55 protein-coding genes (1 of these 55 running past the window's edge) are annotated in these 56,329 nt (G+C 61.8%); 27 read left to right on the forward strand and 28 right to left on the reverse strand.

Going from position 1 to position 56,329, the window contains the following annotated elements; all coding sequences use genetic code 11:
* Positions 1–54: 54 nt before the first annotated feature.
* The 6 genes from purC to grxD are packed head-to-tail and all read left to right on the forward strand — an operon-like array spanning position 55 to position 4,609.
* A complete protein-coding gene (gene purC / locus Q7V31_RS12245) occupies positions 55–816 on the forward strand; it encodes a phosphoribosylaminoimidazolesuccinocarboxamide synthase (protein WP_304734735.1) in 762 nt (253 codons plus the stop codon).
* Between the two features lie 13 nt (positions 817–829).
* Positions 830–1,075, forward strand: coding sequence for a phosphoribosylformylglycinamidine synthase subunit PurS (purS, locus tag Q7V31_RS12250; RefSeq protein ID WP_304734737.1), 246 nt, complete (start codon positions 830–832; stop codon positions 1,073–1,075).
* A gap of 2 nt (positions 1,076–1,077) precedes the next feature.
* Positions 1,078–1,746: a phosphoribosylformylglycinamidine synthase subunit PurQ gene (gene purQ, locus Q7V31_RS12255; RefSeq protein WP_304734739.1), complete on the forward strand. Its 669-nt coding sequence runs from the start codon at positions 1,078–1,080 to the stop codon at positions 1,744–1,746.
* Complete coding sequence (gene purL / locus Q7V31_RS12260; RefSeq protein ID WP_304734741.1) at positions 1,743–3,962, forward strand: phosphoribosylformylglycinamidine synthase subunit PurL; 2,220 nt, start codon at positions 1,743–1,745, stop codon at positions 3,960–3,962. The genes purQ and purL overlap by 4 nt, the downstream gene beginning before the upstream one ends.
* Before the next feature lie 30 nt (positions 3,963–3,992).
* Positions 3,993–4,229, forward strand: a complete 237-nt coding sequence (locus tag Q7V31_RS12265) for a BolA family protein (protein ID WP_304734743.1) — start codon at positions 3,993–3,995, stop codon at positions 4,227–4,229.
* Positions 4,230–4,270: 41 nt separating this feature from the next.
* Positions 4,271–4,609 (forward strand): Grx4 family monothiol glutaredoxin, encoded by a 339-nt coding sequence (grxD, locus tag Q7V31_RS12270; protein ID WP_304734746.1) that lies wholly within the window; start codon positions 4,271–4,273, stop codon positions 4,607–4,609.
* 69 nt (positions 4,610–4,678) lie between these two features.
* Here grxD and rpsD read toward each other — a convergent pair whose 3' ends face one another.
* The gene (gene rpsD / locus Q7V31_RS12275; protein ID WP_304734748.1) at positions 4,679–5,299 is read right to left on the reverse strand and encodes a 30S ribosomal protein S4; all 621 of its coding nucleotides are present in this window, start codon (positions 5,297–5,299) and stop codon (positions 4,679–4,681) included.
* Positions 5,300–5,529: 230 nt separating this feature from the next.
* Positions 5,530–6,318, reverse strand: a complete 789-nt coding sequence (locus Q7V31_RS12280; protein ID WP_304734750.1) for an RNA methyltransferase — start codon at positions 6,316–6,318, stop codon at positions 5,530–5,532.
* A 155-nt stretch (positions 6,319–6,473) separates the two neighbouring features.
* Between Q7V31_RS12280 and Q7V31_RS12285 the strand changes: the two genes are divergently transcribed.
* The 3 genes from Q7V31_RS12285 (at position 6,474) to Q7V31_RS12295 (ending at position 9,114) form a co-directional block, all read left to right on the forward strand.
* Positions 6,474–7,697: an NADP-dependent isocitrate dehydrogenase gene (locus tag Q7V31_RS12285; protein ID WP_304734752.1), complete on the forward strand. Its 1,224-nt coding sequence runs from the start codon at positions 6,474–6,476 to the stop codon at positions 7,695–7,697.
* Between the two features lie 262 nt (positions 7,698–7,959).
* Positions 7,960–8,499 (forward strand): hypothetical protein, encoded by a 540-nt coding sequence (locus tag Q7V31_RS12290; RefSeq protein WP_304734753.1) that lies wholly within the window; start codon positions 7,960–7,962, stop codon positions 8,497–8,499.
* Positions 8,500–8,607: 108 nt separating this feature from the next.
* The gene (locus Q7V31_RS12295; protein ID WP_304734755.1) at positions 8,608–9,114 is read left to right on the forward strand and encodes a nuclear transport factor 2 family protein; all 507 of its coding nucleotides are present in this window, start codon (positions 8,608–8,610) and stop codon (positions 9,112–9,114) included.
* Positions 9,115–9,314: 200 nt separating this feature from the next.
* Here Q7V31_RS12295 and alaS read toward each other — a convergent pair whose 3' ends face one another.
* The 11 genes from alaS to Q7V31_RS12350 form a co-directional block, all read right to left on the reverse strand.
* Positions 9,315–11,984 carry an alanine--tRNA ligase gene (alaS, locus tag Q7V31_RS12300; RefSeq protein ID WP_304734757.1) on the reverse strand — a complete coding sequence of 890 codons (2,670 nt, stop codon included), beginning with the start codon at positions 11,982–11,984 and terminating at the stop codon, positions 9,315–9,317.
* Between the two features lie 233 nt (positions 11,985–12,217).
* Positions 12,218–13,306 (reverse strand): recombinase RecA, encoded by a 1,089-nt coding sequence (recA, locus tag Q7V31_RS12305; RefSeq protein WP_304734760.1) that lies wholly within the window; start codon positions 13,304–13,306, stop codon positions 12,218–12,220.
* Between the two features lie 116 nt (positions 13,307–13,422).
* Positions 13,423–14,487: a fatty acid desaturase gene (locus Q7V31_RS12310; protein ID WP_304734763.1), complete on the reverse strand. Its 1,065-nt coding sequence runs from the start codon at positions 14,485–14,487 to the stop codon at positions 13,423–13,425.
* A 73-nt stretch (positions 14,488–14,560) separates the two neighbouring features.
* On the reverse strand, positions 14,561–15,073 hold the full coding sequence (locus Q7V31_RS12315; RefSeq protein ID WP_304735127.1) for an AAA family ATPase: 513 nt from the start codon (positions 15,071–15,073) through the stop codon (positions 14,561–14,563).
* 29 nt (positions 15,074–15,102) lie between these two features.
* Positions 15,103–17,637 carry an ATP-binding protein gene (locus Q7V31_RS12320; RefSeq protein WP_304734765.1) on the reverse strand — a complete coding sequence of 845 codons (2,535 nt, stop codon included), beginning with the start codon at positions 17,635–17,637 and terminating at the stop codon, positions 15,103–15,105.
* Positions 17,638–17,689: 52 nt separating this feature from the next.
* The gene (gene flhB, locus Q7V31_RS12325; RefSeq protein ID WP_304734767.1) at positions 17,690–18,772 is read right to left on the reverse strand and encodes a flagellar biosynthesis protein FlhB; all 1,083 of its coding nucleotides are present in this window, start codon (positions 18,770–18,772) and stop codon (positions 17,690–17,692) included.
* A 15-nt stretch (positions 18,773–18,787) separates the two neighbouring features.
* Positions 18,788–19,549 carry a flagellar biosynthetic protein FliR gene (gene fliR / locus Q7V31_RS12330; protein WP_304734768.1) on the reverse strand — a complete coding sequence of 254 codons (762 nt, stop codon included), beginning with the start codon at positions 19,547–19,549 and terminating at the stop codon, positions 18,788–18,790.
* Positions 19,550–19,568: 19 nt separating this feature from the next.
* A complete protein-coding gene (fliQ, locus tag Q7V31_RS12335) occupies positions 19,569–19,832 on the reverse strand; it encodes a flagellar biosynthesis protein FliQ (RefSeq protein ID WP_304734769.1) in 264 nt (87 codons plus the stop codon).
* Positions 19,833–19,873: 41 nt separating this feature from the next.
* Positions 19,874–20,194, reverse strand: a complete 321-nt coding sequence (gene fliE, locus Q7V31_RS12340) for a flagellar hook-basal body complex protein FliE (RefSeq protein ID WP_304734771.1) — start codon at positions 20,192–20,194, stop codon at positions 19,874–19,876.
* Between the two features lie 15 nt (positions 20,195–20,209).
* On the reverse strand, positions 20,210–20,620 hold the full coding sequence (gene flgC / locus Q7V31_RS12345) for a flagellar basal body rod protein FlgC (protein ID WP_304735128.1): 411 nt from the start codon (positions 20,618–20,620) through the stop codon (positions 20,210–20,212).
* A gap of 38 nt (positions 20,621–20,658) precedes the next feature.
* Positions 20,659–21,087, reverse strand: a complete 429-nt coding sequence (locus tag Q7V31_RS12350) for a flagellar basal body protein (protein WP_304734773.1) — start codon at positions 21,085–21,087, stop codon at positions 20,659–20,661.
* 279 nt (positions 21,088–21,366) lie between these two features.
* Here Q7V31_RS12350 and Q7V31_RS12355 point away from each other — a divergent pair, with 279 nt between their 5' ends.
* Complete coding sequence (locus tag Q7V31_RS12355; RefSeq protein ID WP_304734775.1) at positions 21,367–21,738, forward strand: flagellar biosynthetic protein FliO; 372 nt, start codon at positions 21,367–21,369, stop codon at positions 21,736–21,738.
* Positions 21,735–22,499, forward strand: a complete 765-nt coding sequence (gene fliP, locus Q7V31_RS12360; protein WP_370690660.1) for a flagellar type III secretion system pore protein FliP — start codon at positions 21,735–21,737, stop codon at positions 22,497–22,499. Before Q7V31_RS12355 ends, fliP begins: the two co-directional genes overlap by 4 nt.
* A gap of 21 nt (positions 22,500–22,520) precedes the next feature.
* Here the strand turns inward: fliP and Q7V31_RS12365 are convergent, their stop codons facing one another.
* From Q7V31_RS12365 to Q7V31_RS12385, 5 genes are all read right to left on the reverse strand, one after another.
* The gene (locus Q7V31_RS12365) at positions 22,521–25,898 is read right to left on the reverse strand and encodes a hypothetical protein (protein WP_304734776.1); all 3,378 of its coding nucleotides are present in this window, start codon (positions 25,896–25,898) and stop codon (positions 22,521–22,523) included.
* Between the two features lie 176 nt (positions 25,899–26,074).
* The gene (locus tag Q7V31_RS12370; RefSeq protein ID WP_304734777.1) at positions 26,075–26,806 is read right to left on the reverse strand and encodes a MotE family protein; all 732 of its coding nucleotides are present in this window, start codon (positions 26,804–26,806) and stop codon (positions 26,075–26,077) included.
* 13 nt (positions 26,807–26,819) lie between these two features.
* Positions 26,820–27,281: a DUF6468 domain-containing protein gene (locus Q7V31_RS12375; RefSeq protein WP_304734778.1), complete on the reverse strand. Its 462-nt coding sequence runs from the start codon at positions 27,279–27,281 to the stop codon at positions 26,820–26,822.
* A complete protein-coding gene (gene fliM, locus Q7V31_RS12380; RefSeq protein WP_304734779.1) occupies positions 27,278–28,372 on the reverse strand; it encodes a flagellar motor switch protein FliM in 1,095 nt (364 codons plus the stop codon). Before fliM ends, Q7V31_RS12375 begins: the two co-directional genes overlap by 4 nt.
* 19 nt (positions 28,373–28,391) lie before the next feature.
* On the reverse strand, positions 28,392–28,895 hold the full coding sequence (locus tag Q7V31_RS12385) for a flagellar basal body-associated FliL family protein (protein WP_304734780.1): 504 nt from the start codon (positions 28,893–28,895) through the stop codon (positions 28,392–28,394).
* A gap of 362 nt (positions 28,896–29,257) precedes the next feature.
* Here Q7V31_RS12385 and flgF point away from each other — a divergent pair, with 362 nt between their 5' ends.
* From flgF to flgH, 4 genes are read left to right on the forward strand one after another with little or no spacing between them, the layout of a single operon-like run.
* Complete coding sequence (gene flgF, locus Q7V31_RS12390) at positions 29,258–29,989, forward strand: flagellar basal-body rod protein FlgF (RefSeq protein ID WP_304734781.1); 732 nt, start codon at positions 29,258–29,260, stop codon at positions 29,987–29,989.
* Positions 29,990–30,030: 41 nt separating this feature from the next.
* Positions 30,031–30,816, forward strand: a complete 786-nt coding sequence (gene flgG, locus Q7V31_RS12395; RefSeq protein ID WP_304734782.1) for a flagellar basal-body rod protein FlgG — start codon at positions 30,031–30,033, stop codon at positions 30,814–30,816.
* Positions 30,817–30,828: 12 nt separating this feature from the next.
* Positions 30,829–31,818, forward strand: a complete 990-nt coding sequence (flgA, locus tag Q7V31_RS12400; RefSeq protein WP_304734783.1) for a flagellar basal body P-ring formation chaperone FlgA — start codon at positions 30,829–30,831, stop codon at positions 31,816–31,818.
* A gap of 38 nt (positions 31,819–31,856) precedes the next feature.
* Positions 31,857–32,594 carry a flagellar basal body L-ring protein FlgH gene (gene flgH, locus Q7V31_RS12405; RefSeq protein WP_304734785.1) on the forward strand — a complete coding sequence of 246 codons (738 nt, stop codon included), beginning with the start codon at positions 31,857–31,859 and terminating at the stop codon, positions 32,592–32,594.
* A gap of 81 nt (positions 32,595–32,675) precedes the next feature.
* Here flgH and dksA read toward each other — a convergent pair whose 3' ends face one another.
* The gene (gene dksA / locus Q7V31_RS12410) at positions 32,676–33,092 is read right to left on the reverse strand and encodes an RNA polymerase-binding protein DksA (protein ID WP_304734786.1); all 417 of its coding nucleotides are present in this window, start codon (positions 33,090–33,092) and stop codon (positions 32,676–32,678) included.
* Between the two features lie 153 nt (positions 33,093–33,245).
* Positions 33,246–33,680: a flagellar assembly protein FliX gene (locus tag Q7V31_RS12415; protein ID WP_304734787.1), complete on the reverse strand. Its 435-nt coding sequence runs from the start codon at positions 33,678–33,680 to the stop codon at positions 33,246–33,248.
* A gap of 283 nt (positions 33,681–33,963) precedes the next feature.
* On the opposite strand from Q7V31_RS12415, the gene Q7V31_RS12420 reads away from it, so the two are divergent.
* From Q7V31_RS12420 to flaF, 8 genes are all read left to right on the forward strand, one after another.
* Positions 33,964–35,103: a flagellar basal body P-ring protein FlgI gene (locus Q7V31_RS12420; RefSeq protein ID WP_304734788.1), complete on the forward strand. Its 1,140-nt coding sequence runs from the start codon at positions 33,964–33,966 to the stop codon at positions 35,101–35,103.
* On the forward strand, positions 35,103–35,417 hold the full coding sequence (locus Q7V31_RS12425) for a rod-binding protein (RefSeq protein ID WP_304734789.1): 315 nt from the start codon (positions 35,103–35,105) through the stop codon (positions 35,415–35,417). The genes Q7V31_RS12420 and Q7V31_RS12425 overlap by 1 nt, the downstream gene beginning before the upstream one ends.
* Positions 35,414–35,893 carry a hypothetical protein gene (locus tag Q7V31_RS12430; RefSeq protein ID WP_304734790.1) on the forward strand — a complete coding sequence of 160 codons (480 nt, stop codon included), beginning with the start codon at positions 35,414–35,416 and terminating at the stop codon, positions 35,891–35,893. Before Q7V31_RS12425 ends, Q7V31_RS12430 begins: the two co-directional genes overlap by 4 nt.
* 98 nt (positions 35,894–35,991) lie before the next feature.
* Positions 35,992–37,617, forward strand: a complete 1,626-nt coding sequence (locus tag Q7V31_RS12435) for a lipopolysaccharide assembly protein LapB (protein ID WP_304734791.1) — start codon at positions 35,992–35,994, stop codon at positions 37,615–37,617.
* 334 nt (positions 37,618–37,951) lie between these two features.
* Positions 37,952–39,133 (forward strand): flagellin, encoded by a 1,182-nt coding sequence (locus Q7V31_RS12440; RefSeq protein ID WP_304734793.1) that lies wholly within the window; start codon positions 37,952–37,954, stop codon positions 39,131–39,133.
* Between the two features lie 213 nt (positions 39,134–39,346).
* Complete coding sequence (locus Q7V31_RS12445) at positions 39,347–40,495, forward strand: flagellin (protein WP_304734795.1); 1,149 nt, start codon at positions 39,347–39,349, stop codon at positions 40,493–40,495.
* 154 nt (positions 40,496–40,649) lie between these two features.
* Positions 40,650–41,042 carry a flagellar biosynthesis repressor FlbT gene (gene flbT / locus Q7V31_RS12450; RefSeq protein ID WP_304734796.1) on the forward strand — a complete coding sequence of 131 codons (393 nt, stop codon included), beginning with the start codon at positions 40,650–40,652 and terminating at the stop codon, positions 41,040–41,042.
* On the forward strand, positions 41,026–41,403 hold the full coding sequence (gene flaF / locus Q7V31_RS12455) for a flagellar biosynthesis regulator FlaF (protein ID WP_304734797.1): 378 nt from the start codon (positions 41,026–41,028) through the stop codon (positions 41,401–41,403). The genes flbT and flaF overlap by 17 nt, the downstream gene beginning before the upstream one ends.
* 159 nt (positions 41,404–41,562) lie before the next feature.
* On the opposite strand, the gene Q7V31_RS12460 is transcribed toward flaF, so the two are convergent.
* The 3 genes from Q7V31_RS12460 to Q7V31_RS12470 all read right to left on the reverse strand — a co-directional run bounded on the left by Q7V31_RS12460 (position 41,563) and on the right by Q7V31_RS12470 (position 46,350).
* On the reverse strand, positions 41,563–43,053 hold the full coding sequence (locus tag Q7V31_RS12460) for a flagellin (RefSeq protein ID WP_304734798.1): 1,491 nt from the start codon (positions 43,051–43,053) through the stop codon (positions 41,563–41,565).
* Positions 43,054–43,058: 5 nt separating this feature from the next.
* On the reverse strand, positions 43,059–44,909 hold the full coding sequence (gene flgK / locus Q7V31_RS12465) for a flagellar hook-associated protein FlgK (RefSeq protein WP_304734799.1): 1,851 nt from the start codon (positions 44,907–44,909) through the stop codon (positions 43,059–43,061).
* A 76-nt stretch (positions 44,910–44,985) separates the two neighbouring features.
* Positions 44,986–46,350, reverse strand: a complete 1,365-nt coding sequence (locus Q7V31_RS12470) for a flagellar hook protein FlgE (RefSeq protein WP_304734800.1) — start codon at positions 46,348–46,350, stop codon at positions 44,986–44,988.
* Between the two features lie 352 nt (positions 46,351–46,702).
* On the opposite strand from Q7V31_RS12470, the gene Q7V31_RS12475 reads away from it, so the two are divergent.
* Together Q7V31_RS12475 and Q7V31_RS12480 are read left to right on the forward strand one after the other, a co-directional pair.
* Positions 46,703–47,548: a MoxR family ATPase gene (locus tag Q7V31_RS12475; protein WP_304734802.1), complete on the forward strand. Its 846-nt coding sequence runs from the start codon at positions 46,703–46,705 to the stop codon at positions 47,546–47,548.
* Between the two features lie 114 nt (positions 47,549–47,662).
* Positions 47,663–48,274, forward strand: coding sequence for a bifunctional 2-polyprenyl-6-hydroxyphenol methylase/3-demethylubiquinol 3-O-methyltransferase UbiG (locus Q7V31_RS12480; protein ID WP_304734804.1), 612 nt, complete (start codon positions 47,663–47,665; stop codon positions 48,272–48,274).
* A 380-nt stretch (positions 48,275–48,654) separates the two neighbouring features.
* Here the strand turns inward: Q7V31_RS12480 and Q7V31_RS12485 are convergent, their stop codons facing one another.
* Positions 48,655–49,179, reverse strand: coding sequence for a lysozyme inhibitor LprI family protein (locus Q7V31_RS12485; protein ID WP_304734805.1), 525 nt, complete (start codon positions 49,177–49,179; stop codon positions 48,655–48,657).
* A gap of 91 nt (positions 49,180–49,270) precedes the next feature.
* Here Q7V31_RS12485 and Q7V31_RS12490 point away from each other — a divergent pair, with 91 nt between their 5' ends.
* A complete protein-coding gene (locus Q7V31_RS12490) occupies positions 49,271–50,446 on the forward strand; it encodes a VWA domain-containing protein (RefSeq protein ID WP_304734806.1) in 1,176 nt (391 codons plus the stop codon).
* Here the strand turns inward: Q7V31_RS12490 and Q7V31_RS12495 are convergent.
* The 3 genes from Q7V31_RS12495 to Q7V31_RS12505 are packed head-to-tail and all read right to left on the reverse strand — an operon-like array spanning position 50,443 to position 53,417.
* Positions 50,443–51,147, reverse strand: coding sequence for an ABC transporter ATP-binding protein (locus Q7V31_RS12495; RefSeq protein WP_304734807.1), 705 nt, complete (start codon positions 51,145–51,147; stop codon positions 50,443–50,445). The two genes, Q7V31_RS12490 and Q7V31_RS12495, sit on opposite strands and share 4 nt — an antisense overlap.
* Positions 51,144–52,394, reverse strand: a complete 1,251-nt coding sequence (locus tag Q7V31_RS12500; protein ID WP_304734809.1) for an ABC transporter permease — start codon at positions 52,392–52,394, stop codon at positions 51,144–51,146. The genes Q7V31_RS12495 and Q7V31_RS12500 overlap by 4 nt, the downstream gene beginning before the upstream one ends.
* A 9-nt stretch (positions 52,395–52,403) precedes the next feature.
* Positions 52,404–53,417, reverse strand: a complete 1,014-nt coding sequence (locus Q7V31_RS12505; protein ID WP_304734811.1) for an efflux RND transporter periplasmic adaptor subunit — start codon at positions 53,415–53,417, stop codon at positions 52,404–52,406.
* Positions 53,418–53,535: 118 nt separating this feature from the next.
* On the opposite strand from Q7V31_RS12505, the gene Q7V31_RS12510 reads away from it, so the two are divergent.
* On the forward strand, positions 53,536–53,946 hold the full coding sequence (locus Q7V31_RS12510) for a hypothetical protein (RefSeq protein WP_304734812.1): 411 nt from the start codon (positions 53,536–53,538) through the stop codon (positions 53,944–53,946).
* On the opposite strand, the gene Q7V31_RS12515 is transcribed toward Q7V31_RS12510, so the two are convergent.
* On the reverse strand, positions 53,943–56,329 hold the 3' portion of the coding sequence (locus Q7V31_RS12515) for an error-prone DNA polymerase (protein WP_304734813.1). 874 nt of this gene lie beyond the right edge of the window; the window shows 2,387 of its 3,261 coding nt (coding positions 875–3,261); the start codon falls outside the window, past its right edge — the gene reads right to left on this strand; it ends in the stop codon at positions 53,943–53,945. The genes Q7V31_RS12510 and Q7V31_RS12515 overlap by 4 nt on opposite strands.

Below are 56,329 nucleotides of genomic sequence, written 5' to 3' on the forward strand. Positions count from 1 at the left end.
CTCTTCGCGCTCCCTCCGCTCAGCTTTCCGGGCCAACCGATTGGAATTCACGACATGAGCCGGCGCAGACGCGTTTATGAAGGCAAGGCAAAGGTGCTGTACGAAGGCCCCGAGCCCGGCACGCTTGTCCAGCACTTCAAGGACGACGCGACCGCCTTCAACAACCAGAAGCGCGCCGTCATTGAGGGCAAGGGCGTCCTCAACAACCGGATTTCGGAATTCATCTTCACGCGCCTCAACGAGATCGGCGTGCCGACGCATTTCATCCGCTCGATCAACATGCGCGAGCAACTGATCCGCGAGGTCGAGATCATCCCCTGCGAAGTCGTGGTGCGTAACGTCGCCGCCGGCTCGCTGTCGAAACGCCTCGGCATTGAGGAAGGCACGGCGCTGCCGCGTTCGATCATCGAATTCTATTACAAGAACGACGAACTCGGCGACCCGATGGTGTCGGAAGAACACATCACCGCCTTCGGCTGGGCGACGCCGCAGGAAATCGACGACATGATGGCCCTGTCGCTGCGGATCAACGATTTCATGACCGGGCTCTTCCTCGGTGTCGGCATTCGTCTTGTCGACTTCAAGGTCGAATTCGGGCGCCTCTATGAAGGCGACATGGTGCGTGTGGTGCTGGCCGACGAGATCAGCCCGGACTCGTGCCGGCTCTGGGACATCCGCTCCAACGACAAGCTCGACAAGGACCGGTTTCGCCGCGACCTGGGCGGTCTGATCGAAGCCTATCAGGAAGTGGCGCGCCGCCTCGGCATTCTCTTCGAGAACGAACCAAAACGCAGCGGCCCCAAGCTGGTGAAGTGAGGAACGACGACGCATGAAGGCCCGTATCAAAGTCACGCTGAAAAACGGCGTTCTCGACCCGCAGGGAAAAGCCATTGAGGGCGCACTGGGCGCGCTGGGTTTTTCCGGCATCGAAAGCGTGCGGCAGGGAAAGTTCATCGAGGTCGAGCTGGCCGAGAAAGACCGGACCAAGGCCGCCGCCGCCATCGACGAGATGTGCAGGAAGCTTCTGGCCAACACCGTGATCGAGAATTACGCGGTGGAGCTCGACGAGAAGTGAGCATGAAGTCCGCCGTCGTCGTCTTCCCCGGATCGAACCGCGAGCGCGACATGCTCTACGCGCTCGAACTGATCACCGGCGTCAAGCCGCATGCCGTCTGGCACACCGAACGCGACCTGCCGGATGTCGATCTGGTCGTGCTGCCGGGCGGCTTTTCCTATGGCGATTATCTGCGCACCGGCGCCATCGCCGCGCGTGGCAACATCATGCCTGCAATCGCGAAGGCGGCCGACAGGGGCGTTCGCATTCTCGGCGTCTGCAACGGTTTCCAGATCCTTTGCGAGGCGGGCCTGCTGCCCGGCGTGCTGATGCGCAATGCCGGCCTCAAATTCGTCTGCCGTCATGTGAAGCTGCAGGTCGTCAATGCCGAGACGGACTTCACACGCAAATACGAGCGCGGTCAGGTGTGGAACTGCCCGGTCGCGCATGGCGACGGCAATTATTTCACCGACACCGACACGCTGGCGCGGCTCGAAGGCGAAGGCCGCGTGGCCTTGCGCTATGCCGAAGGCACCAACCCCAATGGCTCGCTCAACGACATCGCCGGCATTCTCAACGAACGCGGCAATGTCTTCGGGCTGATGCCGCATCCCGAAAACATGATTGAACCGCTGAACGGCGCGACCGACGGACGCGCGCTCTTCGAAAGCGTGCTGGAGGCTGTGGCGTGATCCCGAATGTCGTTCCTGTCACTCCGGAACTGATCGCCGAGCACGGTCTGAAGCCCGACGAGTATCAGCGCATCCTCGACCTGATCGGCCGCGAGCCGACGCTGACCGAACTCGGCATCTTCTCGGCCATGTGGAACGAGCACTGCTCCTACAAATCGTCGAAGAAATGGCTGCGCACACTGCCGACAACCGGCCCGCGCGTCATCTGCGGCCCGGGCGAAAATGCCGGCGTCGTCGATATCGGTGACGGACAGGCGATCATCTTCAAGATGGAAAGCCACAACCATCCCTCCTACATCGAACCGCATGAGGGCGCGGCGACCGGCGTCGGCGGTATTCTGCGCGACGTCTTCACCATGGGCGCGCGCCCGGTGGCAGCCCTGAACGCGCTGCGTTTCGGCGCGCCCGAACATCCGCGCACCCGCCATATCGTCTCGGGCGTCGTCGCCGGCATCGGCGGCTACGGCAATTCCTTCGGCGTGCCGACCATCGGCGGCGAAGTGAATTTCGATCCGAGCTACAACGGCAATTGCCTGGTCAACGCTTTTGCGGCCGGTCTCGCCGACGCCGACAAGATCTTCTATTCGGAAGCCAAGGGCGTTGGCCTGCCGATCGTCTATCTCGGTTCGAAGACCGGTCGCGACGGCATTCACGGCGCAACCATGGCCTCGGCCGAATTCGGCGAGGGAACCGAAGAAAAGCGGCCGACGGTGCAGATCGGCGATCCTTTCTCCGAAAAGCTGCTGCTCGAAGCCTGTCTCGAACTGATGGCGTCGGGCGCCGTCATCGCCATCCAGGATATGGGGGCGGCGGGCCTGACCTGCTCCGCCGTCGAAATGGGCGCCAAGGGCAACCTCGGCGTCGAACTCGATCTCGACAAGGTGCCCTGCCGCGAAGACGGTATGAGCGCCTATGAAATGATGCTGTCGGAGAGTCAGGAGCGCATGCTGATGGTGCTCGACCCGGCGCGGGAGAAAGACGCCGAGGCGATCTTCGTCAAATGGGGCCTCGACTTCGCGATCATCGGCAAGACCACCGACGATCTGCGCTTCCGCGTGCGCCGTCACGGCGACGTCATGGCCGATCTGCCGATCAAGGAGCTGGGCGATCAGGCCCCGGAATATGACCGCCCCTGGATTGCCACCGCGAAGCCCGAGACCCTGTCTCCCGCCAGCGCACCGGCGCCCAGCGATGTCGGCGAAGCGCTGGCGCGCCTGATCGGCCTGCCCGACATGTGCTCGCGCCGCTGGGTCTGGGAACAATATGACCATCTGATCCAGGGCAACACCGCCGTCGGCCCCGGCGGCGACGCCGCCGTGATCCGCGTCGAACGGCAGAAAAAAGGCCTCGCCTTCTCGCTCGACGTGACGCCGCGCTATTGCGCCGCCGATCCGGTGGAAGGCGGCAAGCAGGCCGTCGCCGAATGCTGGCGCAACCTCACCGCCGTCGGCGCCGAACCGCTCGCCATCACCGACAATCTCAATTTCGGCAATCCCGAGAAGCCGGAGATCATGGGCCAGCTGGTCGGCTGCATTCAGGGCATCGGCGAAGCCTCCCGGGCGCTCGACTTTCCGGTCGTCTCGGGCAATGTCTCGCTCTACAACGAGACCAACGGCAAGGGCATCCTGCCGACGCCGACGATCGGTGGCGTCGGCCTGCTCCCCGACGTGGCACAGCGCGCCACCATCCCCTTCAAGGCCGAAGGCGAGGCGATCATTCTCGTCGGCGAAACGAAAGGCCATCTCGGCCAGAGCATCTACTTGCGCGACATCGCCGGAAAGTCGGACGACAAAAGCGCACCGCCACCGGTTAACCTCGCCGTCGAACGTCGCAACGGCGACTTCGTCCGCACCGAGATCCGCGCCGGCAACCTTACCGCCGTACACGACCTCTCCGATGGCGGCGTCTTTGTCGCGCTGGCCGAAATGGCCATCGCCAGCGGCATCGGCGCGCGCGTGAAGCCCGAAACCGCCCTGCCTCTGCACGCCTGGGCGTTCGGCGAGGATCAGGCCCGGTATCTGGTCACAATGCCGGAAAAAGACGCGGAAAGCTTCATGGCCCGCGCCGCGCAAGCCGGTGTGCCGGCCGCGCGGATCGGCGTCACTGGCGGCAGCGAATTGACACTGGCGGGTGCCACTCCCATATCATTGGTGGAACTTGGTGTTGCGCATGAAGGCTGGCTGCCGGCCTATATGGCCGAAGGCGCCGAACTTTGAGGGCCACCATGAACCGGGAGACGCGCTGACATGGCCATGACCGCCTCGGACATCGAACGCTTGATCAAGGAAGCGCTCCCCGACGCGATCGTCGACATTCGCGACCTGGCGGGCGACGGCGACCACTACGCCGCCAACGTCATCTCGGCCGCCTTCAAGGGCAAGACGCGGGTGCAACAGCATCAGATGGTCTATAGCGCCCTGAAAGGCGGTATGGGCAACGAACTTCACGCATTGGCGCTGCAGACCAGCGCGCCGCAGGATTGACACGAGACGCCGGCGAGACGCGCCGTGAAAGGACGAAGCAGATGAGCGACAACCCGGTCTTCGATCGCATCAAGACGGAAGTCAGCGATAACGACGTGGTGCTCTTCATGAAGGGCACGCCTGTTTTCCCGCAATGCGGCTTTTCGAATGCCGTCGTGCAGGTGCTGACCTATCTCGGCGTCCCCTTCAAGGGCATCGACGTACTGGCGGACGACGACATCCGCAACGGTATCAAGGAATTTTCCGACTGGCCGACCATTCCCCAGCTCTATGTGAAGGGTGAATTCGTCGGCGGCTGCGACATCGTCCGCGAAATGTTCGAACAGGGTGAGTTGCGCGACTATCTCGCCGCCAAGGGCATCGAGACGCAGGCGGCCTGATCCTTCCGGCGCCAACAGCAAAAAGGCCGCTCTTTCGAGCGGCCTTTTCGTTTGTCCGACGCGCTGCGACTAGCTGCGCGAATAGAATTCGACGACCAGGTTCGGTTCCATATGCGCCGCATAGGGCACATCGGCAAAGGCCGGGATGCGAACGAACTTCGCCGTCATCTTGTCGTGGTCGACTTCGAGATAGTCCGGTGTGTCGCGCTCGGCCGACTGCGCGGCTTCGAGGACCAGCGCCATCTGCCGCGACTTCTCGCGTACCGACACCACATCGCCTTCGCGCACACGGTAGCTCGGCACGTTGACGCGCTTGCCGTTGACCATCACATGGCCGTGGCTGACGAACTGGCGGGAGGCAAAAACCGTCGGCACGAACTTGGCGCGGTAGACGACGGCGTCGAGACGGCGCTCCAGCAGGCCGATCAGCAGCTCGCCGGTGTCGCCACGCAGGCGGTTGGCATCCTTGTAGATGCCGCGGAACTGCTTTTCGGAAATATTGCCGTAGAAGCCCTTGAGCTTCTGCTTGGCGCGCAGCTGCACGCCGTAATCCGAGACCTTGCCCTTGCGGCGCTGGCCGTGCTGGCCGGGACCGTATTCGCGGCGGTTGACCGGGCTCTTCGGACGACCCCAGATGTTTTCGCCCATCCGGCGGTCGATTTTGTACTTGGACTCCTGGCGCTTCGTCATCGCGGTTTCCTTGTCAGATATGACGGAAACGCGCCCTCCTTTGCCCTTTTCGGGCCGACAGGGGCTGGCTACAAGCGTCGCCGTCCCCGCGGGTGCGTATTCTAATGAAACCGGGCCCCCGAATGCCGGGAGCCCGTTTCGAGGCGGGTTTTAGCCCGCCGCGGCGCCCCTGTCAAACCACCGAAACACTGCAGGAAACAGCAGGAAACAGCAGGAAGCAGGCTCTGCGCCTATTCCGGCGGCCCCTCGCCTTTCGGGAAACGCCGGGTCAGCGCCGCGACCACACCCCGGAGTGTCCTAATTTCCTGCTCGGTCAGCACCGCGCGCTGGAACATGTTGCGTAGGTTGCGGATCATCGACGGACGCTTCTCCGGCGGCTTCAGAAAGCCAAATCGGTCGAGTTCGCCTTCAAGATGGACGAAGAAGCCGAGCAGCTCCGCCTTGCTGGCCGGTCTCGTCTGCAGATATTCGATGCGCATGGGCGCGGTCGCATCGCCGGCCTTGTGCCATTCATAGGCCATCAGCAACACGCATTGGGCGAGATTGAGCGAGGCGAAGGCCGGATTGACCGGCACCATCATCAACACATCGGCAAGCGCCAGATCGTCGTTCTCCAGACCGGTGCGCTCCGGACCGAACAGCAGGCCGGTCTGCCCACCCGCCCCGATCGCACGACGCAGATTTTCCGCCGTCACCGCCGGCGTGAAGATCGGCTTCACCATGTCACGGGCCCGCGCCGTCGTTGCCACGACATAATCGAGATCGCCAATGGCATCCGCAGTGCTGTCGAAGACCCGCGCGGCCTCAATGACGATGTCGGCACCCGATGCCGCCGCGCGGGCACGCTCGTTCGGCCAGCCATCACGCGGCCGCACCAGCCTGAGGTCGGTCAACCCGAAATTGAGCATGGCGCGCGCCGCTGTGCCTATATTCTCGCCAAGCTGGGGCGCAACGAGAATCACCGCCGGTCCCACCTCGAGCGGGGCCTCGTCGCGCCTGGTCTGGTCGGTTCCGGCCATGAGTACTGAAAGTTTCCGTTGGGGCAGTTGGCGAGCGTCAATAAGCGATTGCCCGTCTTTAATCAATCGGCCCGCAATGTTATAGGAAAGAGGCTCGTCTTGCGCAGGCGCCGCGTAGGCCTGCCCCGCCCGTTACACGTCTCGAAGGACCCCCCATGCCGAAGATCAAAGTTGCAAACCCCGTGGTCGATCTCGATGGCGATGAGATGACCCGGATCATCTGGCAGATGATCAAGGACAAGCTGATCTTCCCCTATCTCGACCTCGATATCGACTATTACGACCTCGGCATGGAGCATCGCGACGCCACCGACGACAAGGTGACGGTCGAATCGGCCGAGGCAATCAAGAAGCATGGCGTCGGTGTCAAATGCGCGACCATCACGCCCGACGAGGCCCGCGTTGAAGAATTCAAGCTGAAGAAGATGTGGAAGTCGCCCAACGGCACGATCCGCAACATTCTCGGCGGGACAGTGTTTCGCGAGCCCATCATCTGCCGCAACATTCCGCGCCTCGTGCCGGGTTGGACCGAGCCGATCGTGATCGGCCGCCACGCCTTCGGCGACCAGTATCGCGCCACCGACATGCTGATCCCCGGCAAGGGCAAGCTGACGATGAAATGGGTGTCGGACGACGGCAAGGAGACGATCGAAGAAGAGATTTTCGACTTCCCTTCGGCCGGCGTCGCCATGGGCATGTACAATCTTGATGACAGCATTCGCGACTTCGCGCGCGCCTGCTTGAAATTTGCTCTCGACCGCAAGTATCCGGTCTATCTCTCGACCAAGAACACGATCCTGAAAACCTATGACGGCCGCTTCAAGAATCTCTTCCAGGAGATTTACGAAAAGGAATTCAAGACCGATTTCGCCGCCGCGAAGATCACCTATGAACACCGGCTGATCGACGACATGGTGGCCTCGTCGATGAAATGGTCGGGTGGCTATGTCTGGGCCTGCAAGAACTACGACGGCGACGTCCAGTCGGATTCGGTGGCTCAAGGGTTCGGCTCGCTCGGCCTGATGACCTCCGTCCTGCTGACCCCGGATGGCAAGATCATGGAAGCCGAGGCCGCCCACGGCACCGTGACGCGCCACTACCGGGCCCATCAGCGCGGTGAGGAAACCTCGACCAACTCGATCGCCTCGATCTTCGCTTGGACGCGCGGCCTCTCACACCGCGCCAAGCTCGACGGCAACGACGCGCTGGCGAAGTTCGCTGCCACACTCGAAAAGATCTGCGTCTCGACGGTCGAGAGCGGCTATATGACGAAGGATCTGGCGCTGCTGGTCGGCTCCGAGCAGTCATGGCTGTCGACGGAAGGTTTCCTCGACAAGGTCGCCGAGAATCTCGACAAGGCGTTGGCGAAGCAGGCGTGATCTGCAGACGTTGAAACTGCCGCTCTCGGTTGCTGGGGTGAAGTCGCAGTATGAGCTGAATACATTTGGCAAAGCCCTGCCATAAATGTTGATGGCGTCGATGCCTGAAAAGATCGGCACGCGCACGACCATGTCCCATGTCACCACGAAATCGCGCCGATGGATTTCCGCAGCGAACCATCACCTTGCGGAGCAAATATCCTCAGCGTAGGCTTCGACCCGACTCAGACGAACCGGACCATTCAGCGAAAGCCAAACCCGAATGTCCACCGGAAGACCCCATAGTGGAAAGACCGGGTGGCTTTTCAGGCTCCGTCATTTCTTCTTCATTTTCGTCTATCTTTGGCTGCTCCTCAGCGTTTACACGCTGCACAATACACTCGTCCTGTCGGACTGGAGCCTTCTTGCCCATTTGGGCGCGGCTACGCTGAAGGCGCTGGTCTTCGCGAAATTCATCCTGATCGGCGAGCACCTGAAACTCGGGTCGCGCGCTGAGCACCTGCCGCTGATCTGGCCGATCCTCATCAAGTCCGCCCTTTTCTCGCTCGTCCTCATCGGCTTCAACCTCGCCGAGGAAGCCCTTCTCCATTGGCTCCGCCCCCATGAAGCCGCCAGCGGCGACGGCATGGACCTCGGCAGCCTGCCGGCGATCCTCTCTCTCACCGTCATGATCTTCGTCGCCCTCATCCCCTTCTTCGGCATCAGGGAACTCGGCCGCATCATCGGCGAAGATGGAATGTTCGACCTTTTTTTCCGCAAAGGCCCCCGAGGCGCCAACACCCTCGGTCCAGGCGCGGACTGACACCGGATCGCAAGATCGCTCTTGCGAGTTCGCGCGTCCAAAGTCAGACTCGCCTCGAAATCCGGCTTGGCAAAAGCACAATCGGCCGGATCGGGGGAAATGCACAAAATGTTATCGGCAAAACAGCAGGAAATGGTGGCGCTCTTCGAGCGCCATGTCGGTGCAGAACTGGAAGGCGATCTCGACGTCACGATGGCGACGATGAGCGACGATCCCTACCTCAACCACGTGCCGACCATGCAAGGCGGCAGCGGAAAGGAAGGCGTCCGCGCCTTCTACCGCGATCATCTCGTCGGCAAGTTCTTTCCGCCCGATGTCGAGATGATCGGCGTGTCGCGCACGGTCGGCGAAGAGCGGATCGTCGATGAAATCTACATCAGCTTCACGCATACGACCGTCATCGACTGGCTGTTGCCGAACGTCGCGCCGACGGACAAGCCCGTCGAAATGGTCGTCGCCGTCATCGTCGGCTTCGAAGGCGACAGGATTTCCTACGAGCACATCTATTGGGATCAGGCTGGCGTGCTGATGCAGGTCGGTCTGCTCGACCCCAAAGGCCTCCCCGTCACCGGCGCGGACAGCGCTCGAAAGGTCCTCGCCCGCAAAGCAGACTAGGCCCGCACGCGCCCAAACCCTGAACCTGTCACCTCTGCCTCGTGCCGGGGTTCAAGAGCCGCGCACTCAGCAAAAGCCGCCCTGGGTCCCACGGTCAAGGTCCTTGGGATGCCTCCGAGTTATTGTGATGCACGAATGAACATTCATCGTCGTCCCGGGACTTGATCCTGGGACCCGCCTCTTCAGAAAACAAAAGAGACTTAAGCCGCCACCGCCTCCAGCGCCGCCTTCACCGCTGCAAGCGCCGCCTCGGCCTTGTCACCATCGGGACCGCCCGCCTGCGCCATGTCCGGACGGCCACCGCCCCCAGCGCCGCCCATTGCCGCCGAACCGGCTTTCACCAGATCGACCGCGTTGAACCTCGCCGTCAGGTCCGCCGTGACGCCGACAGCGACAGCGCCTTTGCCGTCTTCACTGACAGCGACAAACGCAACAACACCCGAGCCGATCTGCTTCTTCGCCTCGTCCACAAGCCCGCGCAGATCCTTCGGATTCACACCATCGAGCTTGCGCGCGACGAGTTTCACCCCGCCGATTTCCTGCACCTGCGCATCGGCGGACGGGCCGCTGCCACCGCCCATCGCAAGTTTCTTCTTCGCTTCCGTCAGTTCGCGCTCAAGCCGCTTGCGCTCTTCCATCAGCGAGACGACGCGCGCCGGCAGATCTTCCGGCGCAATCTTCAACACCCCGGCAGCTTCCCTGGCAATGCGTTCCTGTTCGACCAGATAACGTCGCGCGCCCTCGCCGGTCAGCGCTTCGATACGACGGACGCCCGACGCAACCGCGCTCTCGCTGACGATCTTGAAGATCGCGATGTCGCCAACACGGCGCACATGCGTGCCGCCGCAAAGCTCGACCGAATAGACGCCATTGTCGTTGGCGTCGTCGAGCCCCATCGCCAGCACGCGCACTTCCGCGCCATATTTTTCGCCGAACAGCGCCAGCGCGCCGGCCTCGATTGCCTTCTCCGGCGTCATCAGCCGCGTCGAAACTTCGGCATTCTGGCGGATGACGCGATTGACGATGGTTTCAACTTCGGCCACCTCGTCGGCCGCCATCGGCTTCGGATGCGAGAAGTCGAAGCGTAGCCGGTCCGGCCCGACCATCGACCCCTTCTGGGTGACATGCGGCCCGAGCACACGGCGCAACGCCTCGTGCACAAGATGCGTCGCCGAATGATTGGCGCGCGTCGCGCTCCGCAATGCCTCGTCCACTTTCATCTCGACGATATCGCCGGTCTTGAGCTTGCCGCGCATGAGCGTGCCGATATGCACATGCATGTCGCCGAGCTTCTTCACCGTGTCCGATACTGGAAACTCCGCACCGCCGGGCGTGAACAATACGCCGCTGTCACCCACTTGCCCACCCGACTCGGCATAGAACGGTGTCTGGTTGGCGATGATGGCCGCTTCGGTCCCCGCCGCAATCTCATCGACCGGCCGGCCATCAACAATGATCGCCACGATCTTGCCTTCGGCATTTTCGGTTTCATAGCCGAGAAATTCCGTCGCGCCATGCTGCTCGCGCAATTCGAACCAGACGGCCTCGGTCGCCTTTTCGCCTGAGCCCGACCATGCGGCGCGCGCGTCCTGGCGTTGTTTGGCCATCGCAGCATCGAAGCCCGTCTGGTCGACGCTCATGCCGCGCGAGCGAAGCGCGTCCTGCGTCAGATCGAGCGGAAAACCGTAAGTGTCGTAGAGCTTGAAAGCGACGTCGCCGGGGAGCACACCTTTGCCCTGCTGCTTCTCGATTTCCTCGTCGAGAAGCTTCAGCCCGCGCGTCAGCGTTTCGCGGAACCGCGTTTCCTCGAGCTTCAACGTTTCGGTGACCAGCGGTTCAGCGCGGCGCAGTTCGGGATAGGCGTCGCCCATCTGCCTGACCAGCGCCGGCACCAGCCGCCACATCAAGGGTTCGGCGACGCCGACAAGCTGCGCATGGCGCATGGCGCGCCGCATGATCCGCCGCAGCACATAGCCGCGGCCTTCATTGGATGGCATCACACCATCGGCAAGCAGGAACGAGCTCGCCCGCAAATGGTCCGCGATGACTCGGTGGCTGACCGCATGCGGTCCGTCGGGATCGGACTTCGAGGCCTCGGCGGAGGCGACAATGAGCGCCCGCATCAGGTCGGTCGCGTAGTTGTCATGCGTACCCTGCAGCACGGCGGCGACGCGCTCGAGCCCCATGCCTGTGTCGATCGACGGCTTGGGCAGGTTGAGACGCGTCCCGTCGGCCTGCTGCTCATACTGCATGAACACCAGATTCCAGATCTCGATAAAGCGGTCCCCATCCTGATCGGGGCTGCCGGGCGGCCCGCCGGGAATCTTGTCGCCATGATCGAAAAAGATCTCCGAGCACGGCCCGCACGGTCCCGTGTCGCCCATCGACCAGAAATTGTCGGCGGTCGGAATGCGGATGATCCGGCTTTCGGGCAGGCCCGCGATCTTGCGCCAGAGCCCAAAGGCTTCGTCGTCGTCGGCATAGACGGTCGCGATCAGACGCTCTGTCGGCAGTCCGAATTCCTTGGTCACCAGCGTCCAGGCAAACTCGATCGCCTCGGCCTTGAAATAATCGCCAAAGGAGAAATTGCCGAGCATTTCGAAGAAGGTGTGATGCCGGGCCGTGTAACCGACATTGTCGAGATCGTTGTGCTTGCCGCCGGCACGCACGCATTTCTGGGCCGAGGCGGCGCGGACATAGGGGCGCTTTTCCTGCCCGGTGAAGACGTTCTTGAACGGCACCATGCCGGCATTGGTGAACAACAGCGTCGGGTCATTGTTGGGCACAAGCGGCCCCGAGGCCACGACCTCATGACCCTGTGCACGGAAAAACTCCAGATACTTCGCTCTGATCTCGTTGAGGCCGGCCATGGTTTCGTTTGTCTCGCAGTCGGGCTTCGGGGACACAGGAACACGGTGCGGCCATGGCCGCACATCCGCCCGTTTATCCCCGATTATCCGGAAAAATACGGCGCCCCAGCTTTTACCTGTCGCCCCGCCGACTGTCCAGAAAGGGGCGAAAAAGGCCCGCCGGACATGACAACGGCGCCGGAGGGTACCCGGCGCCGCTTTGGCTCATCATCAGGAAATCTGAAATACAGGACTCAAGCGCTGGCTTCGAGCTCGCCGTCATCATCCTCGGCTTCGGGACCCACTTCCATGATCTTGGCGGCGATCAGACCGGCATTCTGGCGGATGGAGGCCTCGATTTCGGCGGCCATGTCGGGATTGTCCTTGAGGAACTGCTTGGCATTCTCGCGGCCCTGACCGATGCGCTGGCTGTTGTAGGAGAACCAGGAGCCGGACTTCTCGACAATGCCGGCTTTGGCGCCGAGATCGACCAGTTCGCCCATCTTCGAGATGCCTTCACCATACATGATGTCGAATTCAACCTGCTTGAAGGGTGGCGCGACCTTGTTCTTGACCACCTTGACGCGGGTCTGGTTGCCAACCACCTCGTCGCGCTCCTTGATTGCGCCGATGCGGCGGATGTCGAGACGGACAGAGGCATAGAATTTCAGCGCATTGCCGCCGGTGGTGGTTTCGGGACTACCGAACATCACGCCGATCTTCATGCGAATCTGGTTGATGAAGATGACCATCGTGTTCGACTTGGAGATCGAGGCCGTGAGCTTGCGGAGCGCCTGGCTCATCAACCGCGCCTGCAGGCCGGGCAACGAGTCGCCCATCTCCCCTTCGAGTTCGGCTTTGGGCGTCAGCGCCGCGACCGAATCAATCACCAGCACATCGACCGCGCTGGAACGCACCAGCGTATCGGCGATCTCGAGCGCCTGTTCGCCGGTGTCAGGCTGGGAAATCAGAAGTTCATCGAGTTGCACGCCGAGCTTGCGCGCATAAATGGGGTCGAGCGCGTGTTCAGCGTCGACAAAGGCGCAGACGCCGCCCTTCTTCTGGGCTTCGGCGATGGTCTGCAGCGCCAGCGTGGTCTTACCGGATGATTCCGGGCCGTAGATTTCGATGACCCGGCCGCGCGGCAATCCGCCGATCCCGAGCGCAATGTCGAGGCCGAGTGAACCGGTCGAGATCGATTCGATCTCGACGATCTGCTCGTTCTTGCCGAGCCGCATGATGGAGCCCTTGCCGAACGACCGCTCGATCTGGCTCAACGCGGCGTCCAGCGCCTTTTTCTTGTCGCTATCGTCTTTCACGAGGCTCACAACATTCTTTGACATGACCGGTTTCCCCTTATTCCATTGCGCGTCGAGTCGTGCAATGCGGTTAATGTACCGGTTTTGTTCTCTGTGGCAACAGAATTTTCAAGTTCTTGATTTTATTTAAAAATCAGACTTTAGTTCGCGCGACGTTCTTGTTTTTTCTCAATGGCGGAGGCCGGAGCCGCGACGCCGGTGCTGCCGCGCGCCATGCGGGTGCCCGGCGCGACGCCCGTCAGCGGCCGCGCAACGACACCACGCGGCTTTGCATCCCACGCATGGGTCCAGTCATGGATGATGGCACCCTCCGCCTCCAGGATCGGCCGCATCTCGTGGAAGGCGCGGCCGATGCGGTAGAACGGAATGCGCGGGAAGAGATGATGGATCAGGTGGTAGGTCTGGTACATGTCGAGCACGGTCACCAGCCGGTGAATGGCACGCGGCAGCAGGAAGACACCGGAATCCTTGTAGCGCTCCTGCGAAAGATGCGGGCGGTGCGGCAGATAATTGAAGACAAGCCCGATCAGCGCGACGTTGAGGAAGGTCGGGAAAATCCACAGCATCAGGATTTCCCATCCGAAGCCGTAGACGAAAGCGGCGACGACGATCGTCCATGCGGTCAGGTGATGCGCCCCCGCGATGAAATAGGGCCGCCGCTGCGCCTTGTCCTTCCACATCCCCATCCGCGTCATCATCCAGACGTAATGCGGCGTCTGCGTGAAGAAGCGGAAGACCAGCGCCAGCGGATTGTGCGAGGCGCACCATGTATCGGGATCGCGTTCGAAATCGTTGGTGTAGCGGTGATGCACGAGATGCATTACGTCGTAGCCGCGAAAGGGAATGAGCGTGACCATGCCGCCCATCCAGGCGAGCAGGTCGTTCAGCCATTTATAGCGGCGATTGTCGCCCGAGATCGCATCGTGAATGCCGTCGTGAACGGCCATGAACTGCATCAGCAGCAGGTAGCCGTTGACCAGCATCGAAACCCAATAGGGCCATAATCCGGTAAGCGCCGCCACCGTCGAGACGGCAAGGCCGGCAAGCGACCCCAGCGCGACGAAAACCGTCGGCCAGGCGACATGCCCCATATGCCGTCGCGCGACCGCCAGCGCCGCACGGTGGTTCTCCGCACTCGTCGCGACGGGCCGGGAACTGCCCGGCTCGATGGAACTGAATTCAATGCCCATAAAAAACGAAGCCACCCGCCACACTCGTTTCAGACCGGCTCAGGATATACGGCTCCGGCGGGTGAAACCAGCATTCGGTCGGTCGCCTTCATGAAATGCTTAACGAAGGCAAGCGCTCGAACAACTCGGCAAGTGTTTGGGCCGGAGGCTTGCCGGCGGTGTCGATGACGATGCGCTCGCTCTGCCACGGGCGGTAGTCGCGGCGGATTACCTCGCTCCATGTGGGTTGACGGAGCCCCATAATGTCGCTTGTCCGCGTCTCAACGCGGCGGCGATGCTCCACCTCGTCGGAGCAGACGATCTCGACGTCGATGGCGTCGCACCCTGCCTGGACCGCGACGATGCGCCACGCCGCCCGCGTCTCCTCGACGGGATTTACCGAGTCCGCCACGACGATGCGCCCCAACTTCAAATTGTCTTCGGCCAGCGCAAAAGCCGCCGCATAACCCGCGTCGTCGACCGGGTCGATCCGCAAACTCGAATTCTTCAACGCCTGCTCGATCGTATCGATGCGCAAGTAAGTCGCACCAATACGCCGCGCGAGTTCGCGCGCAATGGTTGATTTTCCAGTGCCGGGCAGTCCCGAGAATACGATGAGCACAGACATTGCTCCGAAAGGCGGCACGCCGCTCACTTCGCGTTCATTACTTCCTTGACGGCTGCGGCAAGCTGCTTCAGCGAGAAGGGCTTGGGCAGGAAATGGAATTCCTGCCCGGGGTCTAGGCTCTTGGCGAAAGCGTCTTCCGCATAGCCCGACACGAAGATGATCGGCGTACCCGGCAGCTTGTGCTTCAGCTCCTTGGCCATGGTCGGGCCGTCCATGTTGGGCATCACGACATCAGACACCACGAGATCGATCCGGCCTTCATAGGCATCAACGACTGCAAGCGCCGCCTCGCCGCTCTCGGCCTGCAGCACGTCGTAGCCTCGGGTCGCCAGCGCCCGCGCCGCGAAGGTGCGCACAGCGTCCTCGTCCTCCACCAGCAGGATCGTGCCCTTGCCGGTGAGGTCCGACGGTTCCGGCGGGGCCGCGGCGAGCGATGCCTCTTCCTGCCGGCGGTCGGCCGCCGTTTCGGTATAGCGCGGCAGGTAGATGCGGAATGTCGTGCCCTTGCCGACTGTCGAATACGGGAAGATGAAACCGCCCGTCTGCTTGACGATGCCGTATACGGTCGAAAGGCCAAGGCCGGTTCCCTTGGAGGGGTCCTTGGTCGTGTAGAAGGGCTCGAAAATCTTGCCGAGGTTTTCCTTGGGAATACCGTGACCGGTATCGGCAACCTCGATCAGCACATACTCGCCATGCGGCATCAGCGCGTGATCGAGCGCGCGGCTGTCGGCCTCTGAGACATTGGCGGTGCGGATCGTGAGGCGACCGCCTTCGTCCGGCATCGCATCGCGTGCATTGACGGCGAGATTGATGACGACCTGTTCAAGCTGGTTCTGATCGACCTTCACGAGACCGAGATCGCGACCATGCACGATCTTGAGTTCGACCTTCTCGGTGAGCAAGCGCGCCAGCAGGTTTTGCAGCTCGGCCAGCGCATCGGTCAACGAGAGCACTTTGGGCCGGAGCGTTTGGCGCCGCGAGAAGGCCAGCAACTGACGCGTCAGATTGGCAGCACGATTGGCGTTCTGCTTGATCTGCACAACATCGGCAAACGAAGGATCGCCAGCCTGGTGCCGCGCCAGAAGGAGATCGCAAAAGCCGATAATCGCCGTCAGCAGGTTGTTGAAGTCATGCGCAACACCGCCCGCAAGCTGACCGACAGCCTGCATCTTTTGCGATTGCGCAAATTGCATCTCCAGCGACTTCTGTTCGGTTGCATCGATCAGATAAACGACCAGCGACGCACCCTCACCCGCATCGACGCGCGCGGCATAGAGCTGGCCGACCCGCTCCGCATTTCGAACGAGGCGGATATCGATGGCAGCACTGGACAGCTGGCCCGCCCGCGCACGGGCCAGGAGTTCGTCCACGGCAGGACGGTCGTCCTCCGCCGCAAGGTCGGCGAGCCTGGTGCCGCGCTCCACGCCCTCACCCACATAGCCGACAAAGGCGCTGTTGGCGTTGTCGATCCGGCCATTCTGATCGACCGTTGCAATGCCGATCGGCGCGTTGTTGAAGAAGCGTGCAAAGCGCATCTCGGCATCGCGCGCGGTGACCTCGGCCTTGTCGCCTGTCGTCCGGTTGAGCACCAGCGCAAAGATACGCGCCGGCCGGCCTTCAATGCCGTCAAGCCGGCTCCGCATGATGCGAACCGGTACCGCGCGGCCTTCCGGCCCCTTGAGGTCAAGATCGAGCGGCGACATCTCACCGTCCGATCCGCTCTCGTCCTCGGCCAGCGCCGGCGCCTCGCCGAGCGCCAGATCGGAAAGCGTCAGTCCGCGTTCCGTCACCCGTGCCGGTTCGATCGCGAGCCAATTGCCGAGCGTCGGATTGAGATAGACGATGCGGCCGCTCACGGCGTCGGCGGCGAAAAAGCCGACAGGCGCATTTTCAAGGTAGGAAAGCGAGCGCATATGTGTGCGCTCGGCAGCCTCTGCCCTGTCGCGTTCCGCCGTCAGGTCACGGAACAACCACACGGCGCCGCCTTCCGCACCGCTCAGCGGGCGCACCACAACCTTGTAGAGGCGCTCAATTCCTCCCGGCGTCTCAATGCGTATATCTTCATCGGCCGCAAAGCCGGTTCGCGCTGCCTGCGCTAGGCGGAAGGCAATCTCGGCCACATCGCCGCGCCCGGCCAGAAGGCGCTCCAGCGGCACCGGCCGGTCGAGATCGAAGCCGCCCGCCAACATCCGGTAGGCCTCGTTGGCGAACAGCACGGCCCCACGCCGGTCAGTCGCATAACAGGGGTCAGGGAGCACATTGAGCGCGTCGGCCGCCGCCGCCGGCGAACGGCTCAATGCGTCGGCGTTGTTGCCGGAAAAACTATAGAGAACGGCGATCGCGATCACGAACAGGCCAAGCGCGGTCAGCGCACCCGTCACGCCGAACGCATGGACACCCACCGTATCGAGCAATGTCGTGACGGCACCGATCGCAACGCCGCCAATGACGATCCAGCGCCGCGCCGGCATTGACCGGACGGTATCGCCGTCAGGCAGCCGCGGGCCATCGGACCTATCGTCTATTGTGTCGGCATAATCGGCCGGCGTTTCGGCCATTCCCAACTCCCGGTGCAGTCTGTCGGTGTGCTTGGCGCCGCGCTGGCCCGAATCACTTCCGGCCGCGTCCACCGACCATCTTAGCCTTAAGCCGCATCACATAGCCAATCACCTCGGCGACGGCCTTGTAGTGCTCCGGCTCGATCTCGTGGTCGATCTCGACGGTCGCATAAAGCGCGCGCGCGAGCGGCGGATTCTCGATAATCGCCACATCGTGCTCCCGGCCGACCTCGCGGATACGCAAAGCGACCGCGTCGACACCTTTGGCGACGCAGGTCGGGGCCCCCATCCCCTGCTCGTATTTGAGCGCCACGGCATAATGAGTCGGATTGGTGATGATGACGGTGGCGGTCGGTACGGCAGCCATCATGCGCTTGCGGCCGCGCTCGACGCGGATCTGACGCAGCTTTGCCTTGACTGTCGGGTCGCCTTCCATCTGCTTGTATTCGTCCTTGACCTCCTGAATGGTCATGCGCTGCTTCTTCATCCATTGCAGCCGCTCGAAGAGATAGTCGAGCGCCGCCACGACGGTCATGACGGCGATCACACCGGCGAACATCTTCAACGCCAGTTCGCGCACCAGCGGCAGCAGCTGGGCAATCTCCCAGGTCATCATCAGCACCAAGCGGTCGCGCTCCGGCCAGACGATCATGGTGGCAACAACACCGACGACGCTGAGCTTGACGATGCCCTTGGCAAGGTTCATCAGGCTTTTTGCCCCGAAGAGACGTTTCAATCCTTCCTTCGGCGAGATTTTTGAAAGCTTTGGCGTCATCCGGTCGGCGGAGAAAACCGGGGCGTGCTGGATGATGTTGCCGATCAGCGCGGCCAGCATGAGGACCGACAGAGGCGCCAGCAAAACACCGAACACCGTGCCGCCAACGTCAAGCCAGATCTTGCGCAGATGATCCGGATCCATCGGGATAGCCTCAGGCTGCGAAATGAACACCTTGAGCGTGCCTGACAGCGATGTCGCCGTGCCCGTCGCCATCAGCGCAAGCGCCACGGCAGCGCCCAGCATTACAAACCAGGTGCTGATTTCCTGGCTTTTGACGACATCGCCCTTCTTCTGGGCTTCTTCCAGTTTTCGGTGTGTTGGTTCTTCTGTTTTTTCTGAATCATCATGTTCGGACATGGCGCAACCTTTCGCCTAACCGACAAACATGGAAATGGTCTGCTCGAATTCCTGCAGGAACCAGGTCATCATCGCGCCCAGCAGCAGCATCAGCAGAACCAGGCCCAACCCGATATTGGCGGGCATGGCGATGAAGAAAATCTGTATCTGCGGCATCAAACGCGAAAGGATGCCAATCCCGAGGTAGAAAATCAGGCCAAACACCAGAAATGGCGCCGCGAGCTGCAATCCAAGACGGAACGCAGCGGACATGATCTTGACGATCATCTGCGTGAAATCGCCGACAGGCAGTGCAGCGCCGGGGCTGAAAATCTCGTAACTGTCGCGCATCGCCGCAATCAGAAGATGATCGAGACCGGTCGCAAAAATGAGCGTCACCGCAAGCAACGACAAAAAGCTCGAGATCATCACGCCCTGCATGCCTTGCGTCGGGTCGACATTCTGCGCGAAGGCGAGGCTCATCTGCAGCGCAATGATATTGCCGGCCACATGAAGTGCACTCATGATGAGGCGGGCAGCACTACCAATGAACAGACCGACAAGAATTTCGTGAACCACCATGAAGGCAAGCGCCGGAATCGTTTCCGGCAGCTCTCCGAAGGTTCCCGAAACAAGCGGCATCATGATGAGCGACAGCAGCAGCGCCATGATCAAGCGCGCCTGCGCCGGAATGGTCGCCTCGCCAAGCGCCGGCATCAGCATCAGCATCGCCGCAACGCGGGCGAACACGAGCAGGAAGACGAAGGCGGTTTGTGGCAGAAAATCGACGGTGATCATGATGGCGGTCCCGGCGCGCTCAGCCCGAGACGATCTTTTGCGCGATCAGGCTCATGAACCCACCAAGCGACGAGCCCATGAAAGGCAGCGCCACCAGCAATGTAACGAAAATGGCAAGGATCTTGGGCACGAAAACCAAGGTCATTTCCTGCACCTGCGTCAACGCCTGCAGCAACGCAATCACAAGACCGACCGCGAGCGCGATGAACATCATTGGCGCAGCCAGCGTCAGCAGCACGTAAATCGCCTGCCGCGCGAGATCGAGAATTTCCGGTCCGCTCATTGTCTGGTTACGCCCCTGTCCACCCCAGTCGCATCCGATCGTCAGATCGGCATGCGCATGATTTCCTGATACGCCGTAATCACCTTGTCGCGAACGGTAACAACCGTCTGCAACGTGGCCTCTGCTTCTGCGACGGCGGTCACAACATCGACGAGGTTGCCTTCGCGGCCGGCCGTCACGGCGGCGATCTTCTGTTCGCCGCCCTTCGCCGTCTCAACGGCCTCGTCAAGCGCCTGTTTCAGGATCTCGCCGAAACCGCCGCCGTTCTCCTTGAGCCCGCCTGCCGGCCCCGCTGGCGCGCCGGCGCCGATACCGGCTGCGCGGGCATAAGCGTCGAGGGCGAAAGATGCCGGTATGCTCATACGCGTCTAGCTCCCCTATTTTCGCAGAATTTCGATCGTCTGCGAGATCATGCGCCGTGACGCCTGGATGAGATTGAGATTGGCCTCATAGCTGCGCTGGGCTTCGCGCATGTCCATCGACTCGACCATGCCGTTGACGTTCGGCATCTTGACATACCCGTTATCGTCGGCGCCGGGATGACCGGGCATGTATTTGAGCTTGAATTCCGATTGATCGAACACCGGCCGGCCGAGTGACACGACATGCGTTCCGATTTCGCGATCGAGCTTCTGCTGAAAAGTCGGAATTCGACGCTGATAGGGATCGCCGCCGGGCGTACGAGCGGCGGAGTCTGTGTTGGCGATGTTCTCGGCGATGATACGCATGCGCCCGCTCTGGGCTTTCAGCCCGGAAGCCGCAACCATCATCGACTTGATAAGGTCCATGGCACTCATGTTGATTGTATCCTTTCAGGCCCGGACGTTCACGAGCGCCCGAGCGCGATCCTGATGAGTCCGAGACTCTTGGAATAGAGTCCGGTCACCGCCTGATAGTCCATCTGCGTCTCGGCAACCTTGATCATCTGCTCTTCGAGCACCACCGAGTTGCCGCCGGGGGTCGTCTCAAAATCCGGCTTCTTGATAACCTGCCCACCTGTCGCCTGCCCTGGACGGAGGCCGATCCCCGAGCCTGCTGCCGGGCTGCCGATATGCATCGCCTGCGTCGCGGTCGGCGCCAGCACAGGTCCGCTCCGCTTGACCATTGTGCCGAAATCGAGAGCCTTGATATCCCGTGCCGTGTAACCGGGCGTGTCCGCATTGGCGACGTTCTGCGCCAGCACTTGCTGACGCTGGGTCAGCCACTGCATGCGCTGCTTCATCATTTCGATGATCGGGAGAGTACCGATTGTCATAGCCGCGGGCCCATCAGCCGGTCGATCGAGCGCCCGTGTTCTGGGTGCAAGCCGGACCGTTTCCGAAGCCACGCATTCCTTGGCGGCAAGCCCAAGTTTTGCCCCTGAGAGTTAAGATCGCGCTAACGCGGCAAAATAGTCCTGGTGCATTCACAATCGGCTAACCAGAAAGCGCCTTGAATTCCCTCGCCCTTAACCCGGCATTAAGCCTGAGGCGGCAAATTCTTCCCATGACAGGGCCGGCCGGGTGTGCCGCCCTCAGGTGGGGGAATACGCTCAATGGACGTCTCTGAGGTTCTGCGATTTGCGGCCGCGCTCGTCTTCATCATTGGCCTGATCGGGCTCTGCGCTTTCGTCGCGCGCCGTCTGGGCTTCGCAGCCGGTGGCATCGCAACCACAGGCAGTCAGCGGCGTCTCGCCATCGTCGAAGTGAAGCCGGTCGACGCGAAGCATCGCCTCCTGCTGATCCGTCGCGACGGCAAGGAACACCTGATCCTGCTTGGCGGTGAACATTCATTGCTGATTGAGGGTGGCATCGACGCGCCGGCACCCGTGATGCTGGCCGATACCGGGTCGGGCCCGGCGGGCGCGCCCGCGCCCGTTCTGCAGTTTCAGCGTATCGTCGACTTCATCAAGGAGCGTCGCGCGTGATCCGCTTTCTCGACATTTCCGCGTACCGGAAGCGCCTGCTGACCGGTTTTACCGTCGCACTCCTTTCGTTCGGTCTTGCGGATCCGGCGCTTGCCAACAGCATTAGCCTCGATCTGTCCGACGGTCTCGGACTGACCGATCATGTGGTGCAAATCGTTGCATTGGTCACGATCCTGAGTCTTGCGCCATCGATTCTGATCATGGTGACGTCATTCGTGCGCATCATCGTTGTACTGTCGCTTCTCAGAACGGCACTCGGCATGCAGCAATCGCCGCCGAATGCCGTTCTGGTCAGCCTTGCACTCTTCCTGACGGCGTTCGTGATGACGCCAACCTTCACCAAGGCCTATGACGCCGGCATCCTGCCCCTGATGAACCAGGAAATGGAAATGGGCGAAGCATTTGAAAAGTCGAGCGAGCCGTTCAAGACTTTCATGCTCTCGCAAGTACGCAAGCAGGACCTGAAGCTCTTTGTCGATTTGTCGAACATCGCCGAACCGGAAGAAGCAACCGACATCGGCCTTCAGGTGCTGGTGCCTGCTTTCATGATCAGTGAACTGCGCCGCGCCTTCGAGATCGGCTTCCTGGTCTTCCTGCCATTCATTATCATCGACATGGTGGTTGCATCGGTTTTGATGTCGATGGGCATGATGATGCTGCCGCCGATCATCATATCTCTACCGTTCAAGCTGATCTTCTTCGTGCTGGTCGACGGCTGGTCGTTGATCGCCGGGAGCCTGGTGCAGAGCTTCGGAACCTGACGGCACGGAGCCGTCCGATCCTCAATTGATCGCCGGCGGCGCGTTATCCCGCAATGACGTCACGAACCGCTCCATCGTATCGATGGATGCAATTCGGCTGGCAAGTTCGCGGAAGGCGACACCCTGATCGATGATCGGATCGGAAACGATTGCGAAGGCGCCCGCATCTGCACTGCGACTCATGGCATCACCGAACTTCGTCCGCATGCGCGACAGTCCGTCTTCGTTGCCCGCCAGCGAATAGGCAACAGCGGCACGCATAACCTGCAGGCGCACATCCTCAGACAGGGAATGGTCGGCCTTCCAGCTGTCGCCGAGCAAGGTCTCGAAAGCGGCACCTGCCTCCTCCCAGCGCCCGGCGCGCCACAATACGTCGGCACGCAGCACATTGGAAAGCGCGTCGCTGCGTGTTTCGAGGAGGTCGAGCGCGTAGTCATATTGCTTGGTCTCGGCAAGCGCCCGCGCTTCGATCAGGAGCCGGCGCTCGGCCAGTGCTTCAGGCAGCAGATTCTGTCTGGTCGCACGCAGCGCCGCCAGCGCGTTTTCCGGCTTTTCGTCGAGCAGCAGAATGGCGGCAAGTCGCGCCGCAACTTGCGCCTTGGCAACGCCGCCATGCAGCCGGTTGGCAACCTGATAGTCGAGAAGTTGAGCGGCCTGGGGCAGCAGATCGGCCTCTACCAGACGCTCGGCCAGATGACGGATCATCTCATCGCCCCGTTGGCCGATCGGCGTCAGATCCTTGAACCGCTCGAAAAAGGCCAGCGCCTGCAACGGAGTCAGGCGCGTTGCTTCGTCACCCAGAAAAAAATCCGCAAATAGATCTGACATCTGCATATTCATGCGATGTGCATGGTCGCTATCCGGATAGTTAGCAGTTGCGATACGCATGACATTCAGCGCTTCGACGATTTCGCCTGCCTCAAGATGCAGCGCCGCCAGTTGGCTCAGCACTTCGAGCTCAAGCGCATCGCCGCGCCACGCAAAACGCAGGCTTTCGAGTTCTGTCTTCAACGCTTCATGGTCGAGCTTGTCGCTCTTGCTGAGCAGCATGGCCTTGCCGAAACGCGCCCGCGCTGCAACGGGCGGATATCCGTCCTCAATGGCACGGTCGTAACGAATAAGCGCTTCGTCGGCCCGTCCAATCCTGTCGGCGATCAACGCATCGACAAACATGACCTCGGCACGCGCCTTGCGGCTCTGCGGGTTCTCGGGAAAGGCGGCCGCATGACGTCGCGCGCCCTCGATATCGCCATTCGTCAGCGCAGCCTCCGCTGCATGGGCGCGGAATGTTGTCCGCCAATCGTCGTCGAAGGAATCCATGACGGCGCCGGCAAGCGCAAACTGCCCGCGTGCCGCATCCCAATGACCGAGCTTCGCCCGCGCCAGACCGCGCCAGACCGCAGCATGAGGGATGTTGTCCAGTCCGTTCCCGCTGAGGCTGCGAATGGCATCGACGTAGCGGCCGCTCATCGTCTCGGCAACACCCTGAACGCTGCGAAAGGCGGCGTTCTTGGCCAGCGCGGTATCTTCGATCGCGGCAGCGCCCAACGCAGCCAGCGCTTCGGGCGCAAGTCCATAGGCCAATAGAAACTTCGCGTAGTCGAAACGCACCGCACCGATGTCCTGCGTCGGCGCGTTGGTCAGACGATCCAGGTAATACTGCCGCCTTTCGACAAAGTTTGAACCCGGCGCCTCGCGCCATCGGGCAAATTCCATCACCGCAGGGAGCACCGCGGTGGTCGCCAGAACGCCGCCGGACACAGCACTCTCCGTGTCCACCGACAGCATCAGTCCGTCCGCACGCGAAACCACCACATTGTTCGGAGCCGCTGCGGCAACGAGGTCGTCGGCGATCGGCACGATAGCGATGCCTTGCGACGTCTGAAGCACCTGAAACTCGACAAAATTGTGGGGCGTCTGCACGGATTGCGACGGCCCACGCGCCGTCGCGACGATCAGCATGTCGCCGACCAGCCGGTCCACGAACTTCAGGACGTTGCGCGTGGCTTTGAGATCGAAAGCCACGCTACCGCGTCCATCCGCGCGCCAGTCGCGCGATATGGCGATGGGACGGCCGGTCGTCTGAAGCGTTTCGCCCGCGGAAATGCGCCAGTCGGCGCCCTCTTCAACGACGCTGACAAGCGCACGTTCGAGCAATGGCAGAACCAGCGCAACGCCCCCCTCGAACCTCACGACTTCCGGTGGCCCGAAAGGAGCCGGCAATCCGGCATCGGACTCGAATGTCAGGGCGCTCGCATCGATCGGCAACGGCGCATCGAAAACCATCCACAAGCGACCGGCGCGCTCGAATACCGCCGCGCCAACGGGTTCGGGCCACGAAACGACGATGTCGGCTGTACCGCGTCCGGCACGGATGCTGGCAATCGCCTCGCCAACCGGCCGCGCGCCGAGTGGCATCGGCCCCATAGCGGGTTCGAACGCCCCATCTGCAACCGCCACTTCCGCGGCAGCGACATCCGCACCGGCTGCGGAATCAGGCGTGCCTGCCGGGGTGATCTCTTCGCCAGCCGCAACTTCTTCCTCCAGTTCGGTGCGCACAGCGTCGGGCCGAATGTCTGTCGGGCCTCGGACTTTCTCTTCAAGTGCACTGTCCCGGGAATGCCCCGGTTTGAGATCGAAGACGACCGTCATATCCTCACGGAAATCGTTGACGACGACGCCCGGCTTCAATGTCAGCACAACCGCAAGCCGCCCGTCATGTTCGATGGCCGATGCGTGGCTGAGATAGGGGGGTGGGTCGACGCGCAGGGATGCGAGATCGACCCGAGCAGTTCGATCGAAGGTAATGGTGGCAAGCCCCTGCCGCTGGACCAGCGAATAGATCACGGGCTGATTCCAGTCGAAAACGAGCCGCGTGATCCCTTCATGGCGGACGACGCGCACATTGAGACCCGGCAACGGCACATCCGGCTCGACGATGCCCTGTGCCTTGGCAACGGCCTTGGCCTCCTCAACCTGCCTTTTTGCCTCGGCGGCGGCTGCGATGCGCGCCTGAATTTCGGCCGGCAGCGGCGGCGGCGCACCAGTCCATTGCGCCGGCATCAGATCGACGTAGAGCGCGTTTTCCGCTTGCTTCGTATCGATTCTGAAATCGGCCCTGAGCGCGAAGCGCAACGTCTTGCCGTCTTCGTCCTGCCGGGCCGTTGTGATGTAACGCGGCAATTGGCGTGCAAACGCGTCGAGATCGACCTTGACGGCCTTGTCAAAGGCCAACACGAGAACCCCGGCACTTGCTTCAGCCTTGTGCTTGGGCGCAGCGCCGGCAAACGCAAAGACCATGCGCCCGTAGCCGTCTTGCTCGGTCAGATTGAGACGCTCAGGCACCGCCTGCGCCGAGGCGCCAGCCGGCACGAACAGCAGAAACAGAGCAAACGCCATCGCGCTCGCAAAACTGCGGAGCCTTGTGTCGCACAACATATGTCGATGGATTTCGCTCACACCCGGCGCGCGCTCCTGCAGCTTCTGCCCATATCGCCCGGCTTTCTGCCGTGCATCGGAGCAGTCTACGGCTCGGTCGGTTAAATGGTGCTTAAGGGGGACCGTTTTTTCGCGGATTAGCTGGCGTTTTTGTCCGTCGAAAGGGAGGCTTCCGGTACCGGTACCGGTGCCGCGAGCGGCTCCTGCGGCAACGGGGTCTCGATCAGACGGTCGCCCGTCGCGATCTCCATGGTGAGATCCTGCGCGACCACCGGATCCATCGCCGCCAGCACGGCCGACATGCGGCGCGGCTGCATCCGTTTCACGACATCGAGCAGTACGCCCATATCGAGCCGCTCGAAAATCCGGGCAGCATCCTTGGGTTTCATGCCTTCATACATCGAAACGAGGCCCGCCATCTTTTCCTCATGGGCCTTATCAATCTCGACAATCCGGCTGTTAATCTTTTCGTCGATCGCCTTGAGTTCGGCGATCCGATCCTCGACGCGCTTCTCGGCGGCCGCTAGAATCTGCTCACGCATATCCAACGCCTGTGCCCGCTTTTGCAGTTCTTCGCGTCGCGTCGAAAGGCTCTCCAGCACCGACATTTCGGCTTTGCTGAGTCGTGGATCACCTGGAACAGCGAAGTCCTCCGGCTTTACCGGCTCGGCGGTGGTCGTCGTGCCGTCGCTTTTTCCCGATTCTGGCAACTCGACCGCAGGCGCCTCGGGTGTTTCGGCCCGCGCAACCGTGATCGCGGCAAAAGATTGCGTGTCCGCGCCTCCAGTTGCCAGGTCAGCCAGCTTCAAACCCAGCAGCAACGAAGCGCAGAGTATGACGATCGGCAGCAGACGGAGACGATCCAGCATGATTTCAGTTGCCTCAGCGAGCCCGTTTCAGCGCATCGAGAAGCGGATGCGTTGCACGGGCCGGGTTGGAGGAGTCACGGGCAGCATTCGCCGGCGCCTGACGCGGTCCTGCAACGGCCTGTGCAGCAGGTCTGACGATCGGTGGCCTGTCGCTGCGGCCCAGCCGATCGGCGATGCGATCGCCGGCCTCGACCATCAGCGCCAGTTCGTCCGCCAGTGCACGGGCGCGTCGAATGCCTTCGCCGAGGTCTTCACCTGTAGCTGCGCTCGCCTTTTTAAGATTGCCGATAGCCGACGCCGCCTGCGTGGTGGCAGCGTTGAGATCGCGAACGAGGTCGCGCAGCCCGTCCTGACCGGACCGCATGGCGCGCAACCGGCGGTCTAGCATCGCGCAATAGGCAATGGTCGCGACCAGAAACAGGCAGACAATGGCCTCGAGAAGAACGCCGAGCGGCAGCCCCAGGAGAACGGTCATTTGAACGCTCCTGTTATTCGTGTCTCAATTGCTTTCTGTTCCGGCTCCACGAGCACCGTCCGTTTATGCATGCGCATGGCCTGTTCGACGCGCACGGCAATGTGATTGCCGACCCGTCCCATCCGCCCTTTTGCAACATGCACCCCGCCACAACGCATATCGATCGTGCCATCGGGCGTGTTGTTGAACATCAGTGTCTGCCCGACCTCGAAAGCCATGACGTCGCGCAACGTAAGCTGTTGCTGATCGAGAACCGCCTCGAGCGGAACCCGCGTTGACCAGAGTTCGGTGGCGAGATGTCCTTCCCAGATTGAGTCCCGGCCGAATTTCTCCCCCATGAACATCTGCAGCAGCAGTTCGCGGATGGGTTCCAGTGTCGCATAGGGCAACATCAACTCGATCCGCCCGCCGCGATCTTCCATATCGACGCGCAGCTTGACGAGAATGGCGGCGTTCGCCGGACGCGCAATGGCTGCAAAGCGCGGATTGGTCTCCATCCGGTCGAGCTCAAGTGTCACCGGCGACAGCGGCTCGAAAGCCGCCTGAACATCCTGCAGCACGACCTCGATCATGCGTTGCACCAGATTGAGCTCGATCGTGGTGTAGGGACGACCCTCAATACGCATGGCCGCGGTACCGCGCCGCCCGCCGAGCAACACATCGACGATCGAATAGATGAGATTCGAGTCGACCGTGAACATGCCGTAATTGTCCCACTGCTTCGCGCGGAAAACCGCTAGAATGGCGGGCAACGGAATTGAATTGAGATAATCGCCAAAACGGATCGACGACACATTGTCGAGCGAAACCTCGACGTTGTCGGATGTGAAATTTCTGAGCGAAACGGTCATCAGGCGGACCAGCCTGTCAAACACGATTTCGAGCATCGGCAGGCGCTCATAGGAAACGAGCGCCGAATTGACAATGGCGTCGATGCCGTGCCGGTCGGGCGTCTGGCCCTCTTCGACCTCGAAGCCAAGCAGGCTGTCGATCTCGTCCTGATTGAGCACGCGTTCCGGCGCTTTCACCGCCGCATGCGTGGCGGCGGCAAGCGCGTCGGCGTCGTTGTTCTTGACGTCTGTGGTGGCCATAAAACGGTCCCCGAACCCTTTACTGAACGATGATTTCCCGGAACAGAATGTCCGTCACCAGCGGTTGCTGGGTCGCAAGCGTCAGGCGGCGCAGCAGCTCTTCTTTGAGGCTGAGCATCCCTTGCGAACCTTCGAGATCCTCCGGCCTGAGATCGCGCAGGAAGGTTTGAAAGCCATCGAGCACACGCGGCATCTCGATCTCGACGCGTTTGACCGCCTCGGCATCGACAACCTGCAGCGTCACGCGCATCTTGAGGTAATGCGCGGGCGGTGGGCCGGCGAGATTCACGAGGAAGTCCGGCAAATCATAAAAGACCGGATCGGCAACGACTTCGACAGCGGGCTTGTCTTCGGCCGAACCGCCGAAAATGCCCGACATGTAGAGCCCCACGCCAGCGCCGATCAATACCAGAAGTGGCAATGCGACATAGAGAACAAGCACTTTGCCAGCGAGCCGGCGTCGTGCCGGCGTCTCGGTGGCTTCCTCTTGTTCTTCGTCAAGTTCGGCATCGACTGCAGCCATCTTGAAATGTCCCACCTCTTCGACATCGCCGGCGTTCCACCCGCGATGTCTTGTCCCTGTGCGATCGGTGCGCCGCGTCTTCTTTGCGACACAAGGCGATGCTCTCGCACTTTGGTTAATGAAGCGTTGTGCGAGACGCGTTCCGGCGCCTTGTTTGAAGCGACCCGTAAGGATTATGACGCTGGAGAGACCAAGCGGCAGAAACTGCCCGGTAGTCCCTGCCGCCGAACATTCCGCCGGCCCATCAAAATTTCTTATCCCATTGTTTTTATTGATATTTTACTGTGGCATGAGCCCTGCACATCCGTCGACGGGACGCCAGCATCAGCGCCCGTCAACTGAACCGGACGACCGACGCCAGTATGGAAAACGCACTTCTCATAGGTCTTTCACGCCAGATGGCGATGACGCGCGAAATGGCGACCATCGCAAACAATCTGGCGAACATGAACACGGCCGGCTTCAAGTCGGAATCGATGCTGTTCGACCAGTTCGTGATGAAGGGCGCCTCGGAAAGCAACGGCCCGTCCAAAATCACTTTCGTCCAGGACTTTGGCCAGCATCGCGATCTGCGCGACGGCACGCTGCAAATGACAGCGAACCCGTTCGATGTTGCGATCACGGGCGAAGGCTACTTCAGGGTCCAGACCGAAACCGATGTGCTCTATACGCGCAACGGTCACTTTCGCCTCGACGAAGCCGGCCAGCTCGTGACGGCGAACGGAGACCCCGTGCTGACCGACGCCGACGCACCGATCCTTTTCGCGCAGGACGAAACCGGCATCACCATCGCACGCGACGGCACGGTCTCGTCAAGTCTCGGCCTGCGCGGAAAGCTTTCCGTCGTGACATTCGAAAATCCGCAGAACATGCAGATGGCAGGCGGCACCCTCCTGAGGACGCTGCAGGACGAACAACCGGTCGACGAGCCGCGCCTCATGCAGGGTGCGATCGAAGGGTCCAACGTGCAGCCAATTATCGAAATGACAAACATGATCGAAGTGACGCGGTCTTACGCAAGCGCGCAGAAGCTCATCGATCAATCGGACCAGATGCGCCGCAAGGCCATTCAGGAACTCGGAAGCCCGGCCTGAAGCCGGCCTTCGATATGACACAAGGGTAAGGAACAAGCTCCATGCAGTCGCTCAGCATCGCCGCCACCGGCATGATGGCCCAGCAGCTCAATGTCGAGGTGATATCCAACAACATAGCCAACATGAGCACGACTGGGTTCAAGCGTCAGCGCGCGGAGTTCCAGGACCTGCTCTACCAGAACCTGCGCCGCGTCGGCACCAACTCGTCGGATGCAGGCACCATCGTGCCCGCAGGCGTGCAGATCGGCCTCGGCGTCAAGACGAGCTCGGTCTATCGTGTGATGACACAGGGCAACATGGACATCACCGAAAACAAGCTCGACATGGCCATTCAGGGACGCGGCTACTTTCGCGTCGAGCTGCCGAGCGGCGAGGACGCCTACACCCGCGCCGGTTCCTTCCAGGTCAGCGGCGATGGCCAGATTGTGACATCGGACGGCTACACACTGGCACCGGGCATCTCGATCCCGGCTGAAGCAACCGACATCACCATCAGCCGTGACGGTCAGGTTCAAGTCATGATCCCGGGCCAGACCGCTTCCCAGGTCGTTGGCCAGATCGAACTGGCAAATTTCGCCAACGAGGCGGGTCTCGACCCGCAGGGCGACAATCTCTTCCTCGAAACGACGGCCAGCGGCGCACCCTTGATTGGCACGCCCAACAATGCGGGTTTCGGCGGCGTTCTTCAGGGCTTCCTCGAAACCTCGAACGTGAACGCGGTTGGCGAAATCACCTCGCTCATAACGGCTCAGCGGGCCTACGAAATGAACGCCAAGGTCATCACCGCCTCCGACGAGATGATGTCCGTCGCCACGAACGTCAAATAATTGGTGAATCATATGTACGCGCATAACGTCTTTTTGATTGTAACACTCGCCTCAGCAGTGTTTTTCGCGGCGCCTGTCGCTGCCGCCGAATTGCGCCCGACGGTGACCGTCGCTGGCGAAACGGTGACGCTGGGCGACCTCTTCGACGATGCCGGATCCGCGGCCCATGTCGTCGTCGCAAACGCACCGGCACCCGGCCTTACGGGCGAGGTTTCCGTGTCACGCATTTCGCTCGCGGCGCGTCGCAACGGCATCGCATGGCGCAACAATGCCGGCCTGACACATGTCGTCATCGGTCGCAGCGGCCTGCCTGTCCCCGAGAGCGAAGTTGCCGCGGCAATCGCCGGCGCCATCGAAACGCAATCCTCGTCCCTTCCCTCGGCAGCAACCCTTCAGGTCGACTTTGCCAACGGCGTCGCCGGAATCCAGGTCGCCGAAGACGCCGAACGCAGCGTTCGCGTCGAACAACTCTCTTTCAATCCACGCAGTGGCGCATTCACCGCAGTCATTCGTGCACCGGCCGACGACATGATGAGCCCGTTGCGCCGTGTGACCGGTCGCGCCTATCCCGTTATCGATGTGCCGGTGTTAACCCGTGACATCATGCCGGGCGATGTCGTCCGCCGGAACGACATCGACTGGATTCGTCTGCCATCGACGCGCGTCAGCCAGAACATCGCAACATCGCTGCCCCAGCTTGTCGGCATGTCGCCGCGCAATCCGGCACGCGCCGGCGAACCGCTTCGCATTTCCGACATGCGCCCGCCGCTGGTCGTCGAGAAGGGCGCACAGGTCGATATGACTTTCGTTTCCGGTTCCCTGACATTGACGGCGCGTGGACGTGCGCTGGACAGCGGCGCAATCGGCGATGTGGTGAATGTGCTGAACAGCCGCTCCAACCGCACCGTACAGGGCATCATCGAAGGTCCGAACATGGTCCGCATCGATGCGCCTGGCTCAGCACGTGCAGCGGCGCTCAATGCCGCTGGCGGCAACTCGTGATCGAAATACCGGAAGCCCCGATCAAAAAGGCCATGAAAATGTTTGTCAGTTCTCCTTGCCGCCTTGTCGCCGTCGTCCTGATCGCCGCCACGCTTGCCGGCTGCAGCAGCGCCGACCGTATCGCCAACATCGGCAAGGCACCGGATATGGCGCCGGTTGGCACCATCGAGCCGCGCGTTTCGATGCCGATGCCTGCGCCCGAAGAGATCGTCTATCAGCCGAACTCGCTCTGGCGCTCAGGTTCACGCGCCTTCTTCCGCGACCAGCGCGCCGCACGCGTCGGCGACATCCTCACAGTTCTGATCAACATTACCGACAGCGCCAAAGTCGATAATTCGACCAAGCGCAACCGCGCCGGCTCGGAAGACGCCGCCATCAACAATTTGCTCGGCTATGAAAGCTATCTCGGCAAGGTCTTTCCGGGAGCCGTCGACAACGCCAATCTCGCCCGTCTCGGCACCAGTAGCTCAAGCACCGGCGCCGGCTCGGTCGACCGCAAGGAAAAGATCGATCTCACGGTCGCGGCGGTCGTGACCCAGGTCCTGCCGAATGGTAACCTCGTCATCTCCGGTCGCCAGCAGGTCCGCGTCAATTTCGAAGTGCGCGAACTCGATGTCACCGGCATCGTCCGGCCCGAGGACATTTCGAATATCAACACGATCCAGCACACCCAGATCGCCGAAGCGCGCATCGCCTATGGCGGTCAGGGCCAGATCTCCGATATGCAACAGCCCCGCTACGGTCAGCAGCTCTTCGACATTCTGATGCCGTTCTGACCACCCGACTGACGGCTTACCCAAAAGAAAAACGCGGCTCGCAAGAGCCGCGTTTTTTCATCCGTCCAGATCAACTGGCGCTCAGTCGTCGCGATAGACCTTCTCGCGGCGTTCGTGGCGCTCCTGTGCTTCGATGGAAAGTGTCGCGATCGGTCGCGCATCGAGCCGCTTCAGACTGATCGGCTCGCCGGTTTCTTCGCAATAGCCATACGTACCTTCATCGATCCGCCTCAACGCGGCGTCGATCTTGGCGACGAGCTTGCGCTGTCGGTCGCGGGTACGGAGCTCAAGGGATCGTTCGGTTTCGGAGGAGGCGCGGTCGGCGATATCGGGATGCTGCACATTATCGTCTTGCAGATGCTGCAGCGTCTCGCGATTCTCCTGGAGGATGTCGTCTTTCCAGTTTTCGAGCTTGCGGCGGAAATACTCCTTCTGCCGCTTATTCATAAACGGCTCATCGTCTGTCGGCATATAGCCCTTGGGTAAACGAACAGCCATTCGCGACAATCTTCCTCCAGCCCGAGCCCCTGCGGAAACGGGCCGGACTATAGCGACCGGCCCCACGATTCTCAACAGCGATGGACCGGCCAAACCGGTGAAATATATGTGAAATCCGGGATGGTTCCGGCGCGGGCCGAAAGCAAGGAAAATCTAGATTTTAGTATAGGTCCCGAACTTGGCCAGCTCGACCCGCGCCCGGAGTTCGATCTGGTCGAGAATCTCGCGCAAAGCCGGATCGGCAATCCCGCCAAGCTGCCGTTCGACGACGGAAAGCAGGCGCGAAAGCTTCGATTTCGGCACCTGGCCCATCAACAGCGCCAACTTGATCTCGTCGAGAATATCGAGCATTTCCTCGGCCCGGGCGACGGCCTTGCGGCGTGGCGCGTGGAGCGCATCATCAGCTGCCCCGGTTTCCTGAAGCGCCAGCAGGGCATCGACAGCGCCGAGCGAGGCCGGCCCGGACAAACCGGCGGCCCCGCGTGTGGCGCCTGCGCCGGCGGGAGCAAAGCCGCTGCCGGCGCTGCGGACGGCCGTGCCGCGCGCCCCGCCGCCCTGCGATGTTGCTCTGGTATTGCCAATCTTCATGGCGCTGCCCCACCCCGATCCGAAACAGTCGTGCCCAGTTTCAGTTGCTCCAAAATGAACGGGAGGTCTTAAGGCGGCGTTAAACTTAACAATGGATCGGGTCATCCGGCGGCAGGAATTGCCGCCCCGCGGCAGGAGATGCCCGAGCGCCACGGCAATGCGCATGGATCTCTGCCGCAGAAAAAGAAAAACCCGATAGAAATCAACAGCTTGATCCAACGCGCCGGATGGCATGTCTTTCGCTAGAAGAACGCCGTATCGCAAGCGAATGATCGGTTGTTCCATGTTACGGCTTTTTGCCCATCATCTCCGTTCTTTCCTGACGCTCGTACTCGCTGCCTCCCTTCTGACCGCCACCATGCCGGTCGGGGCCGGGGCCAGTTCGCGCATCAAGGACATCGTCGATGTCGAGGGCATCCGCGACAACATGCTGGTCGGCTACGGCCTTGTCGTCGGCCTCAACGGCACCGGCGACACGTTGCGCAATGCGCCCTTCACCCAGCAAAGCCTGATCGGCATGCTGGAACGTCTCGGTGTCAACACGCGTGGCACGGCGCTGAAAACCGCCAACGTCGCCGCTGTCATGGTCTCGGCCAACCTGCCGGCCTTTGCCGCCCAGGGCACCCGTATCGACGTGACGGTCAGCGCACTCGGCGATGCGACCAACCTGCAAGGCGGCGTCCTGCTGGTGACGCCGCTGATGGGCGCCGACGGCCAGGTCTATGCCGTCGCGCAGGGATCGGTCGCCACCGGCGGCTTCGCGGCCAAGGGTGAAGGCGCCTCCGTCGTGCGCGGCGTGCCCACCAATGGCCGCATCGCCAACGGCGCCATCGTCGAACGCGAAATCGAATTTCAGCTGGCCGAACTGCGCTCGCTGCGCCTGTCGTTGCGCAATCCCGACCTGACAACCGCGCTGCGCGTCGCCACGGCCATCAACACCTATCTCGGCATCAATACCGCAACCGCCGATAATCCGACCACCGTGCAGCTCACCGTTCCCGGAAGCTATCGCGGCGGCGTCGTCGGCCTTCTCACCGACATCGAACAATTGCGCGTCCAGCCCGATCTCGCCGCTCGCGTCGTCATCGACGAAGCCTCGGGCGTCATCGTCATGGGTCAGGACGTCCGCGTCAGCCAGGTGGCGATTGCGCAAGGCAATCTCACGATTTCCGTCAACGAAACGCCGCAGGTCAGCCAGCCCTCGCCCTTCGCCGCGCAGGGCGACACGGTCGTGGTGCCGCGCACCACCGTCACGGTCGACGAGGAAAACGGCAAGCAGCTCGGTATTATCGAGGGCAGCGTCAGCCTCAAGGAGCTGGTCGACGGTCTCAATGCGCTGGGCGTCAGCCCGCGCGACATGATCACCATCCTGCAGGCGATCAAATCCGCCGGTGCGCTGCAGGCCGAAATCGAGGTGATGTGATGGACCTGGCCGCCCTTCCCGCCCCTCTGCCCGCGATACCCGGCAAGCCGGCGCCGAATCCGGCCGCCCAGGGCCGCGACGCGCGCGCCTGGGAAACCGCGCGCGACTTCGAAGCCCAGTTCGTTTCGGTCCTGCTGCAACCGATGTTCGAGGGCACGGGCGAGGACAGCGCTTTCGGCGGCGGCCCCGGCGAAGGCATGTTCCGCTCGCTGCTGGTCGAACAATATGGCCGGGAAATGGTCAAGAGCGGTGGCATCGGCCTCGCCGACAGCGTCTATCGTGAAATGCTGAAAATGCAGGAACAGCCCCGATGAGTGCGCCCGCCCGCCGCATCGCCGCCGAAAACCTGGCGCCCGCCGATCTGGTCGAGCGCATGCTCGAGCAGACGCTCGCCCTGACCGGGATTGTCCGCCGCGAAACCGGCTTTCTGCGTGATCGGGCGCGCTCCGAGGTCGCCGCGCTGCAACCTGAAAAAATTCGTATCGCCAACGACTATGCGATGGACGCCCAGGCGATTCACGGCCGCAAGGATCTGATCGACCGCGCCCCGTCCGAACGCGTCTCGAGGCTGAAAGCGGCCATGATCGAACTCGATCGCTCGCTGGCCGAGAACGGCGAGGCGCTGGTAGCCGCCCGCTCGGTCTCCGAAGGACTGATTCGCATGGTCGCCAATGCGATGAGCGAACAGGCCGCGCCGACGCTCGGCTATGGCCGCGACGCCGCCCCGGCCGCCCGGCGCGCCGGAAGTGCGGCCACGCCAGGCTCATTGACCCTCGACGCCCGGTTTTAGGCGACTTCGTGGCCGCCGTTAACTCGGTGGTAACCACGATGGGTCGCAGATAGACAATCAAACGGCCGATACGGCAGGTCACGGGAACGGCATCCGGCATGTCTGCACTGAAGAAGCAGCGCGTCGCGGCAAGCGACGGTGAGATCGAGAAGAAGTTCGCGCAGGGCCAGCGGCTACAGGTCCGCGACCGCTTCGCCGAAGCCGAACAGCGATTCCGCAAGGTCCTGGCTCTCGATCCCCGGCATCTGGGCGCCCTGACCGGCCTCACCCAATGCCTGATTGCACAGAAAAAACAGCAGGACGCGATCGAGACGCTTGACCGGGCTGCGGCCGATGCGCCCGAGGGCGACGAAATCTGGCTCTTCGATCTTGCCGGTCTCTGCACAACGGTGAAATATCTTCAGCAGGCCCGGACGCTTTATGAGCGCGCGCTGGAAATCGCACCCGACATGTCGTCTTCCCTGATCAACCTTGCCAATGTTGTCGAGGAGCAGGGTGAAATCCAGAAAGCCATCGACCTGCTCTCGCGCGCCATCGAGGTTCACCCGACATCCGCCAGGGCCTATGGCAATCTCGGCAAGGTGCTGACGGGAACACGGCTGCGTGACGAAGCGCTGGCCTGTTACCGCCGCGCCATCGAACTCAATCCCAACATCTCCCAGACCTGGACCAACCTCGCCGCTCTGTTCGAAGTCCTGGGCCGGCACCACGAAGCCTTGCCGGCGCTGCAACAGGCGCTGAACCTCGATCCGAACAGCGACGCCGCTCGCTGGAACCTCGCCCGCACCTTGCTGACAATCGGCGAGATCGAAGCCGGCTGGGACATGTATGGCTTCGGCTTCGCCTGCCGCGAACGCCAGCCCTGGCGCCCCTTCCCGGGCCTGATCTGGGAAGGCCAGGACCTGACGGACAAGACCATCATGGTCTGGCGCGAACAGGGCCTTGGGGACGACCTGATCTTTTCGACCTGCTATAGCGATCTGATCGCCCGCGCCGGCCATGTCATCATCGAAACCGAACGCCGTCTCGTTTCGCTCTACCAGCGGACCTGGCCCGAGGCGACGGTCCGCGTCGAAACATGGACATCGACCGGGCTCGAAAACTACGGCGAAGTCGATTTCGACTACACCGCCCCGGCGGGCCTGGTCGCCGCGCAACTGCGCCGCAAGCTGACGGAATTTCCCGCGCCGCGCCATGCGCTGGTGCCGGATCCCGCCCGCGTCGCCGAATGCCGCGCCTGGCTCGATACGCTGGGCACCGGCCCGAAAATCGGCATCTCCTGGACCTCCGGCAAGGTCGACGATATTCGCGCGCTCAGCTACACGAAGCTGGCCGACTGGAAAGACCTCTTCGCCATCGAAGGCGCCGCCATCGTCAATCTTCAATACACCGACGTGTCGGAAGAAGCCGAAGCTCTCCAGCGGGACCACGGACTGACATTGCATCGCATGCCCGGCCTCGATCTCTTCAACGATCTTGAAGGCGTGGCCGCCCTGACCGCGTGCATGGATGCTGTAGTTGCGCCCTCGAGTTTCCCGATGATGGTGGCCGGTGCGCTCGATCGTCCCTGCTTTCACTACATTCGCCGGAACTGGACCATGCTGGGCACCGACGGCTCGCCCTGGTTCCCTGAAATGCGCTGCTACCTGATCGAGGACACCGGAAGTGTATCCGGTTTCCTGAGCCGCATCGTTGCGGATGTCGGCGCCTTCTTGCGCGCCTGAGAACGCCCCCTGCCCGGCAATTCTTTCCCGCAGCGGCAGTTCCTGCCAGCACCGCTCCGGCCATGATGAACATAACCCATTGATTATCATGGATTTTTCATTTGGCCCGGCCCTTGCGAAGTAATCCGCAGATGAAATCGCGGGTGCGGAACGGCCAATCGAATTGCCTCATGCCCCCGGTTCGACGGCGAAGAGACGGACGACCTTCAATCGGCAGATCGTCGGTCAAATCGAAAGACAGTTCGGACTGTTTACGTCGAATTAATGATTAATGCCGAGTGTAGTGCCCGTGCCGCCATGAGACGGCCGAGCCAAACCCTGGAGGGTAGAGACAATGGCTGATGTGGTCCTTTCCGGTGCGATCCGGTCGAATCTGCTCAGCATGCAGAATACAGCGCGGATGCTCGATGAATCGCAGCTGCGCCTCGCAACGGGTCTGAAAGTCCGCAGCGCGGTCGACAGCCCGACGTCGTTCTTCACGGCGCAGGGCCTCAACAACCGCGCTTCCGATCTGAACAACCTGCTCGACTCGATGGGTCAGGCGGTACAGACGCTGGAAGCGGCCGATCAGGGCATCAAGTCGATCTTGAAACTTGTCGACAGCATGAAGTCGGTCGCCAACCAGGCCCTCGAAACCAAGGTCAAGGCAACCGTCCTGACCGGCAATCAGGACACGGCCCTCACCGGCGGTGTCACGCTCGCCAGTCTCGCGGCGCTCGCGACGGGCCACCAGATCACCATCACGGTTGGCGAAGTCACCAACAACGTGACCATCGGCACGGGTGCCGCACAGGTTTCGACGATCACCGAGCTCATGGCCTGGGTCGGCGCAACCTTCAATGGGGACGAGCCGCTCGCCGCCACGCTGAATGCCGACGGACAGTTGCAGTTCACCGCCGCAAACGGCCGCGACATTGCAATTTCCGCTAACAACAGCGGCACGCCGGTCAGCCTCGACGCGCTTGTCGGCAGCCGCATCTCAGCGACCGATGGCGTCAATCGCGACAAGTACGAACGCGACTTCAACAATCTGCGCGAGCAGATCGACCAGTTGGCCGGCGACGCAAGCTACAAGGGCGTCAACCTGCTGAAGGGCAACGACCTGCTCAGCGTCTTCTTCAATACCGAGCAGACCAGCCAGCTCGACATCCAGGGCGTCTCGCTGACGCCGGACGGTGCGCTGAACATCGCAGAGGTCGGCAACGCTTCCGGCGATCACGGCTTCGCGGCCGACGCCGCGATCAAGGCCTTTGTCGAAAGCCTGAACTCCGCCACCAATGCACTGCGCCAGCAGGCCTCGACCTTCGGTGCCAATCTCGGCGTCGTACAGATTCGCCAGGACTTCACCAAGTCGCTGATCAACACGCTGCAATCCGGCGCCTCGAGCCTCGTCGTCGCCGACACCAACGAGGAAGGCGCCAAGATGCTGGCCCTGCAGACGCGCCAGCAGTTGGGCACCACGGCGCTCTCGCTGGCCAACCAGGCCGAACAGGGCGTCCTGCGTCTCTTCGGTTAACAGCCGTTCACGACAATATGCGATCGAAAAGGCGGGTCCCCGGACCCGCCTTTTTCATTGATCGGGTTTCATGAAACGGACGGCTCGAACATTTTCGTCGAATGATTACAAAAAAAGCAATTCGTTTTACCGGCTCTTAACGGACCCCGCTGCATGATCCCGCCATGGCTCAGAAAGAGCCGAAAAACTAGGTCCTAGGAAAGGAACTGAACTATGGGTGATATCACCATTTCCAGCGCCGTGCGCACCAACCTGCTGACGCTGCAGAACACCGCGCAGATGATGGCGCAGACGCAGAACCGCCTCGCCACCGGCTTGAAGGTTTCGAGCGCTCTCGACAATCCGCAATCCTTCTTCACCGCCGCCGGCCTCTCGAGCCGCGCCACGGACATGAGCGCCCTGCTCGACTCGATGAGCCTTGGCGTGCAGACGCTGAAAGCCGCCGACGAAGGTATCAAGTCGATCCAGAAGCTGGTCGACCAGGCGAAGTCGGTTGCCAACCAGGCCCTCCAGGCCAAGGCGACGGCGACGACCCTCGACAAGACGGCCGAAGCGGCCGCGATTGCCGGCTCGGCCGGTGCCCGCACGGTCACCTTCCAGATCGGTACGGCCTCGGCGGTCAGCGTCGTCTTCGACACGGCGACCTATGCTTCGGCCGCTTCTTCGGCCGCGGCCATCGAAACCAAACTCGCGGGTCTCGTCTCGTCGGGCGGCACGCTGGCCGGCCTGGCGGTTTCGCGCACCGGCGGCGATCTGAGCTTCACGGTCGCCTCGGGTGAAAACCTGACGATCGCCGGCACGGCGGCGGCCACGGGTGCGGCGGGCTTCGGCATCGCCACCTCCGGCACGCAGGGCCAGAACGGCGAGACGCTGGCAGAAGCCAAATCGACCTTCGCCACGGACTACAACAACCTGCTCGCGCAGGTCGACCAGATGTCGCTCGATACGAGCTTCAACGGCATCAACCTGCTTTCCGGCGACAACCTGTCGGTGATGTTCAACGAAGGCAGCACCTCGAAGCTCGACATCGTCGGCGTGACCTTCAACGCCGCCGGCATCGGCCTGGCCTCGACGGACTTCAGCGACATCAACGCCGAAGTCACCAAGCTGAACGCGGCGACCGCCACGCTCCGCAAACAGTCCTCGACCTTCGGTGCGAACCTCTCGGTCGTGCAGAACCGCCAGGACTTCACCAAGAACATGATCAACGTTCTTGAAGCGGGCGCCGGCAACCTGACGCTGGCCGACACCAACGTCGAAGCGGCCAACCTGCTCGCCCTGCAGACCCGCCAGTCGCTGGCCTCGACCTCGCTGTCGCTGGCCAACCAGTCGGAACAGAGCGTCCTCTCGCTGCTCCGCTAAACGGATCCGCCTTCGGGCGAAACCGGAGACAAAAACCGGCGGGGGCCTTGGCCCCCGCCGTTCCTTTTGAGCCGGTCCGATAGGCCTGCCAACTGCCGCAGATCTGGGCTAGACTCGGCCCGATTCAATCGGCAGATCACCGGACGGGAACGGCATGGCTCTCAAAGTCGAACTGAAACCAGGCGAGCGCTTCATTCTGGGCGACAGCGTCATCACCAATGACGACCAGCGCACGCGCCTCTTCATCGAGGGCGACGCGCCGATCCTGCGCGAGAAGGACATTCTCAGGGCCGCCGACGCCGACACCCCCTGCAAGCGCGTCTACCTGCTGGTCCAGATGATGTACCTGGCGCCCGACCCGCGCCCGCATCACGAGATGTATTTTCAGATTGTTAAGGATGTGGCCGAGGCGGCCCCCTCGACCATGCCGTATCTGGACACCATCAACAGCAAAATCTTAACCGGCGAAATGTATAAAGCTCTCAAGGAAGCTCGAAAATTGATCGAGTACGAACGGGGGTTGCTGGAGAATGTCAAAACCGCTTGAGGCTTATGCCACCGCGTCGCGGATGACGATTTCGGATCCGCGTGAATTCGAGGCCTCGATCCTGACCCGCGCCGCCGGCCAACTTCAGCGTATCCGCGACAACTGGACGGCCGAAACATCCGCAACGCTGCGCGACGCTCTTCTTTACAATCGCCGCATCTGGACCGTATTCGCCGCCTCGGCCGCCGAGCTCGAGCATCCGCTGCCGCGCGAGATCAAACAGAACATCGCCAACCTCGCCGTCTTCATCTTCAAGCGCACCGCAGAGATCGAGGCGACCCGCGAGCCCGAGCCGCAGCTCCTCGACACGCTGATCATGATCAACCGCGAAATCGCCGCCGGCCTCTACCAGAAGGGCTGACGCGGTTCGAGCGCACGGGGCGCCCGATAGCTCCCACACGATCCATCTTCGTTCTCCACCATCTTGTTTGGACGAACATGTGGCCTCTCGCGAACAGCCGGTGCACGGACGAAAAACGCCCGCTTTGAAAGCGGGCCTTTTTGTCTGTGCATGGTCACCCTAGAGATAATTGACCAGCGACATCCGCGAAAGCATCGCGGTAACCTGATAGCTGGCCTCGAGCTGAGTCTGCAGCGTCGTCAGCTTGACGCCGACTTCGTAGGAGTCGGCGTTCTGAATATCGCCCAGGATCTCGTTGGCGGTCGCCATCATCTTGTCGTGCCGGTCCTGCGTGTTGGCCAGCGTGGCCGCCGTCAGCCCGAGCCCGGTCACGATGCTTTCGACCGAGGGCGTTCCCTCGAAATTGAGCGTTGTCCCGATACGTTGCGTCAGCGCCTTGTAGGAATGGCTTTCCTCGGGATCGGTGCCGGTATATTCGACCGCCGACATCAGCGCCGCCACCTTCAGCGTGTCGCGGATCGCCGCCTGGTCGGCCCGCGCCCCATAGGCCAGCTGCCGCCCGTCATCGATCTTGGCGATCATGTTGTTGCCCGGCACGCCGCTCTGGTCGCCGCTGTACCAGAACACCGTATCGGCTTGCGTTCCATCGCGCAGCGCTGTCGCCGTGCCGAAGGGCGGCCCGTCGACGCGTTGCGGCGCGCCGCCATTGGCATAGTCAAAGAAATTGTTGGCCGCTTCCACCGCCGAGGCGGCCCGCAGCCTGGTATTGGCTTCGGTCTGGACGGCCGTGTCGAGCGCCGCCTGGAAATTGACCGAGGTCGCCGTCGCATCGGCGCCGATCGTGAACTGTCCGGCGGCCGGCGGGTTGTCGGTCGTCGCGGTGAGCGTTACCCGTGTCGTCGTCCCGTCGGGCAAGGCGAAATCGAGCGTCAGCTTCTCGCCGGCCTGCGGCACGCCGGTGAAATCGACTTCGATTTCGGCCGGTGCGCCCGCCGGGCCATTGACCGTGACATTGGAAAGCGACGAGTCGGCGGCAGCAAGCTTGAATCCGAACACGCTGGGCGCGGCATCTTCCGACAATGTGACCGTCGTGCCCGTCAGATCGAGTTCGAGCCGTCCCCGCCCGTCGGTGCCGAGATCGGCCTGGGCCCGCTCGTCGATGAACTGCTTGAGACCGGCCTTGTCGCCCGTGCCGTTCAGCATCGCATCGGGCACCGCCACCGGCTGTGTCTGCGTATCGCGGCCACCAAAAAGATAACGGTCCTCGACCCGGAGATTGAGCAGGTTGATGATTTCGTCGAACTGCATCGCCGCCGTCACCTGGGCGCTGGTCTGCTTGCCGTTCACCAGCTCGAAACCGCTGGTGATGTTGGTCGTCTTCATGCTGCTGGCAATTTGCGCGACGCGCGTCAACGCGTCCGACGAGATCTGCACGCGCATCTGCGTCTGCGAAATCGTCTTGGTGTAGGTCTGGAGCTGGCTCAGCTGATGTGAAAGCGACAGCACCATGTTGCGGTCGGTCCCGAGCTTGGCGTAGCTGTCGGACTTGATCCCGGTCGCAAGCTGGCGCTGCAGATCGTCGAACTGCGCCCGCATCGAGTTGATCGAACTGCGCAAGGCCAAGGACTGGGAGAGCGTTGAAATCTGCATTTGACTTACCTGCCGATGCTCATAAGCACATCGAAGAGTTGTTTGACGGTGGTGATGACGCGCGCATTGGCCGAATAGGCGTTTTGCAGCAGCAGCAGATTCGACATTTCATCGTCGATATTGACGCCCGTCTGCGCATCGAACCGGTCCTGAAGCGACGACGAGACGATCTGCTGCGCCTCCGCGTCACGCTGTGTATTGGCGGCCTGCGACGACTGGAACGACACCAGGCGTCGCGCAAAACTGTCGATCGTCCCGTTGAAGGGCGAGGACGCGCCGCCGATCCCCGATCCCGGGGAGAAGTAACGGCTCTGGCCGGTCAGACGCTCAAGAAGATCGTGCACCCGCGTCGAATCGCCCAGCGGCACATCCGTGTCATAGGCCACAAGCAGCGTGTCGTCGGCGATGATCGCCGGATTGACCTGGATGCGGCTCGCAAAGCCGGTCTTCTGGGGCGGATTGTCGAGGCTGTTGGAGAAAATCTTGCTCCCGGCGCCGTCGACGAACAGCGCCATGCCTGTCGTACCGTCGGCAAGTCCCGCCGGCGTCACCGTGGCCGAGAGCGTATTGATATCGCTGGTGGCGGCAAGGCCATCATCGAGAAAGCGAATAACTTCGCCCGACGGGTTCGACACCACCACTTCCGGCGGCAGCGCCGCCTGCAGCGCCGCAACCACGGCAGCCATCGGCTGGTTGAAATTGATGCCGATCACCGTATCGTTGGGGTCGGCCGTCGCGGCATTGGTCAGCGGCAACGTTGACGGATCTTCCACACGAACGATTGTCACGGTATTCGGCACGCCGCCGACCGTATAGGTCAGGGTCATCGAATTGCCGGGCAGCAGCGCGGCCGTATCGATCTCGAAACCTGATGCGGCGCCGTCCACCGCGGCATCGCCGGCCACGGTTTCCTGCGACAGGGCCAGCGCCAGTTGCGCGGCCAACTCATCGAGCTGCGCCTGCGCCTGGGTCAGCACATTGTCGCGCATCTCCAGATAACCGCCAATGGCGCCGGAGCGGATCGCGCCCGCCGCCAGCAGATCGATGGTCGTGCTGCCGGCGGTCAGCGTGATGGTGCCGACACCGCCATTCGCGCGCGAGGACGTCGCGTCGATCTGTGTCCGTTCGTCGAAGCTCAGCGTCACGGCGGTCCGGTCGAGCAGCAACTGCCCGCCCGAGGTAAAGATCGTCACCGTTCCGTCGTCGCGATTGGTGACCCGCACATCCATCAGGCGCGACAGCTCGTTGATCGCCATGTCGCGCTTGTCTTGCAGGTCGCCCACGGATTGGCTCGAGGCCTGGCGCTGCGAAATCTGGCTGTTGACCTCGGCAATGGTCTTCAGCAGCGAATTGGCGCTCTCGACCGCCGCGGCGATGTTGCGCTCGGCTTCAAGCCGCATGTTCTGAACGGTATGCGACATCGTGTTGAGCTGCGCCGCAAGATTGCCGGCATGGTTGAGCAGCGACTGGCGCGCCGCCGGCTGTTCCGGGCTGCCGGCCAGTTCCTGAAGCGCCGTTGCCAGCGCGCTGATCGAACCGGCAATCGAGCTGTTGGAGCTTGGCGCGCCGAACAGCGCGTCAACGCGCCCGAGCATCGAGGCTTTGACGTTGAGGTTTGCCGCGCCGGCCGACGCCACGCGCATCTGCTGTTGCAGGAATTCGTCGATCTGGCGCTGCGCCGCTTCGCGACGCACGCCGATGCCCTCGGCCCCTGCCAGCGCATTGACCTGGTTCGGCACTTTCCGTGTGTAGCCGGGCGTGCCGACATTGGCGATATTGCGCGCGGTAACGTCGATGCCTGACTGGGCGACGTTCAATCCGCTCAATGCGGCGCCGAGTGCGGTGGAAAGGCTCATCTGGCAACCTGGGAACGAGGAACCGGAAACTCAGCGCCGGGCGTTCCCGCAAGGGAACCGCCCGCCGCCATGCCTGTTAGCGCTTCATATTCAGCGTTTCGCGAATGAGTTCATCGGCCGTCGTCACGATGCGTGTGCCGGCCGTATAGGCCTGCTGCGTCACGATCAGCTTCGAAAACTCGTCGGCGATGTCGACATTCGACGCTTCGCGCGCCGAGGCGATGATGTTGCCGCCGGCGCCCAGAATGGCCTCGCCCGATTCCTGCGTCGCGGCGAAGGCCGTGCCGTCGAGCTTCTTCAGCTTGTCCGGCGCATTGAACTTGGCCAGCGACACTTCGGCGAGATCGATCGTCTTGCCGTTGGAGTAAGTGCCGGTGATCCGGCCATTCTCCGACACAGCGACGCTGACAAGCTCGCCCGACGGATAACCGTTCTGGTCGATCGTGTTGACCGCAACCGTGCCACCCGTGCTCTGGAACTGCGTGATGTTCGAGGAGCCGTGATTGAGTGTCACATCGCCGAGATTGATGCCATTGACGGTGAGGGCGGTAATCGTGGTCGAGTCGACAGCGGGTGCCAGTCGGCCCTGCGCATCGAACGCATAGGACTGACCGATATTGACCCATTTGTCGGCCGCGCCGACCGCGGCGTCGTCGGTCTTGTAGAACAGGTTCCACTCGTCGCCGCCGCCGGCCGCATTGTCGACCTTCGACCAGCGCAGCTGGATGTTGACCGGCGCGCCGAGCGAGTCGTAACCGGTGACCGCGCCGCCCGAAAGCGAGTTGTCGAGAAAGATGTCTTCGCCACTGGCCGGGATTGCAGAGAGATCGGCGAGTGGCGGCGTGAAGCGGCCAACCGTCAAAAGCTCGCTGTTGGCAACACCGGTATCGGCATTGACCGTCTTCGGCCAGGCCGGCAGGTTCGCCGTGTAGCTGATCGAATTGGTCGGCCGCGCCGCCAGGAAGTCGCGGTTGATCTGGATGCGGCCGGGCGTGTCGCCCACCGGATTGCCGGTCACCGGATCGATGGCGAGCCCCTGCAGCGCATAACCGGCGCCGTTCACGAGATGGCCGTATCGGTCCATCGTGAAGTCGCCACGCCGCGTGTAGTAGTTGACGTTGTCGAAGACGGGCTGGTTGTCGACGGTCGCGATGGTCGACGAAACGATGAAGAAGCCTTCGCCATTGATCGCCATATGCGTCGGCACTTCCGAAGCGTCGATCGACCCCTGCACCGAATTGGTGAAGGAAGGCGCCGCCAGAACCGCGCCCGGCAAATGGTTGCGGCTGGAGGACGCGGTGACGATATCCTGGAAGCTCGTATCGGTGCGCTTGTAGCCGATCGTCTGCGAGTTGGCGATATTGTCCGAGATGTGACCGAGCGCGCTCGACTGGGCGCGAATGCCGGAAATGGCGGTGGACATCGATCCAAAGAAACTCATGGCTCTTCTCCATGCGGTGGGTCCCGGCAGGGGCTCTGCGGAACACGTGCTGCCTGCATGTGAGCAAGGAGCGGGCCATCGATTTTTGTGAACAAAATCAACATGTTACCATTCGTTAACTGTTTCGGAACTCTGCAGCCCCTGCCCCCTGCCCGGCAGAAATTGCCGCAAGGGCGGCACCGGCCGCCGCGCCTGTCCGTTCGAATGCGGCAGGGTCCGGCGTCGGCGGCGAACAGGCCTTTTCCTTGAACCGGCCAAGGTCACCCATTAGTTTCTCAGCCGTTCAGCAATTCGATGAGCGGCCTGCGCTTGGTAAGCGTCAGTTCCCGCGTCCCAGGGGAAAGCAAGTTCGATGAAATTTGAGGGAACGAAGGATTACGTTGCCACCGACGACCTGCGTGTGGCGGTCAACGCGGCGATCACGCTGCAGCGTCCGCTGCTGGTCAAGGGCGAGCCCGGCACCGGCAAGACGGTGCTGGCCGAGGAGATCGCCAAGGCGATCGACGCCGAACTGATCACCTGGAACATCAAGTCGACCACCAAGGCGCATCAGGGCCTTTATGAATATGACGCGGTCTCGCGCCTGCGCGACAGCCAGCTCGGCGACGAGCGCGTCAGGGATATCCGCAACTACATTTCCAAGGGCAAGCTCTGGGAAGCCTTCGAGCGCAAGAAGCGCCCGATCCTGCTGATCGACGAGATCGACAAGGCCGATATCGAGTTTCCGAACGACCTGCTGCAGGAACTCGACCGGATGGAATTCTACGTCTACGAGACCAACGAGACCATCAAGGCCGAAATCCGCCCCATCGTCATCATCACCTCCAACAACGAAAAGGAACTGCCCGACGCCTTCCTGCGCCGCTGCTTCTTCCACTACATCAAGTTCCCGGAAGAAGACACGATGCGCGCCATCATCGATGTCCACTTCCCGGGCCTCAAGGGCAAGCTGGTGCAGGAAGCACTCAACATCTTCTACGAGATCCGCGAAGTCCCGGGCTTGAAAAAGAAGCCCTCGACCTCCGAGCTGCTCGACTGGCTGAAGCTGCTGCTCTCGGAAGACATCTCGCCGGAAACGCTGCGCGAGAAGGACCCGACCAAGCTGATCCCGCCGCTCCACGGCGCGCTGCTGAAAAACGAGCAGGACGTCCACCTCTTCGAACGCCTGGCCTTCCTGGCACGCCGGGAACGGAACTGACACCCTTCTTCGTCATGGCCCGGCCCTCCGATCTGGCGGGCCATACAAGTCTTTAACAAGCAAAGCCCGCGCCTCATCCGCGCGGGCTTTTCACTATCGGATGAGATCGCACCCGTGAACGACAAGACTCACGATCCGAAGACCCTCGCCTTCTACGACGCCGAAGCGGCGGCCTATGCCGCGCGCGGTGACAGGAGCAATGTGAGCGGATCGCTTGGCGCCTTCCTCGCCCATCTCGCGCCAGGCGCGCATGTCCTCGACCTCGGCTCCGGCGACGGGCGCCATGCGGTGGCGATGATCGAGGCAGGCTTCGAGGTAACGCCGCTCGACGGTTCCGCCGGTCTCGCCGCCATCGCAAGCCGCCACCTCGGCAAACCCGTTCGCGTCGCGCGCTTCGACGAAATCGAGGACGTTGAGGCCTTCGACGCCGTCTGGGCCCACGCCTCGCTTCTCCATGTACCGCGCGACTCCATCGTCGGCATCCTTGCCCGTGTCCACCGGGCGCTGAAACCGGGCGGCCGCCTCTTCGCAAGCTTCAAGTCAGGCGACGCAGAAGGACGCGACACGCTCGGCCGCTACTACAACTATCCCTCGAAGGATGAACTCGCCGCCTGGATCGCGGCGAGCGCGCGCTGGTCCGGCGTGGAGATTGAGGAAACCGGCGGCAGCGGCTATGACGGCAAGCCGACCGAGTGGCTTTTTCTGCATGCGCTGAGGGATGAATAGCCTCCCGCCCCCAAAAAAACTTATCCCCACCCTGCTTTCAGCCCCCATCTTATGTGTACCGCCTTCAAGAGGGATGCTCCGGAGCGTCCGTTGCATGAAGGTTTGGGCGGCGCCTGCGCCGCCGGGGAAGTAACGCACCCCGGCGCTCCGGGGCTCCCGATGCGAGAAGGGCGCGGGCACTATGACCCGCTCGGCAAGACGGTTCCTCTTCGGAAGAACCCGAAGCTGTTGGGTGGATGAGGGCATCGGGGCAAAAACGTCGTGCGCGGAGTGTCTTCGGGCGCTCAAAAAACAAATTAGAGTCGCGGTCGAAGTCACTCCGCGCCCCTCTATATCTCTGGCCGAACCCGCATGTCGCCCGCGGGGCCGTTTCCGCGTGTCTAATCGGGCTCCGGCACGATCAACGGTTGCTCGCCAAGAAAATCCGCAAGGTCGGCTGCTCGCTCCATCGTCGTTTCCGTCAGACAGGCCGCATACATTTGCAGATACATCGTCCCCATCGGCAGCAGGAATCGCTGGCAGCGCGCCTCGCGATAAGCCGCATAGGCGACACCGCTGACCTCCACATAATCGGTCAACCGCTGGTCCTCGATGTCGAAAACCGCACGCTCCCGCGCTTTCGCGACACCCTCCCAATAGCCCAGCGCCGCGCCCTGGCACTGGTTCATCGCATGCGTGGTCCAGTCGCCTTGCTCGGCGCAGGCCGTGAAATAGGCATCGCTGCATTGCCGGGGCGCGTCGCCCCCCTCTTCCTCGCTCGATGCGGCGACAAGACAGGCCTCGATCAGGCTCCCGGCCGCGCCCTCGGCAAGCCAGGGATTGTCCGGCGGCTCGGCACAAGCCGCCCCGCCAAAACCCATAAAAACGGCAAGAACCGGCAAGAATCTCAACTTGACCATCTTCATAAATGAACCGTCCGAGCCCCTTCATTCTGCGGCCTTGAGGCCCTAAACTGCCGCCAACGCGCCATTCACCGAATTAAGCCCGGAAAACCTCATGTTCGTCCATTTCTTCCATGAACTCAAAAAAGCCAATGTACCGGTTTCGCTCCGCGAATATCTGACCCTGCTTGAGGCGATGGACTCGGACATCATCGACCGCAAGGTTGAGGACTTCTACTACCTCTCCCGCGCGTCACTGGTGAAGGACGAACGAAACCTCGACAAATTCGACGTCGTCTTCGGTCATGTCTTCAAGGGACTGGAACTGGTCGGCGACGGCGAGCTCGCCAACATACCGGAAGAATGGCTGAAGGCGCTGACCGAAAAATTCCTGACCGATGAAGAAAAAGCGCAGATCGAGGCGCTGGGCGGCTGGGAAAAGATCATGGAAGAGCTGCAGAAGCGGCTTGAGGAACAGAAGGAACGCCACGAAGGCGGCAACAAGTGGATCGGCACGGGCGGCACATCGCCCTTCGGTGCCAATGGCTACAACCCTGAAGGCATCCGCATCGGTCAGAAGGAAGGCCGTCACGGCAAGGCCGTCAAGGTCTGGGACAAGCGTGAATACAAGAACCTCGACGACCAGGTCGAGCTCGGCACCCGCAACATCAAGGTCGCCTTGCGTCGTCTGCGCCGCTTCGCCCGCGAAGGCGCGCCGACCGAACTCGATCTCGACGGCACCATCAAGGCGACCGCGCATCAGGGCTATCTCGACCTGATCATGCGCCCCGAGCGCCGCAACAAGATCAACGTGCTGATCTTTTTCGACATTGGCGGCTCGATGGACAGCCACATCAAGCTCTGCGAGGAACTGTTCTCGGCCGCGCGCACCGAATTCAAAAACCTCGAATATTTCTACTTCCACAACTGCCTCTATGAAGGCGTCTGGAAGGACAACCGCCGCCGCCATGCCGAGAAAATGTCGACATGGGACGTGCTCCACAAATATCCGTCCGACTACAAGGTCATCTTCGTCGGCGATGCCACCATGAGCCCCTACGAAATCACCTATGCCGGCGGCTCGGTCGAGCATTGGAACGAAGAGCCCGGCGGCATCTGGCTTGAGCGCGTCAACCAGATTTACGAAAGCGCCATCTGGATCAACCCGATCCCGGAGCGCCACTGGGAATACACGCCTTCTCTCCAGATCATCAAACAGATCATGGGCGAACGCATGTTCCCGCTGACGCTGGAAGGCCTCGACCACGCGATGCGTGAGCTCTCGCGCTAGCGCCGCGTATCGCTGTCGATCTTCCCGTCGACCAGATGCACATTGCGCGGCGCCGCGTCTGCGAAATCCTTGTCATGCGTGACCGCAATCACGGTGCGGCCCTGCTTCGCGGCGAGGTCGGCGAAAATGCCTTGCACGATTTCACTGTTGCGCATGTCGAGATTGCCGGTCGGCTCGTCGGCGAGAATCACCGCCGGGTCGTTGGCGAGCGCACGGGCAACCGCGACGCGCTGGCGCTGTCCGCCTGAAAGCTGGTCGGGCCGCTTCTTGGCCTGATCGTCGATTTCGAAATCCCTCAGCAGAGACATACCGCGTTCGTGAATCTCGCTCTCGCTCAGACGTCCGAGCCGGAGCATCGGCAGCGTGACATTCTGCAGGACGGTGAACTCCGGCAGCAGAAAATGAAACTGGAACACGAAGCCGAGCTTGGCGAGACGCACTTCGGCGAGCTTATCGACCGAGTAGCCCGACGTGTCTTCGCCATCGATGAACACATGACCTTTGGTCGGCAGGTCAAGCAATCCGAGCAGGTAGAGCAGCGACGACTTGCCGGAGCCGGAGGGCCCTGTAACGCTGACGAACTCGCCGCGTCGAATCGAAAGGTCGATATCGCGCACCAGGGTCACCGGCACCGCTTCCTGCAGGATGCGCGTGACGCCCCTGAGTTCGATGACCGGCACCTCGCCGGCGGTCGCGTTCATGTTGCACCTCGGATGATGTCGACGGGCCTGACCTGCGCCGCCTTGCGCGCCGGAAACCACGCCGCAGCAACCGCCGACGAAACCGCAAAAAGTCCGCCAATGCCGAACTGGAAAAACCCGATGGCAAGCGGCAGGCGCTGCGTGTCCATCAGGCCCGGCACGTTGATCTCGACCGAGCCGAGCATTTGCAGCAACACCAGCCCGATCCCCCAGCCAAGCACCATGCCGATCAATCCGACAAACACGCCCTGCACCAGAAAAATCCACTGAATGTCGGCGGCCCGAAACCCCATCGACATGAGGATCGCGATGTCGCGCCTCTTTTCCATCACGATGGTCGAAATGATGTTGAATATCCCGAAGGAAGCGACGGCCATGATCGCCCCGACGATCGAATAGGTAATGACGTTGCGGATGACAAACAGACCCAGAAAGTCCCGGTTCACTTCCTGCCAGGATTCCGTGCGATAGCCCCAGCGCGCTTCAAGCTGGGCGGCTATATCCTCGGCGATGTCGGGATCGGCTATCTTGATGCGGATACGATTGGCGATGAACGGCTTGTCGAGAAGGACCTGCGCATCCTTAATCAGCATATAGGCCTGACCTTCATCGAGCAGCAGGTTGCCGGTGCGGAAGATGCCGACCACTTTCATCCGCCGGACCAGCCCGGTCGGCGACACCACGGTCGCAAGATCGTCCATGCCGAGGCCAAGGCGGGTTGCCATGCCGCGGCCGATGACCATGCCCTGCGACGAGGTCTTGAGGCGCATAAGGCTGCCTTCGCGCATATTGTCCTCTATCGTCGTCAGGAACCTCTCCTTCTCGGGATCGATCCCCGCGATGCCGGCACTGGCATCCTTGGACGCATAGCGGACAATTGCCTGTCCCATGAGCGCCGCCTCGGCGATCACGCCGGGCTGCTGCGACAGTTCCTCGACTTTTGCACCGTGATTTTTGATGCCGCGCAGATATTCGCGCGGCTTGGTGCTGGAAAGCGTCACCGCGCCCTCGGGAAACGCCATGAAAACCGGCTGCGGTGCGGCGGCGCGGAATTCGTCCTTGATGGTGATGTGCGGCGCATTGTCGAGCAGCCGCCGCACCATGTCCTGTTCCGAACCCGACATCAGCGCCGACGTGGCAACGAAAAATCCGACGCCGAGCGCCACGCCCAGCGTCGAAACGATGGTCTGCCGTCGCCGATAGGAAAGCTGGGCAGCCGCAATGCCGATGCTGACGCGCCAGAACATGGGAAACCTCTAGCTGCCGTCGCGCGCCCGCACACGCTGGCCTTCGGCGAGGCCCACCTGTGGATTGACGATGATCATGTCCGCATCCGAAAGACCCGAGAGAATTTCGGCTGCCGTACTCCCCACAGCGCCGAGCGTTACCGGCCGGAGCTGCGCCTGGCCTCCATCGACGATCCAGACGGAAGCCCCTGCCAGCGCCGACAGTGGCACAAGCAGCGCATTTTCTTCACGCCGCACGACGATGTTGATTTCGGTCGTCATACCGGAGACCAGCGGCGTGTCGGCGGGCAATTCGATATAGATGCGATAGGTCCGGGCCACCGGATCGCCATGCGGCGTGATCCCGCTGACAGTTCCCCCAAGAATCTGTCCGGCGAAGGCGTCGGCCCGGATCAGCGCCTCCTGTCCACGCTCGACTTTCAGGATGTCTTCCTCATCCACTTCGGCGTCGATTTGCAACGCCGACGCATCGCCTACCATGAAAAGCACTTGCCCCGGCTGTGCCATATCGCCGATCTTGAGCTGGTTTTCGGAACGCAGGATCGTGCCGGAAATGGGCGCGGTAATGAAATGTTCGTCGAGCCGCGCTTGCGCTCCCTTCAATGCCGCGACGGCGGCCGCATGCGCGGTCTCCATCTGGTCGAGAACGGCGGCGCTCACATGCCCGGAACGGCGCAGCGTGCGCGTGCGCTCAAGTTCCGAGACAGCGAGTTGCAACCGTGCGCTGAGCTCCTGAACGCGGGAGATTTCTTCTCGTGCGTCAATCACGGCCAGTACATGCCCCGCCTCGACGGCTGCACCTTCCCGCGCGAGCACTTCGGTCAGCCTGCCGGAAATCTTGGTACCGACTCGTGCATAGGCGATGGGCTCGACCGTCCCAGTGGCGTAAACGGCCTCCACAGCCGTCCCGCGCGTCGGCGTTGCCGTTTGAATGGCCGGCGCGCGCAGAAACAGAAAATAGACCGCAGCCAACAGAAGAATGGCGAGGGCAATGCCGCCACCCCAGATCGTGCGCTGTCGCAAAATGCCTCCGCCGCTGGTCAGGCTGTTCACAGATGGCATCTTGTATAGCAGAGTCGGCCGGAAGATGCGCGCGGGCCGCATGGGCGATTTATCACATCGAGGATCAGGAGAAAGAGGGATGAGCGGAAACGAGACGCAGACAAGGGTGATCCGGGGCTTTGCCTGGGTCGATCTGGCGATCACCTTGCCTTTCGCCCTGCCCTTCATCGCCGAAGCAGTGATTGCCTTGCTTTATTTCGTCGACAGATGGCTCGGTTTCGGCACGCCATCGATCATGTTCGAGGCAGGGCCCTTCGGCTTGATGTTCGTTCATATCATGGGCGTGCTGGGCGTTCTCTGGGCGATGGCGCGGTTGCGCCGCCCGGAAGCCGATCTGGCGTGGATGGATGTCCGCGCGCGCCTCGCCGTGATGGCGCTGATTCTCTATGCGATCACGCTTGGCGCAACGCCGGTATTGTGGCTTTTCGTGGTCACGGAGGTTGCCGGGAGCGCCGCGCAATTCGCGGTGCTGCGACAAAAATCAACTTAGTGAAAATCGCGACTCTTCGGCACGAAACGCGCCGCACGCAATCGCCGCTCCTCGTGCCGGGCGGTCACTGCTTCGCGCGGATCGCGTGATGCCCGCTTCACTTCATCGATCGGCAACAGCGCCACCTCGCCAATATCGCCGATCTCCGAGAGCCCTGTCAGTTCATCCGTCAGATCTTCGAGTTCCTCGGCCACGACATGAATGACGATCCCTTCTTTCTGCACCCGCCCGCGCACCAGAAGAAGCCTTGACGTGATGACAATACGCCGCCGCGCCTCGAAAAGTTTCGGCCAGATGATGATGTTGGCGATGCCTGTTTCGTCTTCGAGCGTCGCGAAAATAACACCGCGCCCCGTGCCCGGCCGTTGCCTCACCAGCACCAGTCCCGCCAGCGTCACGCGGCGGCCGGCCTCGATTGTCTTGAGCCCCGCATTGGGTGTCACACCCCGCGCTGCGAAGCGTGGTCGCAGGAAGGAAATAGGATGCGCCTTCAGCGACAGCCTGAGCGTCGCATAATCGAGCACCACATGTTCGCCAAGCGGTATGGCGGGCAGCGCCATTTCTTGTTCGCGTTGAAAACCGCCCCCCTCCAGCGCCGCGAAAAGCGGCAGTGCGGCAGGTTGTGCACCGCTTCCACCGCCGCCATATCCACCGAGCCCGCGCACCGCCCACAATGCCTCTCGCCGGTCGAGGCCGAGCGAGCGGAACGCATCGGCATCCGCCAGTCTTTCGATCATGGCAGGCTTGAGCCCGGTCTTGAGCCAGAAATGACGCACGGAATCGAAGCCCACGCCCCGCGCCTTCTCGATCGTTTCTCCCGCTTCCGCCGGCAAACCCTTCACCTGCCGGAAACCCAGCCTTACGGCATACCTACTTCCATCATCCATCTCTTCCAGCGTGCAATTCCAGTCGCTGCGATTGACATCGACCTCTCTGACATCGACACCATGCTCCTGCGCATCACGCACAAGCTGCGCGGCCGCATAAAAACCCATCGGCTGCGAATTGAGAATCGCGGCACAAAAAACATCCGGGTAATGGCACTTCAGCCAGGCGGAAACATAGGCGAGAAGCGCAAAGCTTGCTGCATGGCTTTCGGGAAAACCGTAATCGGCAAAGCCCTCGATCTGCTTGAAACAGCGCTCGGCAAAATCCACTTCATATCCGTTGTTGATCATGCCGGTAACGAACTTGTCCCGGTAGATGCCGATCGTGCCGGATTTCCGGAACGTCGCCATAGCGCGCCGCAACTGGTCGGATTCGCCCGGCGTAAAGCTCGCCGCGACAATGGCGATCTTCATCGCCTGTTCCTGGAACAGCGGCACGCCATATGTCTTGTGCAAGACCTCTTCCAGAACTGCGGAAGGATAGGTGACTTTCTCCCCTCCGCTGCGCCTTCGCAGATAAGGATGGACCATGTCGCCTTGTATGGGCCCCGGCCGGACGATCGCCACCTCGACCACAAGATCGTAAAAGCAGCGCGGCTTCAGCCGCGGCAGCATCGACATCTGCGCCCGGCTCTCGACCTGGAAAACGCCGATGGCGTCCGCCTCACACAGCATGTCGTAAACCGCCAGGTCATTCTGTGGCACATCGGCAAGCCCCATGCGAATGCCATAATGCCTGTCGAGCAGATCGAAGGCGCGCCGGATGCAGGTGAGCATACCAAGCGCCAGAATGTCGATTTTGAGGATGCCCAGCGTATCGAGATCGTCCTTGTCCCATTCGACGAAAGTACGATCATCCATTGCCGCGTTCTGGATCGGCACGACGTCTTCGAGTGGACCCTTGGTGATGACGAAACCGCCCACATGCTGCGAAAGATGACGCGGAAAGCCGATCAGTTCCCGCGCCAGCACCAGCGCCTGCTGCAAGCTCCTGTCGCCGGGATCGAGCCCGGCTTCGCGCGCATCCTTTTCGGAGATGCCGCTGTTCGACCAGCCCCACGTCGAGCGTGACAGTGCGGTCACGACATCTTCCGACAGGCCGAATACCTTGCCGACATCTCGAATGGCACTACGCGAGCGATAGGAAATGACGGTTGCAGCGATACCGGCACGGTGTCGCCCGTATTTTCCATAGATGTACTGGATCACCTCTTCGCGCCGTTCATGCTCGAAATCGACATCGATATCCGGCGGTTCGCTGCGGTCCTTCGAAACGAAGCGCTCGAACAGAAGATCTATCTCGGTCGGGTTGACCGAGGTGATACCGAGACAGAAACAGACGGCGGAATTGGCTGCAGAGCCGCGCCCCTGACAAAGAATATTTCGGCTGCGTGCTTCGCGGACAATGTCATGCACAGTAAGAAAATAGGGTGCATAGTTCATTTCACCGATCAATTTCAGCTCATGCACGATGGTCGCCTTGAGCTTGTCGTCGG

The organism is Parvibaculum sp., assembly GCF_030651915.1.
In the GTDB taxonomy this organism is placed as follows: Bacteria; Pseudomonadota; Alphaproteobacteria; order Parvibaculales; family Parvibaculaceae; genus Parvibaculum.

What these genes read in the sequence shown, in the direction of transcription:
- Q7V31_RS12435 (WP_304734791.1), top strand. Translation starts at nt 35,992, where the DNA reads ATGTCTGCACTGAAGAAGCAGCGCGTCGCGGCAAGCGACGGTGAGATC.
- fliR (WP_304734768.1), bottom strand. Translation starts at nt 19,549, where the DNA reads ATGATCACCGTCGATTTTCTGCCACAAACCGCCTTCGTCTTCCTGCTC.
- dksA (WP_304734786.1), bottom strand. Translation starts at nt 33,092, where the DNA reads ATGGCTGTTCGTTTACCCAAGGGCTATATGCCGACAGACGATGAGCCG.
- flgH (WP_304734785.1), top strand. Translation starts at nt 31,857, where the DNA reads ATGTTTGTCAGTTCTCCTTGCCGCCTTGTCGCCGTCGTCCTGATCGCC.
- Q7V31_RS12445 (WP_304734795.1), top strand. Translation starts at nt 39,347, where the DNA reads ATGGGTGATATCACCATTTCCAGCGCCGTGCGCACCAACCTGCTGACG.
- flhB (WP_304734767.1), bottom strand. Translation starts at nt 18,772, where the DNA reads ATGTCCGAACATGATGATTCAGAAAAAACAGAAGAACCAACACACCGA.
- Q7V31_RS12420 (WP_304734788.1), top strand. Translation starts at nt 33,964, where the DNA reads ATGTTACGGCTTTTTGCCCATCATCTCCGTTCTTTCCTGACGCTCGTA.
- flgC (WP_304735128.1), bottom strand. Translation starts at nt 20,620, where the DNA reads ATGGACCTTATCAAGTCGATGATGGTTGCGGCTTCCGGGCTGAAAGCC.
- Q7V31_RS12375 (WP_304734778.1), bottom strand. Translation starts at nt 27,281, where the DNA reads ATGACCGTTCTCCTGGGGCTGCCGCTCGGCGTTCTTCTCGAGGCCATT.
- purQ (WP_304734739.1), top strand. Translation starts at nt 1,078, where the DNA reads ATGAAGTCCGCCGTCGTCGTCTTCCCCGGATCGAACCGCGAGCGCGAC.
- Q7V31_RS12510 (WP_304734812.1), top strand. Translation starts at nt 53,536, where the DNA reads ATGAGCGGAAACGAGACGCAGACAAGGGTGATCCGGGGCTTTGCCTGG.
- fliQ (WP_304734769.1), bottom strand. Translation starts at nt 19,832, where the DNA reads ATGAGCGGACCGGAAATTCTCGATCTCGCGCGGCAGGCGATTTACGTG.
- Q7V31_RS12490 (WP_304734806.1), top strand. Translation starts at nt 49,271, where the DNA reads ATGTTCGTCCATTTCTTCCATGAACTCAAAAAAGCCAATGTACCGGTT.
- flbT (WP_304734796.1), top strand. Translation starts at nt 40,650, where the DNA reads ATGGCTCTCAAAGTCGAACTGAAACCAGGCGAGCGCTTCATTCTGGGC.
- Q7V31_RS12365 (WP_304734776.1), bottom strand. Translation starts at nt 25,898, where the DNA reads ATGGCGTTTGCTCTGTTTCTGCTGTTCGTGCCGGCTGGCGCCTCGGCG.
- Q7V31_RS12265 (WP_304734743.1), top strand. Translation starts at nt 3,993, where the DNA reads ATGGCCATGACCGCCTCGGACATCGAACGCTTGATCAAGGAAGCGCTC.
- flgA (WP_304734783.1), top strand. Translation starts at nt 30,829, where the DNA reads ATGTACGCGCATAACGTCTTTTTGATTGTAACACTCGCCTCAGCAGTG.
- Q7V31_RS12470 (WP_304734800.1), bottom strand. Translation starts at nt 46,350, where the DNA reads ATGAGTTTCTTTGGATCGATGTCCACCGCCATTTCCGGCATTCGCGCC.
- fliM (WP_304734779.1), bottom strand. Translation starts at nt 28,372, where the DNA reads ATGGCCACCACAGACGTCAAGAACAACGACGCCGACGCGCTTGCCGCC.
- grxD (WP_304734746.1), top strand. Translation starts at nt 4,271, where the DNA reads ATGAGCGACAACCCGGTCTTCGATCGCATCAAGACGGAAGTCAGCGAT.
- Q7V31_RS12430 (WP_304734790.1), top strand. Translation starts at nt 35,414, where the DNA reads ATGAGTGCGCCCGCCCGCCGCATCGCCGCCGAAAACCTGGCGCCCGCC.
- Q7V31_RS12495 (WP_304734807.1), bottom strand. Translation starts at nt 51,147, where the DNA reads ATGAACGCGACCGCCGGCGAGGTGCCGGTCATCGAACTCAGGGGCGTC.
- Q7V31_RS12350 (WP_304734773.1), bottom strand. Translation starts at nt 21,087, where the DNA reads ATGACAATCGGTACTCTCCCGATCATCGAAATGATGAAGCAGCGCATG.
- fliE (WP_304734771.1), bottom strand. Translation starts at nt 20,194, where the DNA reads ATGAGCATACCGGCATCTTTCGCCCTCGACGCTTATGCCCGCGCAGCC.
- Q7V31_RS12280 (WP_304734750.1), bottom strand. Translation starts at nt 6,318, where the DNA reads ATGGCCGGAACCGACCAGACCAGGCGCGACGAGGCCCCGCTCGAGGTG.
- Q7V31_RS12355 (WP_304734775.1), top strand. Translation starts at nt 21,367, where the DNA reads ATGGACGTCTCTGAGGTTCTGCGATTTGCGGCCGCGCTCGTCTTCATC.
- Q7V31_RS12475 (WP_304734802.1), top strand. Translation starts at nt 46,703, where the DNA reads ATGAAATTTGAGGGAACGAAGGATTACGTTGCCACCGACGACCTGCGT.
- Q7V31_RS12460 (WP_304734798.1), bottom strand. Translation starts at nt 43,053, where the DNA reads ATGCAGATTTCAACGCTCTCCCAGTCCTTGGCCTTGCGCAGTTCGATC.
- Q7V31_RS12370 (WP_304734777.1), bottom strand. Translation starts at nt 26,806, where the DNA reads ATGCTGGATCGTCTCCGTCTGCTGCCGATCGTCATACTCTGCGCTTCG.
- Q7V31_RS12290 (WP_304734753.1), top strand. Translation starts at nt 7,960, where the DNA reads ATGTCCACCGGAAGACCCCATAGTGGAAAGACCGGGTGGCTTTTCAGG.
- flaF (WP_304734797.1), top strand. Translation starts at nt 41,026, where the DNA reads ATGTCAAAACCGCTTGAGGCTTATGCCACCGCGTCGCGGATGACGATT.
- Q7V31_RS12385 (WP_304734780.1), bottom strand. Translation starts at nt 28,895, where the DNA reads ATGGCTGCAGTCGATGCCGAACTTGACGAAGAACAAGAGGAAGCCACC.
- purC (WP_304734735.1), top strand. Translation starts at nt 55, where the DNA reads ATGAGCCGGCGCAGACGCGTTTATGAAGGCAAGGCAAAGGTGCTGTAC.
- flgF (WP_304734781.1), top strand. Translation starts at nt 29,258, where the DNA reads ATGGAAAACGCACTTCTCATAGGTCTTTCACGCCAGATGGCGATGACG.
- flgK (WP_304734799.1), bottom strand. Translation starts at nt 44,909, where the DNA reads ATGAGCCTTTCCACCGCACTCGGCGCCGCATTGAGCGGATTGAACGTC.
- recA (WP_304734760.1), bottom strand. Translation starts at nt 13,306, where the DNA reads ATGTCAAAGAATGTTGTGAGCCTCGTGAAAGACGATAGCGACAAGAAA.
- alaS (WP_304734757.1), bottom strand. Translation starts at nt 11,984, where the DNA reads ATGGCCGGCCTCAACGAGATCAGAGCGAAGTATCTGGAGTTTTTCCGT.
- Q7V31_RS12295 (WP_304734755.1), top strand. Translation starts at nt 8,608, where the DNA reads ATGTTATCGGCAAAACAGCAGGAAATGGTGGCGCTCTTCGAGCGCCAT.
- purS (WP_304734737.1), top strand. Translation starts at nt 830, where the DNA reads ATGAAGGCCCGTATCAAAGTCACGCTGAAAAACGGCGTTCTCGACCCG.
- Q7V31_RS12415 (WP_304734787.1), bottom strand. Translation starts at nt 33,680, where the DNA reads ATGAAGATTGGCAATACCAGAGCAACATCGCAGGGCGGCGGGGCGCGC.
- rpsD (WP_304734748.1), bottom strand. Translation starts at nt 5,299, where the DNA reads ATGACGAAGCGCCAGGAGTCCAAGTACAAAATCGACCGCCGGATGGGC.
- Q7V31_RS12425 (WP_304734789.1), top strand. Translation starts at nt 35,103, where the DNA reads ATGGACCTGGCCGCCCTTCCCGCCCCTCTGCCCGCGATACCCGGCAAG.
- Q7V31_RS12285 (WP_304734752.1), top strand. Translation starts at nt 6,474, where the DNA reads ATGCCGAAGATCAAAGTTGCAAACCCCGTGGTCGATCTCGATGGCGAT.
- flgG (WP_304734782.1), top strand. Translation starts at nt 30,031, where the DNA reads ATGCAGTCGCTCAGCATCGCCGCCACCGGCATGATGGCCCAGCAGCTC.
- Q7V31_RS12485 (WP_304734805.1), bottom strand. Translation starts at nt 49,179, where the DNA reads ATGAAGATGGTCAAGTTGAGATTCTTGCCGGTTCTTGCCGTTTTTATG.
- Q7V31_RS12440 (WP_304734793.1), top strand. Translation starts at nt 37,952, where the DNA reads ATGGCTGATGTGGTCCTTTCCGGTGCGATCCGGTCGAATCTGCTCAGC.
- Q7V31_RS12320 (WP_304734765.1), bottom strand. Translation starts at nt 17,637, where the DNA reads ATGGCCGAAACGCCGGCCGATTATGCCGACACAATAGACGATAGGTCC.
- Q7V31_RS12500 (WP_304734809.1), bottom strand. Translation starts at nt 52,394, where the DNA reads ATGTTCTGGCGCGTCAGCATCGGCATTGCGGCTGCCCAGCTTTCCTAT.